Here is a 57,671-nt window from a genome sequence, read left to right on the forward strand (position 1 = left end):
CCGCCAGAGGGGCGACGAGATTCAGAATCATCTGATGGGCAGATCCGGCTTCGCCGTCTGCCGTCTCCCCCTCAGCCGATCGCGATGTTGGACGTGACGTCCTTCGGGCCCGCGTAGATCCGCTCGATGTCGTCGGCGAAGTCGTTCAGGATGACGGCGCGCTTGATCGACAGCTTCGGCGTCAGGTGGCCCGACGCCTCCGTCCACTCGGTCGGCAGCACGACGAACTCGCGGATCGACTCGGCGCGCGACACGCGCGTGTTCGCCTCGTCGATCGCCTTCTGCACCTCGGCGCGCACGGCCGGGACGCGCGCCGCCTGCTCGAGCGTGAGGTCGCGCGACTCGCCGTGCGTCGCGAGCCACGCCGGGAGCATCTCCGGGTCGAGCGTCACAAGCGCCGAGATGAACGGCTTCTGATCGCCCACCACGACGACCTGGCCGATGATCGGGTTCGCCCGGATCGGATCCTCGAGAACGGTCGGTGCGACGTTCTTGCCGCCGGCCGTCACGATGATCTCCTTCTTGCGCCCCGTGATGGCCAGGCATCCGTTCTCGTCGAGCGCGCCGATGTCGCCCGTCCGGAACCAGGATCCGTCGAATGCCTCCTCGGTGGCCTCCGGATTGCGCCAGTACTCGCGGAACACGTTGACGCCCTTGACCTGGATCTCGCCGTCGTCCGCGATGCGGATGCCGACGCCTGGCAGCGCGGGGCCGACGGTGCCGACCTGGATGCTCTCGGGGCGGTTGACCGTCGCGGGCGCCGTCGTCTCGGTGAGGCCATAGCCCTCGAGGATCTTGATGCCGAGGCCCCGGAAGAAGTAGCCGAGGCGCGGACCCAGGGGAGCGGATCCCGACACGGCGTAGGTCACACGGCCGCCCATGAGGTCGCGCAGCTTGCCGTAGACGAGCTTGTCGAAGAGGCGGAACTGGATCGCGAGCACGGGGCCGATCCGCTCGCCCTCCTGCTCGCGCCTGGCGTGCTCGATCGCGACCTTCGCCGCCTTGAGGAAGATGCGCCCCTTGCCCTCGGCCTCCGTCTTCTGCTCGGCCGAGTTGTAGACCTTCTCGAACACGCGCGGCACGGCGAGCAGCACGGTGGGCTGGAAGGAGCCGAGCGTCTTCACGAGGTTCTTCGTGTTCGGCTCGTGGCCCGTGCGGAGACCCGCGTGGATGTACAGCACCGACATGAAGCGCGCGAACACGTGCGCCGTCGTGATGAACAGGACGGTCGAGGCGCCAGGCTGATCGAACACCTCCGCGAGCGCCGCATACGCGTTCTGCGCCGTGTCGACGAAGTTGCTGTGCGTGAGCACGCAGCCCTTCGGGCGGCCCGTGGAGCCCGATGTGTAGATGATCGTCGCCACGTCGTCACCGCGCGCGAGGTGGCGCCGGCGGTCGATCTCCGCGTCGTCGACATCGGCGCCCTGCGCGGCGAGCTCGTCGAGGGCACCGGTGTCCATGCGCCAGTACAGCCCGACGAGGGGCAGATCGGCGCGGACCTCCGCGAAGCGCTCGTCGTGCTGCGCGGTCTCGACCATGAGCGCGACGGCACCGGAGTCCGAGAGGATCCACTGAATCTGGTCGGGGGAGCTCGTCTCGTAGACGGGGACCATGATCGCCCCGGCGTAGTGCAGCGCGAAGTCCACGAGGGTCCACTCGTACGTCGTGCGGGCGAGGAACCCGACCTTGTCGCCGGCGCGGATCCCGGCCGCGACGAAGCCCTTCGCGAGGCGGATCACCTCCGCCTCGAACTCACGGGCCGTCTTGTCGCGCCAGCCGTCGCCCTCGGGGATGCCGAAGATGGGCTTATCGGGCGTCTTCTGCGCGCGGTCTGCGAGCAGGTCGCTGATGTTGCGGTTCGGGTCGGTCGGCACGATGAGATCGGCGGAGAATTCGATCACGGCAGCTCCTTTGATACCGGTCGGCGGATCCACGCGGGGTCTGCCGCGCGGACGGCGATGTTCCGCCGAGTCTAGGCGCGTCCGGAACACCCCCGCCAGTGGGTTGTCCACGACCGACAAGCTGCCCGCGTGCGTCGCGCGGGCTGGGCGTGCATGTCGGACTAGACTCGTCGCCGTCCCCACACAGCCGTCCTCACACACGGGAGAGGCGACGCGTTGATCTACTGGATCCTCAAGTACCTGGTGATCGGGCCGGTGCTGAAGGCCGTGTTCCGGCCCTGGATCACGGGCGCCGAGCACGTGCCCAAGCAGGGCGCGGCGATTCTCGCGAGCAATCACCTCTCGGTCGTCGACTCGATCTTCCTGCCCCTCATGCTGGATCGGACGATGTCGTTCCTCGCAAAGGCCGAGTACTTCACCGGCACGGGCCTCAAGGGCTGGGCGACGAAGTGGTTCATGAAGGGCACGGGGCAGATCCCCATCGACCGGTCGGGTGGTTCCGCCTCCGAGGCGGCCCTCAACACGGCGCTGCAGGTCATCGGTCGAGGAGACCTCCTCGGGATCTACCCCGAGGGCACGCGCAGCCCGGACGGGCGCCTCTACAAGGGACGCACGGGGCTCGCGCGCATGGCGCTCGTGGCGAAGGTGCCCGTGATCCCCGTCGTGATGGTCGACACCGACACGATGCTGCCGATCGGCTCCTCCCTGCCGCGCATCATGCGGGTCGGCATGGTCGTGGGTGAGCCGCTCGACTTCTCACGCTACGAGGGGCTCGAGGACGACCGATTCGTGCTGCGCAGCGTGACCGACGAGATCATGGTGGCGCTGCAGCAGCTCGGGGGTCAGGAGTACGTCGACGAGTACGCGTCGAAGCACCGCCAGCAGGCCGAGGAACGGGGCGAGACGGCGCCGAGCGCCTTCTCGTGAGCGCGCGTTCCGCACACGCGCTCCGCGCGTGACGAGATGCGTCACCTGAGGGGTGCCGCGGCCCGTTAGGGTGAAGGGATGCAGCACTCTCTCGACGCGCTCGATGCATGGCGCGAACTCCCTATCAAGCAGCAGCCGCAGTGGCCCGATCGGGCCGCCGTCGAGCTGGTGTCGGCCGAGCTGGCGACCCTCCCGCCGCTCGTCTTCGCGGGCGAGGTCGACGAGATGCGCTATCGCCTCGGGCGTGCGGCCGCTGGTGAGGCGTTCCTGCTGCAGGGCGGCGACTGCGCCGAGACCTTCGCGGGCGCGACGGCGGATCAGATCCGCAACCGCATCAAGACCGTGCTCCAGATGGCCGTGGTCCTCACGTACGGCGCCTCGATGCCGATCGTGAAGATGGGCCGGATGGCGGGCCAGTTCGCGAAGCCGCGCTCGAAGGACACCGAGACGCGCGGCGATGTGACGCTGCCGGCGTTCCGCGGTGAGATCGTCAACGGCTTCGACTTCACGGAGGAGTCGCGCACGGCGGATCCGCAGCGCCTCCTGCGCGCTTACCACACGGCCGCGAGCACGCTGAACCTCATCCGCGCCTTCACTCAGGGCGGCTTCGCCGATCTGCGCGAGGTGCACTCGTGGAACCGGGGCTTCGCCGAGAACCCCGCCAACAAGCGCTACGAGCAGATGGCGACCGAGATCGACCGCGCGATCAAGTTCATGGAGGCGGCCGGCGCCGACTTCGAAGAGCTCAAGCGCGTCGACTTCTACACGGGCCATGAGGGCCTGCTCATGGACTACGAGCGGCCTCTGACGCGCGTCGATTCGCGCACGGGCGAGGTCTACGACACGTCCGCCCATTTCATCTGGATCGGCGAGCGCACGCGCGAGCTCGACGGCGCGCACGTCGACTTCTTCTCGAAGGTGCGCAACCCGATCGGCGTCAAGCTCGGCCCGACGACGTCGCCCGAGACCGCCCTCGAGCTCATCGACAAGCTCGACCCCGAGCGCGAGCCCGGTCGGCTCACCTTCATCACGCGCATGGGCGCGGGGAAGATCCGCGAGGCCCTCCCGCCGCTGCTCGAGGCCGTCAAGGCGTCGGGCGCGCAGCCGCTGTGGGTCACCGACCCGATGCACGGCAACGGGTTCGCGACGCCGACGGGCTACAAGACGCGTCGTTTCGACGACGTCGTCGACGAGGTGCGCGGCTTCTTCGAGGCGCACCGCGACGCGGGCACGCACCCCGGCGGCATCCATGTCGAGCTCACGGGCGACGATGTGACCGAGTGCCTCGGCGGATCCGAGCGGATCGACGAGGAGGCGCTCGCGACCCGCTACGAGTCGCTGTGCGACCCGCGCCTCAACCACATGCAGTCGCTCGAGCTGGCCTTCCTCGTCGCCGAGGAGCTCGAGAAGCGCTGAGTCGGCGCGCGCAACGGCCCCGCCGCCCGAGAGGGCGCGCGGGGCCGTTCTGCGTCAGACCGCGCCCGTGTTGTCGATGTAGATCGTCACCGTGGTCTGCGCCGGAACATGCTCGGTCCCCGGCGCGGGGTCGGTGCCGGTGACGGTCGTCCAGTCGTTCGGCCAGGCCGACCACAGGCCGTTGTAGGTCACGGTGAATCCTTCGGCCTCGAGCGTCGCGATGGCGTCGTCGCGCGTCATCCCTGTGACGTCGGGGATCGCGACGGGCTCGGGACCGAGCGACTCGACCAGCGTCACGGTGTCGCCGGGATGCCACGCCTCGCCGTTCGGGTTCTCGACGAGCCCGATCGCCAGCCCCGCGGCGATCGAATCGTGGTACCACCTCTCCGTCGCGTCCTCGACCTCGAGCCCCGCGCCGTCGAGTCGTTCGCGCGCGGCGTCGATCGACAGACCGGAGACGTCGGGAATCGGTCCCATGGATTCGATGAGGGTGACGGTGTCGCCGGGGTGGATCGCGGTGTCGCCGGGATCGGGGGAGACGGCGATCGCGGAGCCGGCGTCGATCGAGTCGCTGAAATCGCGCTCGGTCTCGTCGGCGACGATGAGGCGAGCGGTCTCGAGCCGTTCGCGAGCCTCGTCGATCGGTGTGTTCGCGATATCGGGGATCGGCCCGGCGGACACGGTCATCTCCAGCTCATAACCCTGATACGCGTCGCAGCCATCCAGGCATCCGTAGTCGGAATCGGAGCCGGGCGACGACACCCGCGCTCCGATCACGTCGCCGGGGGCACGGGCGTCGTATCTCTCGATCGCGTTGTTCGGCATCCTCAGGCCGGCGTCTGTCGCGTAGTCCTCCGCCTGGGTGAGGGTGAAGCCACGGAACGAATCGAGAGTGATCGCCTTCGGCCCGAGCGAGGTCGTGATCGTCACGCTGTCGCCCGGATACACCTGGGTGCCCGGCGCTGGCGAGACCGCGGTGATCCGCCCCTCCGGCACCTCGAGGCTGTGGTCCGTCTCCTCGATGGCGCCGAGCTCGAGCGCCGCGAGCTGCCTCTCGGCATCGTCGAACGTCGCGTCGTCGGCGAACGTCGGCACGAGCACCATGGATCCCGGGCCGGAGCCGAACCACCAGCCGACGCCACCCGTGACGATCGCGAGCACGAGGACGATCGCCGTCGCCCAGGCGCCGCGGATGCGCCTGCGCCGGGTCTTCACGCGGAGGCGCTCGGCGTTGCCGGCCGTCGCGGGCGCGGATCCCACGGGGCCGGTTCCGCCGAGGACGCTCGTGAGCTCGCCCGTGTCGAGCGACGGCGGGAGGATCCTCGTCTCCCCGTCACCGTCGTCGTCCGCGTCGTCATCGTCGGGCGCCGCCGGGGCGATGCGACTGCGCGGCGGCAGGGGAGCGATGCCCAGCTGTTCCTCGATCTCGCGCAGCCGGTCGAGCATCTCCTGCGCGTCGGAGGGGCGCTCGTCGGGGGTGCGCTCCGTCGACCAGAGCACCAGCTCGTCGAGCTGTTCGGGAACGGCGGGATTCAGGAAGCTCGGCCGCGGCACCTGCTCGGTCGCGTGCTGATACGCGATCTGCATCGGCTGCTCGCCCTGGTACGGCTGCTCGCCCGTGAGCATCTCGTAGAGCATGATTCCGAGGGCGTAGATGTCGGTGCGGGCGTCGGCGGTTCCCTGGGTGACGAGCTCGGGCGCGAGGTACGCGATCGTGCCGAGGAGCTGCTGCCCCGACGCAGTGTTCGCCGTCGTCGCTCGTGCAAGGCCGAAGTCGCCGATCTTGATGCGCCCATCCTCGGCGATCAGCACGTTCTCGGGCTTGACATCGCGGTGGATGAAGCCGGCTCGGTGCGCGGAGGCGAGGCCGGACAGCACGGCGTGCATGACCGTGATGGCATGGTCGAGGGGGAGCCGCTTCTGCTCGTTGAGCAGGTCTCGCAACGTGACGCCGGGCAGGTACTCCATCACGAGGTACGCGATGTCGTCGTCCTGCCCCTGGTCGAAGACGCTGACGACGTGGGGGTCGCTGAGGCGCGCGGCGGCGCGCGCCTCCTGGATGAATCGGCTCTGGAACCTGTCATCGTCGCTGAGGTGATGGTGCATCACCTTGAGGGCGACGCGCCGCTCGAGGCGCAGGTCGGTCGCGAGATAGACGGTCGCCATCCCGCCGCGGGCGACACGGCTGCGCACCCGGTACCTGCCGTCGACGAGCCGCCCCACGAGGGGATCAGCCACAGGACGAGGAGACACGCCTAGATTCTAGGGACACCGCCCCGTGCACGGCCGGAGGACTCACCCGTGCTGGGCGAGCCAGCCGTATGCGGCGACGCGCCAGCGGTCGTACCGATCGGGGAAGGCCGAGATCTGGACGGCCTGTGCGGCCTCGCCGAACCCCATGGCCTGCCATCCAGGGATGTCGAGCAGGCCGCGGGTGGATCCGTCTGCGGCGCCGAGGAAGAACGCGCGCGTCGAGACGCCGCGGTCGAGGAGGTCCTCCGCATCGCCCCAGCCCGCGCTCGGGCGCTGCTGGAACAGGCCGACGGAGTCGCGGTCGCCCCAGTCGAGGTTGCGCAGGCTCGACTCGACCATCGCCGTCGCGAGCGCGATCGCGATGCCGCTCTCGGGCACGCCGAGGTCGCGGCCGACGCCGATGATGAGCGTCGCGTTCTCGGCCTGCGGCGCATTGAGGATCGCCTGCAGGTCGTATTCCGGCGAGTCGTAGATCGACGGCACGCGATCGGGCTCGGGCTCCGGATCGGCGCGCTCGACGACGAGCTCCTGGCCGGGGTAGATGATCGCGCCGTCGTCGAGGTCGTTGAGGTCGAGGAGCTCGCCGACCGAGAGGCCGTGCTCAGCGGCGATCGCCCAGAGCGTGTCGCCCGCCTCGACCGTGTAGGTCCCGTCGCCTGCCGGAGCGGCGGGCTGTCCCGAGCCGGAGTCCTCCGATCCGGAATCGTCGGATCCGCCTCCGGTCCCACCGTCGCCGGCGCCGGGGATGGTGAGCTCCTGGCCGGGGAAGATGACGGCGGCCGCGCCGAGGTCGTTGGCCTCGGACAGCGCACGCACCGACACGCCGTAGTGCTGCGCGATCGCCCAGAGCGTGTCGCCGGCCTGCACCGTGTGGGTGGCCCCCGACGCGTGCGCGCCGCCTCCGTCGGGCGCGGCGGGTGCCGCCGACGGCGCGCGGAGCGTGAGCTCGTCGCCGGGGTGGATGATGCTCGACCAGCTCAGCCCGTTCCACGTGAGCAGATCGACGGTGCGCAGGCCATGACGGATCGCGATGCCGGTGATCGTCTCGCCGGCCCGCACCGTGTGCACGGCGACCCCCGCGGCGCCCGACGCGTAGCCGGGGCGGGGCGCGGACGTGGCCGCGAGCTTCGCGAATGCGGCGCTGGCCCTGTCCTGCTGTGCACGGGTGAGGGCCCGGGAGTCGGGCTCCGCCGCGACGGCGGGGACGGCGCCGAGCGCGAGCGCGACGGCGCCCGTCATGGCGACGGGCGCTGCGGCCAGGACACGGACGGTCGGGGTCATCGGAATCTCCCTCGGATTCGGCCGATCACACACATCGGCAGGAGTTCACGGTGTCACGAACGCATAACAGTGTCAACTGGTGATAACGGATGTGACTGATGTGACTTGTGTGGTGTGCAAGGAGGCCGTGCGAGAATCGGGGGGTGACTGATGACGCGGCGTCCGCAGCTGACGCGATCGAATGGCTGACGCTCCCCGATGTCGCCGAGCGGCTGGGGGAGGCGCCGGGGCGTGTGCGCCGGCTCATCGACGACCGCGCGCTCGTCGCAGTGCGGCGCGACGGCATCCGCGTCGTCCCCGCCGACTTCATCGACGGCGATCGCCCCCTGTCGTCGCTGCGCGGCACCGTGATCGTGCTGCAGGACGTCGGGCTCGACGACGAGGAGATCATCGCGTGGCTCTACGCGGAGGAGCCCTCGCTCGGCAACGCGCCGATCGCATCGCTGCTGGCCGGCCGCAAGGCCGAGGTGCGACGCGTCGCCGTCACCCTCGCCTGAGCGCCCTCAGGACGCGCGGGCGGTCGCGGCCTCGAGGAGGGCCCGCAGCTCAAGGGCCGTCGTGTCGTCGAGATCGGCCCGCGAGAGCGCGCCCTCGGCGGAGCGGGTCTGCGCGGCGATGATCTGCTCGACGCGCTCCAGAGCCCCGGATGCGCGCACGACCGACTGCAGGCCCGCGACCTCCGCGTCCGTGAGGTCGTCCGCGCCGAGGCGCCCGTCGAAGCGCTCGCGCGCCTCGGGATCCATGCCCTCTCGTGCATATGCGACGAGGAGCGTGCGCTTGCCCTCCCGGAGGTCATCGCCCGACGGCTTGCCTGTCACGGCGGGATCCCCGAACGCGCCGAGCACGTCGTCGCGCAGCTGGAACGCGAGCCCGAGCGGGGGGCCGAACTCTGCGAGGGCGTCGCGGACCTCGGTGTCGGCGCCGCCGAGCGCGGCGCCGATCAGCAGGGGCTGCTGCACGCTGTAGCGCGCCGACTTCAGGGCGGCGATGCGCAGGGCGCGGTCGGCGTGCGCGGCGTCCGGGAGGGTCGGCCAGGCTGCCTCCTCCGCGATGTCGAGGAACTGTCCGAGGATCACGTCGCGCCTCATCCGCGCGTACAGCTCCCGCGTCTCGGCCGCGTCCTCCGCGTCGACGAGCGCGCCTTCGAACAGGTCGTCGCTCCACCCGAGCAGCAGGTCGCCGAGAAGGATCGCGCCCGAGCGGCCGAAGGCCTCGCCCGAACCGGACCATCCGCGCTCGCCGTGCGCGGCCTCGAGCGCCCGCCACGTCGACGGCCGCCCCCGGCGCGTATCGGAGTTGTCGACGATGTCGTCGTGCACGAGGGCGGCGGCCTGGAACACCTCGAGCGCCGCGCCGAGGTCGATCACGTGGGCGGGCGGCACGCCCGGGGTGCGCGTCGCGGCGCGCCACCCCCAGTACGCGAAGCGGGCGCGCAGCCTCTTCCCGCCGACGAGCGCCTGCGTCGCGTGGTCCAGGAGCAGGGCGGCGACGGGATCGTCCTCGACCTCGCCCGCGAAGACCTCGTCGCGACGGACCTCTTCGCGCCGTTCTCGGGCGAAGTTCCCCAACCGCTCGGAGATGGCTGAGATGATGGCGTGAGCGGGCGACACACACCTAGCCTAGGTGGACGCTTCGGCGATAGAATGAAAGTCGACCTTTCTACCCGAGGGGGTTACCGATGCCACTCTCCGAGCAGGAGCAGCGACTTCTCGATGAGATGGAGCGCCAGCTCATGCACAACGACGCCGACGTCGTGCATCCTGGAGCCAATCGCACGCTCAGCTACCGCAACCTGCTGATCGGCGCGCTTCTCGTGCTGCTGGGCCTCGCCGGCGTGATCGCGGGCATCGCCCTGTGGAACGTCGCGGCGGTCGTCAGCGTCATCGTCGGAGTCATCGGCTTCGGCGCCATGCTCGGCGGCGTCATCCTCGCGGTCGCGCCGGGAAAGTCCGCATCCTCCGAGCCCGAGGCCGACGGCGAGCCGCGTGCGCCGCGCACTGCTCCGTCCGGCGGCTCCTTCATGGACAAGATGAACGACAGGTGGGATCGCCGACAGCAGGGCTGATCCGACCCCACCTCCTCCGAACGCCGCTCCCTTCCCGAGGGGGCGGCGTTCGCGTGTGATCCCCGGATGACGCGTCGCTCCTCGTGAGCGGCGCGTTTCGTCGTGCCTCCACTTCGCTCCCCGCCGGCCGCTCCGAGGGTGCGACACGCCGCCGCGCGGAGCCGATCTGCTCCTGGCGTTCCACTTTCCTCCACCGCTCGACTTCCGCGTGATCTCGCGGGTTCGGATCTGTGGTATCGGGCGATGATGCCCTATCGACCCTGGTATGTGGGGGAAAGTGGAGTAATGTGGTGCGCACCTCACGGAGGGGCGATCACGTCAGGGGGTGAATGGCCGATGCTGCTGGGTACGCACACACCGAAGCTCGACGACAAAGGCCGCGTCATCCTGCCCGCGAAGTTCCGTGAGGAGCTCGCGGGAGGCGTCGTCGTCACCCGTGGGCAGGAGAGGTGTCTCTACGTCTTCTCGACGTCGGAGTTCGAACAGGTGCACGAGCGGATCCGCCAGGCTCCCCTCAGCAACAAGCAGGCCCGCGACTTCATGCGCATGTTCCTCTCCGGCGCGAGCGCCGAGACGCCCGACGGTCAGAATCGCGTCACCATCCCGCAGCACCTCCGCCAGTACGCGGGGCTCAGCAAGGAGCTCATCGTCACGGGCGTCGGCGCACACGCCGAGATCTGGGACGCGAACGCCTGGAACAGCTACCTCGCCAGCAACGAGGACTCGTTCGCGGAGATGCAGGAGGAGGTGATCCCGGGACTCTTCTGATCCGGCGGCTGTGACTCCCAGCCGCGACCCTGTCGTCACTTCCCCGGTGACAGGTCGCGCGGATGGGGACCAGAGCCTCCGGGTCTCCCGGACACACCATGGGCCTCCACGACATCCACATCCCAGTGATGCTCGACCGATGCCTCGAGCTGCTCGGCCCCGGACTCGCCGGCGACGGCGCGATCTATGTCGACGGCACGCTCGGCATGGGCGGGCACGCCGAGGCCGTCCTCGGGCGCTTCCCGCACGCGCGGCTCGTCGGGCTCGACCGCGACCGCCAGGCCCTCGGCATCGCGGGGGAGCGGCTCGCGCCGTTCGGCGACCGGGTGACGCTCGTGCACACGGTCTACGACGGAATCCTCGACGCGCTCGGCGACGAGCGGGCGGGCGCCGTCCTCTACGACCTCGGCGTGTCATCGCTCCAGCTCGACGAGGCCGAGCGCGGCTTCGCCTACGCGCAGGACGCGCCGCTCGACATGCGCATGGACCAGTCGGCGGGGACGACGGCGGCCGACATCGTCGCGACCTACGGCGAGGGCGACCTGCGCCGCATCTTCGAGCGCTACGGCGAGGAGAAGCTCGCGGGCCGGTACGCACGGGCCATCATCGAGGCCCGGAAGTCGGCCCCCTTCACCCGGTCGGGCGAGCTCGTCGACGTGCTGCAGGCGGCGACTCCCGCCGCGCTCAGGAACGCGGGGCACCCCGCGAAGCGCGTGTTCCAGGCGCTCCGCATCGAGGTCAACGGCGAGCTGCGCGCCCTCGAGCGGGCGATCCCGGCCGCCCTCGCGGCGCTCGCAGTGGGCGGGCGGCTCGTAGTGCTCAGCTATCAGTCGCTCGAGGACAGGTTCGTCAAGCGACTCTTCCAGGAGGCGACGCGGTCGACGGCGCCGTCGGGACTGCCCGTCGAACTGCCCGAGCATGCGCCGCGGTTCCGGCTGCTCGTGCGCGGCGCCGAACAGGCCTCCGACGAGGAGGCGCAGCGCAATCCGCGCGCGAAGCCGGTCCGGCTGCGCGCCATCGAGAGGGTGAGGGAGGACTGATGAGCATCGCCGAAGCCGATCTCCTTCCGTTCGAGGATCCGGGCCGTCGCCCGGCTCGCGAGCGCGACCTGCGCGCTGTCGCCGCACCCGAGAGGCGTCGCCGACCGCGCGTCGCCTACGCCCTCGTCGCGGTGGCGGGCGCGGCGCTCATCGCCGCCGCGCAGCTCGGGCTGTCGATCCTGACGGCGCAGAGCAGCTACGAGCTCGCCGCCGTCGAGACCCAGCAGCGCCAGCTCACCCTCGATCACCAGGAGCTGTCGGACGATCTCGCGGGGCTCGCATCGCCGCAGTACCTCGCGGCCAACGCGTCCGCGCTCGGGATGGTGATCGACTCGTCGCCCAGCTACCTGCGGCTGAGCGACGGGCAGGTGACGGGTTCCGGCGAGCCGGCGGGGGCGGCCTCGACCGTCGACGTCGGGGCGGGCAACGCGGCCGCGAACGCGCTCATCGCCGACACGCCCCTCGTGACCGACGCCGATGCGACGATCGGGGGATCCTCGGGGGAGGAGCTCCCCGCGGACATCCCGGACGCACCCGTGATGTCCGGCGGCCTCCCAGCGCCGTCGACCCATTAGCCCCCGCCCCGCTCGCATCCGATCACGAGGAGCCCGATGAACACGAGCGTCAGCCGCAGCGCCCGGCGCCGCACGAGCGTCGCCGCCGTCGTCATCCTCATCGTCCTGCTGGCCTTCGCCGTCCGCCTCGTCGACATCCAGGTCGTGCGGGCGCAGGAGCACATCGACGATTCGCTGCAGGTCGGCAACTTCGTCGGGTCCGACACGCTGTACGGCGTGCGCGGGCAGATCGTCGACGACGAGGGCCAGGTTCTCGCGAGCAGCTCCGTGCGCTACGCCCTCGCGGTCGACCCGAGCCTCGCGAACGACGTCAGGCGCATCGACGAGGCGGGAGACCTCTACGTGGAGTCGTGGGGGCACCTCGCCGAGCGGATCGGCGGGATCGTCGACATGTCGGGCGCCGAGATCGAGCGGATCGCGGCCGATGCGCTCGAGAGCAACCCCGACGCGCAGTACGCGCCCGTGAAGACGGGCCTCACGACCGAACAGTATCGCGCGTTGCTCGAGCTCGACGCGCCGATGATCACCTTCGAGACCGAGAAGTCGCGCACCTACCCCAACGGCGCCGTCGCGGGCAATCTCGTGGGCTTCACCAGCATCGACGACACGCCGCTGGCCGGGTACGAGATGCTCGAGAACGCCTGCCTCGAGTCGACGGACGGCGTGGTCGAGTACCAGCGCTCGGGGGACGCGGGCGTACGGATCCCCGGCACGACGACCGAGACGCCCGCGCAGGACGGCGGCACCCTGCAGCTCACGATCGACACCGACCTCAGCTGGTACCTCCTCCAGATGCTGAAGGAGGAGGTCGAGACGCAGCAGGCGAAGGCTGGCTCCATCATGGTCGCCGACATCGAGACGGGCGAGGTGAAGGCCGCCGTCGACTACCCGACGCTCGACCCCAACGACCCGCAGGCGGCCGACGACGACTTCCGCGGCGCGCAGGTGTTCACGCGCTCGTTCGAGCCGGGATCCACGTTCAAGGCGATCACGACCGCGACAGTGCTCGACCAGGGCGCGGCGACGCCGCTCACGGAGGTCATCGCATCGGGGCACGAGCAGTTCCCGAACGGGGCCGTCGTCGGCGACAGCTTCCAGCACCCCGCATACCGGTACACCGTCAACGGCGCGATGGTCGACTCCTCGAACGTCGCGTTGTCGAAGATCGGCGAGCTCGTGTCGGACCAGACGCGCCACGACTACCTGGAGAAGTTCGGCGTCGGCACACCGACGCCGATCGGATTCACGGGCGAGCAATCGGGCGTGCTGCACCCCGCCGATCAGTGGGACAACCAGACGCACTACGCCACGACGTTCGGCCAGGCCTACACCGTGACGATGCCGCAGGTCGTCAGCGCCTACCAGACCCTCGCCAACGACGGCGTGCGCAAGCCGCTGCACATCGTCGACGGCTGCACGAGCGCCGACGGCGAGGTGACGCAGCCCGAGCTGCCGGACGATGAGCGGATCGTGAGCGCGGAGGCCGCGGAGCAGACCGTCCAGATCCTCGAGAACGTCGCGAACGAGGGATCCGTGTCGGACATGATCCAGGTGCCCGGCTACCGGATCGCCGCGAAGACGGGGACGGCGCAGAAGACGGACGGCAACGGCCGGTACAAGGCAGGCGTGTACTTCACGAGCCTCGTCGGCATCGCGCCCGCCGACGATCCCCAGTACGTCGTGATGGTCAGCCTCGACGAGCCGCGTAGAGTAACGTCGTCTGCGGCCACGGCCCCGGCATTCCAGAAGGCGATGACGCAGGTGCTCAAGACCTACCGCGTGATGCCGTCCGAGGAGCCGTTCGAGCCGCTTCCCAAGTTCACGGAATGACGCGCGTCTCGCGCGGAGGATCCATCACGTCATGATCGCACTCTCACTCGCCGAGATCGCCGCCGTCACGGGCGGCGAGCTGTTCGAGTTCGGCGAAGACACCCCCGAGACGCGCGTCTCCGGGGAGGTCGACACCGATTCCCGCATCATCCGCTCCGGCGGCATCTTCGTCGCGAAGCCCGGCGAGGTGACCGACGGGCACCGGTTCGTCGGAGCCGCCGTCGAGGGCGGCGCCGCCCTCGCGATCGTCGAGCGACGCGTCGACGACCCGGTCTCGCAGATCGTCGTCCCCGATGTCGTCCGGGCGCTCGCGGATCTCGCGCGCGAGGTCGTCGCGCGCGTGCGCGCTGTGGGCGATCTGCGGATCGTCGGGATCACGGGATCCAACGGCAAGACGACGACGAAGAACATGCTGCGCACGGTCCTCGAGGCCGAGGGGGAGACGATCGCGCCGGTCGCGTCGTTCAACAACGCCGTGGGCGCCCCCCTGACGATGCTGCGCGTCACGGAGACGACGCGCTTCCTCGTGTGCGAGTTCGGCGCCGACGCGCCCGGGCAGATCACGCGCCTCGCGGGCCTCGTGACGCCCGATGTCGGGGTGGTGCTCATGGTCGGCCTGTCCCACGCAGGCGGCTTCGGCGGAATCGAGCAGACGGCGATCGCGAAGCGCGAGCTCGTCGAGCAGGTGCGACCCGGCGGGATCGTCGTGCTGAACGCCGACGACGCGCGCGTGGCCGCGATGGCGCCGACGGCCGCGGAGCGCGGCGTCGACGTGCGCTGGTTCGGCGAGGGCGAAGCCGCCGATGTGCGCGCGCTCGAGCTGTCGGTCACGGCGTCCGGCACCGACACGATCGTCGACGTCGACGGCGAGCGGATCCCGCTGCACCTGCGGGTGCTCGGCGCCCATCACGTGAAGAACGCCCTCGCGGCGCTCACGGCGGCCGTCGCGCTCGGCGTCGACCCGAACGCGGCGATCGAGCGTCTCGCGGGCATCGAGCTCGCGGAGCGCTGGCGCATGCAGGTCATGGGGTCCGATCGCGTGACGATCATCAACGACGCCTACAACGCCAGCCCCGACGCGATGCAGGCGGCGCTGCGCACACTCGCGCAGATCACCGCGCCCGACGAGCGCATGGTCGCCGTCCTCGGCGCGATGAGCGAGCTCGGAGAGCGCGACGTCGAGGAGCACAGCAGGATCGGCCTCCTCGCCGTGCGCCTGCGGATCCCGCGGATCGTCGTCGTCGGCGCCGAGGCGCGCCCGCTGTACCTCTCGGCGATCGCCGAAGGATCCTGGAGCGACGAGGTCGTGTTCTTCGAGACCGCCGACGAGGCGTACGAGTACCTGGTGGACGAGCTGCGCGACGGCGATCGCGTACTCGTGAAGTCGTCCAACGCAGCCGGTCTGCGGTTCCTCGGCGATCGTCTGGGAGAATCGTTCTCGTGAGATCACTTCTGGCAGCGGCGGCGATCTCGCTCGCGTTCACACTCCTGCTCACCCCCGTCTTCTTCCGCATGTTCCGTGCATGGGGCTGGGGGCAGGTCATCCGCACGGACGGCAAGGGGTTCAACGCCCCGAAGCACGAGACGAAGCGCGGCACGCTCACGATGGGCGGCGTCATCTTCATCCTCGGCACGATCGTCGGGTACGTGGCCGGCACCTATGCGGGAGGCAACCCGCCGACTCTGTCGGGCTGGCTCGTCATCTGGGCGATGCTCGGCTTCGGCACCGTGGGCTTCATCGACGACTACATGAAGGTCAAGATGCAGCACTACGCCGGGCTGACGGGCTGGAAGAAGATCGTCGGCCAGATCCTCGTGATGGTGCCCTTCGGCGTCGTCGCCCTCAACTTCCCGAACAGCTTCGGCCTCACGCCGAGCAGCGGGTACATCTCGTTCATCCGCGACATCGACGTGCTGTCGTTCATGGCCCTCGCGCCCGTGCTCGGATGGTTCCTCTACCTCGCCTGGATCTCCCTGCTCGGCACGGGCTTCAGCAACTCCGTCAACCTCACCGACGGGCTCGACGGCCTCGCCGCCGGCGCGAGCATCTTCGTCGTCGGCGCGTACAGCCTCATCGCGTTCTGGCAGTTCAACCAGTCCTGCATCTCGAGCGGCACGTCGTCCGACAACCTCGCCGCCTGCTATTCGGTGCGCGACCCGCTCGATCTCGCGATCGTGTCCGCCGCGTTCGTCGGAGCGCTGGTGGGCTTCCTCTGGTGGAACGCTCCGAAGGCGAAGATCTTCATGGGCGATGTGGGATCCATGGCGATCGGCGGCGTCATCACGGCGATGGCGATCCTCACCCGCACGGAGCTGCTCGGCGTGCTCATCGCGGGCCTGTTCGTGATGTCGAGCGGATCCGTCATCCTGCAGCGGCTGTACTTCAAGCTCACGCGCGGCAAGCGGCTCTTCCTGATGAGCCCCATCCATCACCACTTCGAGCTGCGCGGCTGGCACGAATCGACGATCGTCGTGCGCTTCTGGATCATCGCCGGCCTGTTCGCCATCACCGGCGTCGGCCTGCTCTACATCGAATGGCTCTCCCGCGTATGACCGCACCGTCCGATCGCCTCGACACGCTCACGAGCTGGCGCGCCGACTGGACGAGGCTGCGCGTCGCGGTGCTCGGCCTCGGCGCGACCGGGTTCTCGGTCGCCGACACCCTGGCCGAGCTGGGGGCGGATGTGCTCGTCGTCGCCGAGAGCGCGCCTGAGGAGTACGCCCGCCTCGTGCCCGTGATCGGCGCGCGGCTCGATGAGTCGCCCCTCGACGTCGTCCCCGCCTCGCTCGCGGACTTCGCCCCCGAGGTCGTCGTCGCGTCGCCCGGCTTCCCGCCGGCGCATCCCATCATCGAGTGGGTCCGCGGCCAGGGGATCGCCCTCTGGGGCGACATCGAGCTCGCCTGGCGGCTTCGCGACAAGGTCGTGCGCGACGACGGCAGCCCGGCCGACTGGGTCTTCGTGACGGGGACCAACGGCAAGACCACGACGACGCGGCTCGCCGCGACGATGCTCGTCGAGGGCGGCCTGCGCGCAGCGCCCTGCGGCAACATCGGAGTGCCGATCCTCGACGCGATCCGCGATCCGGCCGGTTTCGACGTGCTGGTCGTCGAGCTGTCGAGCCACCAGCTCTGGTATCTCGGGCTGGACGACGGCCCCGGCGCCCCCGTGCCGCACTCGGCAGTGTGCCTGAACCTCGCCGACGACCACCTCGCGTGGCACGGCTCGGCTGAGGCGTACCGCGACGCGAAGGCCGTCGTCTACCGCCACGCGCGCGTCGCGTGCGTGTACAACAAGGCGGACGCGCAGACGATGCGGATGGTCGAGGAGGCCGACGTCACGGAGGGCGCCCGCGCGGTCGGCTTCGACCTCGGCGTGCCGGGCCCGAGCGAGCTCGGCGTCGTCGACGGGATCCTCGCCGACCGCGCGTTCGTGGAGAACCGCCGCACCTCCGCCGCAGAGCTCGCGACCGTCGAGGAGCTCCGCGGCCGCGGGCTCGCGATGCCTCATGTCGTCGCCAACATCCTCGCGGCGGCGGCGCTCGCGCGCGCGGCGGGCGTCGAGCCGGCCGCGGTGCGCCGCGCGCTGCAGAGCTTCGAACTGGATCCGCACCGCATGCAGCTCGTCGCCGAGTCGGGGGGCGTCGCGTGGATCGACGACTCGAAGGCGACGAATCCTCACGCCGCCATCGCCTCCCTGACGGCGTTCCCGCGCGCCGTGTGGATCCTCGGCGGCCTGTTCAAGGGCATCGACATCGCCCACATCGTGCGCGAGCGCGGCGGCGAGGTGACGGCCGCGATCGCGATCGGCGTCGACAGGGATCCGGTGCGCGCGGCGTTCGCACGACACGCGCCGCACGTGCCGCTGTATGAGGTCGACGACGCTCAGACTGAAGACGTCATGGCGCGCGCGGTCGAGCTGGCCGCGCGGGCCGTGGGCGCGGGCGGCGTCGTGCTTCTCGCGCCGGCGGCGGCCTCGTTCGACCAGTTCGCGAGCTACGGCGAGCGGGGAGACAGGTTCCAGGAAGCGGTGCGGGAGCGGATCGAGAGGGGGAGCACAGATGACTCAGGCGGCGCGTCCCCCGAAGCGGTCTGAGAAGGGTCCCCTCGCGGCGCGGATCGCGCTGGGCCGCAGCATGCGGCCCGTGCCCGTCGAGTTCCTGCTGATCGGATCCTCCGCGATCCTCCTCACCGCGTTCGGCGCAGTGATGGTGTTCTCGGCGACGACCGTCGAGTCGATCGCCGCGAACGGCAGTCCGTACAACGACGGCGTCAGCCACCTCGTCTTCGCGGCGGTCGGTCTCCCGCTCATGTTCGTGATGAGCCGCTTCTCGGTGCCCTGGCTGCGGCGGCTCGCCTGGCCGGCGCTCGTTCTCGGGATCGGGCTTCAGCTGCTCGTGTTCACACCGCTCGGGTTCGAGTTCGGCGGCAACCGCAACTGGCTCGACCTCGAGGTCGCCACGGTCCAGCCGTCTGAGTTCCTCAAGCTCGCCCTCGTGCTGTGGATCTCGTTCATCCTCCACCGCAAGCGCGACCGGCTGACGAGCTTCTGGCAGTTCGCGATCCCGGTCCTCCCCGGCGCGGGCTTCGCGGTCGCGACGGTGCTCGGCGGCCAGGACCTCGGCACGGCCACGATCATCGCGATGCTCGCGCTCGGGGCCATGTTCTTCGCGGGCGTGCGCCTGCGCTTCCTCGCCCCGATCGTGCTCGTGGGCGCGGCGGGGGTCGCGGCGCTCGCGATCATCAGTCCCAACCGGATGACCCGAATCCTGTCGGTCTTCGACCCGGACTGCGATCCGCTCGGCGAGTGCTACCAGCCCTATCACGGGCTCTGGGGGCTCGCGGGCGGCGGGATCCTCGGGCGCGGGCTCGGCAACTCGCGCGAGAAGTACAACTGGCTGCCCGCCGCGGCCGACGACTACATCTTCGCGATCGTCGGGGAGGAGCTGGGGCTCCTCGGCTGCCTCGTCGTGCTCGCCCTGTTCGCCGTGCTCGCGGTCGGCATCTTCCGCATCGTGCGCCGTACCGATGACCTGTTCGTGCGCGCCGCGGCCGGCGGCATCGGCGTGTGGATCATCGGGCAGGCGCTCGTCAACATCGGCGTCGTGCTCCGCGTCCTCCCTGCGCTCGGCGTACCGCTGCCTTTCCTCTCCGCCGGCGGCTCCTCCCTCCTCGCGGTGCTTCTCGCCTGCGGCGTGCTGCTCGCGCTGGCGCGCACCCTGCCCGACGGCAGCGCGCCTGTCGGAGCCGTTCCCGCAGGCCGCAGGTCGTAAGATCGTCCGGTGACGACGTACCTGCTCGCCGGCGGAGGAACCGCCGGACACGTGAACCCGATGCTCGCGGTCGCCGACGGCCTCCGGGCACGCCGTCCTGACGACGAGATCCTCATCCTCGGCACGGCCGAGGGCCTCGAATCCCGCCTCGTTCCCGAGCGCGGCTACGAGCTCCTCATCGTGCCGAAGGTGCCGTTCCCGCGCCGCCCGAACGGCGACGCCCTGCGGTTCCCCTCGCGCTTCTCGCGCGCCGTGAAGACCGTGCGCGGCTACCTGCGCGAGCGCGGCGTCGACGTCGTGCTCGGCGTCGGCGGGTACGCGGCCGCGCCCGCATACGTCGCGGCGCGCCGCGAGCGGATCCCCGCCGTCGTGCACGAGGCCAATGCGCGGCCCGGTCTCGCGAACGTGCTCGGCGCGCGCTCGGCCGCCGCCGTCGGCGTCGCCTTCGACGGAACGCCGATCAGGAGGGGCGAGGTCGTCGGCATGCCGCTGCGGCCCGAGATCGTCTCACTGGATCGCGCGGCGGCCAGGGGCGAGGCGGCGCGCGCCTTCGGCCTCGACCCGGCACGCCCCGTCCTGCTCGTCTTCGGCGGGTCCCTCGGCGCGCGGCGCCTCAACACGACGCTCGCCGAGTCGTGGCGCGACATCCGCTCGGCCGGATGGCAGATCCTTCACATCACGGGTGAGAAGAACGCCGTCGACGTGCCCGGCGAGGCCGGGTACGTCGTGCGTCCCTATGTCGACCGGATGGACCTCGCCTTCGCCCTCGCCGACGTCATCGTCGCGCGGTCCGGCGCCTCGACCGTGTCGGAGATCTCGGCCCTCGGGATCCCGGCGATCTACGTGCCCTATCCCGTCGGCAACGGCGAGCAGCGCCTCAACGCCGCCTCCGCCGTGCGTCGCGGCGCCGCGCGCCTCGTCGACGACGCCGCCTTCACGCCGGAGTGGGTGCGGACAGAGCTCGTGCCGTTCCTCTCCGACCCGGAGCAGATCGCCGCCTATGCGGAGGCCGCCGACGGCGCGGGAACGCGGTTCGGCACCGAGAACGTCATCGCCCACCTCGACCGCGCCCGCGCGGCGCGACAGGAGGCCCGCTCATGATCGCCCCCGACCTCGCGGTCCCCATTCCCGACGAGATCCGGTCGGTGCACTTCATCGGCATCGGCGGATCCGGCATCTCGGGCCTCGCGCGCATGTTCCTGCAGGCTGGCATCCCCGTCTCCGGCTCCGACCGCGCGGAGAGCCAGAACACCCGCGACCTCGCCGCGCTCGGGGCAGGGGTGCACATCGGGCACGACGCCGCGAATCTCGGCGACGTCGACGCCGTCGTGTACACGGGCGCGATCTGGCCCGAGAATCCCGAGTACCTCGCGGCGAAGGAGCGCGGCATCACGCTGCTGCATCGCTCGCAGGCGCTGAAGCACCTCATCGACGGGCGGCGCCTCGTCTCGGTCGCGGGCGCGCACGGCAAGACGACGTCGACGGGCATGATCGTCACGGCGCTTTCGGAGCTCGGCGCGGATCCGAGCTTCGTCAACGGCGGCGTCATCCAGCAGTTCGGTGCGTCGAGCCGCGCGGGGGAGGACGACCTCTTCGTCGTCGAGGCGGACGAGTCGGACGGCACCTTCCTCATCTACGACACCTCCGTCGCGCTCATCACGAACGTCGACGCCGACCACCTCGACCACTACGGCTCGCACGAGGCCTTCGACGACGCGTTCGTGCGCTTCGCGGACGCGGCGCGCGAGGCCGTCGTCATCTCAGCCGACGACGCGGGGGCGCGCCGCGTCGGCGCACGCCTCGCCCATCCGCACGTCGTCACCTTCGGCGAGTCGGAGGGCGCGGACCTGCGCGTCGTCGACATCGACACCCACGGCCCCGTGTCGTTCGCGCTCGAGAGCGCGGGCGAGCGGGCCGAGGTGCAACTGAGCGTTCCGGGCCGGCACAACGCGATCAACGCGGCCGGAGCCGTCGCGGTGCTCGTCGCCCTCGACCATCGACTGCCGGACGCGGCGCGCGCCGTCGAGGCGTTCGGCGGCACGGTGCGGCGGTTCGAGCTGCACGGCGCCGAGCACGGCGTGCGGGTGTACGACGACTACGCGCACCACCCGACGGAGGTCGCGGCCGCGCTGGCGGGCGCGCGCTCTGTCGTCGGCGAGGGACGCATCATCGCGCTGCACCAGCCGCACACCTACTCGCGCACGCAGCTGCTGGCGGGCGAGTTCGCGCGGGTGCTCGAGGAGCACGCGGACCACTCCGTCGTCCTCGATGTGTACGGCGCGCGCGAGGATCCGATCCCCGGCGTGACGGGACACCTCGTCGAGGAGGCCTTCGAGGATCCGGCGGCCGTGTCGTACGAGCCCGATTGGCAGCGCGCCGCCGAGCGCGCCGCCGAGGTCGCACGCGACGGCGACTTCATCATCACGCTCGGCTGCGGCGACGTCTACCGGATCATCCCGCAGGTGCTGGACGCCCTGCGCCGCGGGGAGTGACCGCACCGTGAAGCGCCCCGGACCGCTCCCACCCCCGGCGCGTCGCCCCCAGACGGACGACCCCGTCGAGGAGGCCGGCGACGCCGAGCCCGGGCGCGAACGCGGGCGGATCGCGTCGGTCCTGCCGTTCGCGCGCCGACGCTCCGAGACCGGTGCGGACGGCGCCGCGGACGAGCCGCACGAGGATCCCGTCGCGGCGGACGGAGTGGCGGGTCCCCTGGGCGTGTGGCGCGCCGCGCGGCGGCGCCGACGGGCCGAGCGGGCCGAGGTGCGCCGCTTCACGGTTCGGTCACGCCGCCGCAGGATCGCCTGGCTGAGCGGCCTGGGTGCGCTCGTCCTGCTCGTCGTCGGCACGGTCGGCGCCGCCTACAGCCCCCTGTTCGCTGTCGAGCGCATCACGGTGCGCGGTGCCTCGGCGCTCGACGCGAACGCGGTCGTCGAGGCCCTCGACGGGCAGCTCGGGCGGCCGTTCCCCCTCGTCGATCATGGCGAGATCCGCTCGGCGCTCATCGGGTTCCCCGCGATCGAGACGTACGCGATCGAGTCGCGCCCGCCTCACGATCTCGTCGTGCGCATCGTGGAGCGCACCCCCGTCGCGGTCATCGCCACCGACGCGGGGTTCACCACGGTCGACGCCGCCGGCGTCGCCCTGAGCACGACGGAGCAGCAGCCGGAGGGCCTGCCGATCGCCGAGGTCGAGGGCGGCCCCTCATCGGAGGCGTTCGCGGCCGCGGGGCAGGTGCTGCGATCGCTGCCCGCCGACATCGCCGAGCGCGTGACCGCAGTGCGGGCGTCGTCGCCCGATGACGTCTCATTCGACCTGCCGGACGGCGGCGGCGTGTCGGTCGTGTGGGGGAGCGCCGACGACACGGCGCAGAAGGTCGACACGCTGACGGCCGGGTTCGAGGCCGCCCCGCCTGACACCGTCTCGACGTACGACGTGTCGTCGGGCGGCGTCCTCGTCGTCGGCTGACCGCCGAGAAATCCAGACACACCGCGGCGCGTTGCCGCGGTGTGCGGCCCGCGCCCCGTACCGTCGAGGTCGAGCAGAATATATGCCGGTGAATACTTTAACCCTCTTGTTGACGTTGAAGGTTTGAGGTTCCCGGCGGCAGCCCAGGTTCCGTCGATGGAGGCAGCATGAGCCAGAACCAGAACTACCTCGCCGTCATCAAAGTTGTCGGCGTCGGTGGTGGCGGCGTCAACGCCGTCAACCGCATGATCGAACTCGGGCTGCGCGGCGTCGAGTTCATCGCGATCAACACAGACGCGCAGGCGCTCCTCATGAGCGACGCGGACATCAAGCTCGATGTGGGCCGCGACCTCACGCGCGGCCTCGGCGCCGGCGCCGACCCCGAGGTGGGTCGCCGCGCGGCCGAGGACCACCAGGAGGAGATCGAACAGGCCCTCGCCGGTGCGGACATGGTCTTCGTCACGGCGGGCGAGGGCGGCGGCACCGGCACGGGCGGCGCCCCGGTCGTCGCGCGCATCGCGAAGTCGATCGGCGCGCTCACGATCGGCGTCGTCACGAAGCCGTTCTCGTTCGAGGGCCGGCGCCGACAGCAGCAGGCGGAGCAGGGTGTGTCCATCCTGAAGGAGGAGGTCGACACGCTCATCGTCGTCCCGAACGACCGCCTGCTCGAGATCAGCGACCGAGGCATCTCGATGGTCGAGGCGTTCGCGACCGCCGATCAGGTGCTGCTGGCCGGCGTGCAGGGCATCACCGACCTCATCACCACGCCGGGCCTCATCAACCTCGACTTCGCCGACGTCAAGAGCGTGATGCAGGGCGCGGGATCCGCGCTCATGGGCATCGGATCCGCACGCGGCGCCGATCGGGCGATCAAGGCCGCCGAGCTCGCGGTCGAGTCGCCGCTGCTCGAGGCCTCGATCGAGGGCGCGCACGGCGTGCTGCTGTCGATCCAGGGTGGGTCGAACCTCGGCATCTTCGAGATCAACGACGCCGCGCGTCTCGTGCAGGAGGCGGCGCATCCGGAGGCGAACATCATCTTCGGAACCGTCATCGACGACACGCTCGGCGACGAGGTGCGCGTGACGGTCGTCGCGGCGGGCTTCGACGGCGGCGAGCCGCAGTCGCGCGTCGAGGTGCCGGCGTTCGGCGGCCGCGCGGAGGAGAACCCGCGCCCGTCGCTCCCCGGCGATGCGCGCACGCCTGTCGCTGTCGCGGTCGCGGAGCGGACCGAGAGCGACAGCGCGGCCGCGGAGCGCGAGCCCTCGCGCGCCGCCGAGCCCTCCGTGCCGTCGATCCCCGCGACGCCCGCGCTCAGCGAGTCGAGCGGATTCGACGACGACGACATCGATATCCCCGAATTCCTGAAGTGACGACGCTCGCCTCCCGCCTGGCCGCGGTCGACGGATCCATCGCCCGCGCGGCGCGGTCCGCCGGCCGCGACGCGGGGGCGATCACTCGCATCGTCGTGACGAAGTTCCACCCGGTCGCGCTGGTGCGCGCCCTGCACGGGCTGGGGGTGCGCGACATCGCCGAGAACCGACAGCAGGAGCTGACGGCGAAGCGAGGCGAGCTCACCGACCTCGACGACATGAGCTGGCACTTCGTCGGCCAGGTCCAGACGAAGAAGGCGCGCGCGGTGCGACGCGAGGCGACGGTCGTCCACTCCGTCGATCGGGAGAAGCTCGTGCGGGCGCTCGACGAGCCGGGCGCGGATCCGCTCGACGTGCTCGTGCAGATCAACCTCACAGACGATCCCGCTCGCGGGGGTGTCGCCCCCGCGGAGGCGGCACGGCTCGCGGAGGCGATCGCCGACGCCGAATCCCTGCGCCTGCGCGGCGTCATGGCGGTCGCCCCCCTCGACGAGCATCCCGCCGCGGCGTTCGAGCGGCTCGCGCACTGCGCCGAGCGCGTGCGCGGCGTGGACCCGGCCGCGACGTGGATCTCGGCGGGCATGTCACAGGACTTCGCGGAGGCCATCGCGCACGGCGCGACACACCTGCGGATCGGCACGGCAATCACCGGTCCGAGGCCCTCGCAGGATTAGCCTGCAGAGAAGACGAGCACCCAACCGGAGGACGCCATGGCGAACCCGCTCAAGAAGACGATGGTCTACCTCGGCCTCGCCGACGAAGAGGAATACGTCGAGGACGAGATCGTGCAGGCCCCCGCCCGCACCCCTCGCCGTGAGGAGAACCATGATGACGAAAAGCCGGCTCCCGTGACGCCCCTGCGTCGCCCGACGGTCGTGCGCCAGCCCGCGGCCGATGCGGTCAACGAGATCGTGACCGTCCATCCGAAGCAGTATCGCGACGCGCAGACGATCGCGGAGCAGTTCCGCGACGGCCTGCCCGTGATCATCAACGTCTCGCAGATGTCCGACGCCGACGCGCGTCGCCTCATCGACTTCGCGAGCGGCCTGTCCATGGGGCTCTACGGCCGCATCGAGCGGGTCACCAGCAAGGTGTTCCTGCTGAGCCCCGAGAACATCGCCGTCTCGGGTGACGGAGGCGTCGCCTCCGCCGAGGCCGGCGCGTTCGACAGCTGACCTCGCGGGATTCGCTCGTCGGGCCCGGTGCGCCGTTCGGCGTCACCGGGCCCTCTCGCGTAGGGTGATCTCTTGTGGCTGTCATCGGATTCGTCGCGTCGATCCTGCACTTGGTGCTCTCGCTGTACGTGCTGGTTCTCTTCGCGCGTCTCATCCTCGAGTACATTCCGATGTTCAATCGGGAATGGCGGCCGAAGGGCGGGATGCTCATCGTCTGCGAGATCATCTACACGGTCACAGATCCGCCGATCCGGTTCTTCCGGAAGCACATCCCGCCGCTGCGCATCGGTCCGGTCGCGATCGACCTCGGGTTCGCGATCACGATGCTGCTCTGCTTCATCGCCATGTCGATCCTCCGAGTCATCGTCGTGGCGAACTGAACTATCATGATGTCCACCATCGAAAGAGGGGCCACAACATGTCACTGACGCCGGAAGACGTCGTCACCAAGCAGTTCCAGCACGTCCGCTTCAAGGAGGGCTTCGACCCCGATGAGGTCGACGACTTCCTGGACGAGATCGTCGTCGAGTGGCGCAAGACGATCGAGGAGAACGAGCAGCTGAAGGCGCGCGTCGCCGAGCTCGAGTCGGGCGGCGCCGCAGCCCCCGCTCCTGCGGAGTCGGCCCCCGCCGAGGCAGCTGTCGAGGCCCCGGCAGAGGAGCCGGCCGCCGCGGAGGAGCCGGTCGCCGAGGTGGCAGCCACCGGTGCCGGCGTGACGTCGACCGCGTCGAGCGCGGCGGGCATCATCGCCCGCGCCGAGCGCCTGCACGACGAGCACGTCGCCGAGGGCGAGGCCAAGGCCAAGCAGCTCGTCGGCGACGCCGAGACGAAGGCCGCGGGCATCGTGTCCGCCGCCGAGGCGAAGCAGCGTGAGATCTCGCAGAAGCTCGACACCGAGCGCAAGAGCCTCGAGGGCCGCATCACCGAGCTGCGTCAGTTCGAGCGCGACTACCGTCAGCAGCTGCGCGGCTACTTCGAGCAGAAGCTCGCGGATCTCGACGCCCCGGAGTCGGGATCGGGCAGCACGCCCGTCTCGACCATCGGGCTCTGAGCTCGCGTCACGCGTGAAGGGATCCTCCCCTCTCTCAGCGCCGGCGGCCGGTGTCACGATCGCGATTCTCGCGGTTGTGGTGCTGGCCGCCGACCAGTTGAGCAAGCAGTTCGCCCTGGCCGGCCTCGACGAGGGCGTGGCCGTCCCCGTCATCGGAGAGGGCCTGCAGTGGCTGCTGGTCTTCAACCCGGGCGCCGCCTTCTCGATGGGCGAGGGCGTCACGTGGATCTTCACGATCGCCCTCGCGCTCGTCGCGTGCGCGATCGTGTATCTCGCCGTCGCGCGTGTGCGCTCGCGGCTCTGGGCGGTCGTGCTCGGCCTGCTGCTCGGTGGGGTGCTCGGCAATCTGACCGATCGCCTCGTGCGCGAGCCGGGTTTCGCCGTCGGGCACGTCGTGGACTTCATCCTCACACCCTGGATGTGGTTCTGGACGACGCCCGCCATCTACAACGTCGCCGACATCTTCATCGTGTGCGGCATGATCTCGGTCGCGCTCCTCGTGCTCGTCGGTCTGAACTTCGACGGCTCCCGCGGTGAGCGCGCGGCCTCGGGCGACGACGAGGCGGAATCCGCCGATGGCTGAGTCGCGCCGCCTTCTCGTGCCGGATGGCCTCGAGGGTGCGCGCGTCGACGCGGCGCTCGCGAAGATGCTCGGCTTCTCGCGCACCTTCGCCGCCGATGTCGCCGCCGCGGGCGGGGTCGAGCTCGACGGCCACCGCGTCGGCAAGTCCGACCGCGTGACGGGCGGATCCTTCATCGACGTCGAGTGGACGCCGAAGGAGGATCCGTCGGTCGTCCCCGTCGAGGTCCCCGATCTCGGCATCGTCTTCCAGGACGACCACCTCGTCGTCGTCGACAAGCCCACGGGCGTCGCGGCCCACCCGTCGCTCGGGTGGGAGGGGCCGACGGTGCTCGGCGCGCTCCTCGCGGCGGGGGTCCGTGTCGCGACGACGGGGGCCGCGGAGCGCCAGGGCATCGTGCACAGGCTCGACGTCGGCACGAGCGGCCTCATGGTCGTCGCGAAGTCGGAACACGCGTATACGGTGCTCAAGCGCGCGTTCAAGGAGCGCACGGTCGACAAGATCTACCACACGGTCGTGCAGGGGCATCCTGACCCGCTCGCCGGCACGATCGACGCACCCATCGGCCGCCACCAGAACCACTCGTGGAAGTTCGCCGTCACCCCGGACGGCAAGGACTCGGTGACGCACTACGAGACGCTCGAGGCGTTCCCGCGGGCGTCTCTTCTCGAGGTGCACCTCGAGACGGGCCGCACGCACCAGATCCGCGTGCACATGGCGGCGCATCGCCATCCGTGCGTCGGCGACCCGCTGTACGGATCGGACCCGACGCTCGCCGAACGCCTCGGCCTGACGCGTCAGTGGCTGCACGCGCACGAGCTCGCGTTCGACCACCCGGCGACGGGGGAGCGGGTGTCGTTCCGCTCGGAGTACCCGGCCGACCTCGGCCACGCCCTCGAGCTGCTGCGCGACGGTTTGATGTAGCGGGGCGGGCGCCGAGATTCTGATTTCGCGCCGAGGTTCTGACGCATCGGGCGGTTCCGTCAGTACGTGAGCGCCTTCTCAGCACCTCGGCGCGCTGCCCAGGCCCCTCGCGTGCGGGGGCGTGCTCGCGGCAGGATGGCCGTATGGCGATCGATATCCGGCCGGCGACCGACTTCGCGGGCGTGCGCGCCCTCGTGGGGCCGAAGCGCCCCGACGCGAGCGTGTGCTGGTGTCTCAGCCACCGCCTGCCGTCGAAGGAGAACCGCGCGCTGGTGGGGACGGATCGCGGCGAGTATGTGCGGGGGATGTGCGCGTCGGAGAGGCCGCCGGGGGTCCTCGCCTACGACGGCGACGAGCCGGTCGGGTGGGCGGGAGTCGCTCCGCGATCCGAGACGCAGTTCGCGCGCAGCCGGAAGATCCCGCACATCGACGACCTCGCGGTCTGGTCGGTGTGGTGTCTGCGTGTGCGTCCGGGGCGTCGCAGGACAGGGATCCTGGATCCGCTGCTCGCGGGCGCCGTCGCCTTCGCGCGCGAGCGCGGCGCTCCCGCGATCGAGGGGTACCCCGTCGACAACCGCGGCGAGAAGGTCGACCTGACGATGGCGTTCGTCGGCTTCCGCGCGCTGTTCGAGCGCGCCGGCTTCACCTGGGCCGCCGACACCGACTCCGTCTCGGGCGGCTTCCCGCGCGTCGTGATGCGCCTCGCCCTCACGTGAGGGACGAGACGAGCGGATCCCGAAGAAACCGTGAACCGGATTCCGCCGCGCGTGCAATACCGGGTATGAGCACAGACAGCGAGGACATCGCCGCGTCGGTCGACGAGCCCGATCGCTTCTCGGAGATCTTCGAGCGGCACGCCCGGGCCGTCGGCGGATATGTGCGGAGGCGCCTCGGCGAGAACGCCGTCGACGACGTGCTGAGCGAGACGTTCCTCACGGCGTTCCGGCGTCGCGCGTCGTTCGACCTGGCGAGAGATTCTGCGCGCCCGTGGCTGCTGGGGATCGCCACCCGCGTGATGAAGCGGCATCGGGCGCAGGAGGCCGCCCAGTGGCGCGCGTTCGAGCACGCCTCTGCGGCCGCAGATGTCGTGGACGAGGGTTCCGAGGCCGGGACCGATGCACGCCTCGATGCGTCCCGCGCGGTGCGCGAGCTCTCGCCGCGCATCGCATCGCTGTCGCGGAGGGACCGCGACACGCTGCTGCTCTACGCCTGGGGTGAATTGACCTACGAGCAGATCGCGGGCGCCCTCGGCGTGCCGGTCGGCACCGTGAGGTCCCGGCTCAACCGGGTGCGACGGAAACTCGCCCCACCCGGATCCGACGGTCCGACCCGACTCACATGGATGGCGAAGGAGGAGAGCGATGCCGCTTATGGAACGAGTGCGTGACATCGGCGCCGACGAGGCGACGATCGACGACGCCCGCGTCGCGGTCGCCCGCGAGGTGCTGAGGGACGAGATCCGCGTGGCGAAGGCGCGGAAGGGGAAGCGAAGGCGGCGCCTGGGAATCGGCATCGGAGCGGGGGCGCTGGTCGCGACGGGGCTCTCCGTGGCGGTCGTCGCGGTGAACATCGTCGGCCCGCCCCCGGAGGAGATCTCGCCGGCCGACTACGCCGCGGCGGCCGAGGTGCTCGAGGACGCGTCCACCGCGATCCTGAACACAGCCGACCCCGACCTCGAACCGGGACAGTACCTGCGCATCGAGGAGGTCGTGGAGCAGATCTTCACAGACGGTGGGGAGCAACCCGGCTCGATCGATCGTGCCGCCGTCACGACCAGTGACACGACCGTGTGGTATCTCCCCGAGGACCGCCGGGGCGATGACTGGATCAAAGACGACTCGGCGCTGCCAGAGGTCACCGGCGTGTATGGACCCGACGGAGCGGAGTTCAGAGACGCCTTCATGGCGGAGGATCGAGGTCACTCGTCCACGATCGTCGCGTTCCCCGGCGGGACCTCGGGCATCCCGGGAGAGCCCAGCTCGTTCGAGCCGTTCCGCGATGACTACGACGAGATGCCGCGTGAGCCGACAGCGCTCATCGACTGGATCCTCGACTACGTCGAGCGCACGAGTCCGCACATCGACCTCGATGAGATCCCTGAGGACGAGGTCGACGAGCTGAGCGAGAAGCTTGTGTCGAAGACGCTCACGGACGCGCTCTGGCTGGAGCTTCCGCCGGCCGACGTCCGTGCGTCTATGCTCGCCGCGCTCGCCGAGCTGCGGGTCTACACGCTGGCGGAGCGGGATGAGGGGACGGCGACGCTCACGCTGACGCTGGGCCCGAACGTGCCCGACTCGACCTTCACGATCAGCACCGAGACCGGCGCGATCCTGTCGGTGACGAACGAGCGGCCGCCTGGTGAGGAGATCGCGCCCGAGATCCCGGATCTGCGCATCACGTTCTCGCGCTCCATCGTCGACTCGGCGCCGGATCCGACCGAGTAGGTCACTTGCTGGACCACATCGGCATGCTCTGAGTATCTGAGATCGCACTCAGATGCTGACGGAACTCCCGATTCCGTCAGCATCTCGGGCGATCATCAGAATCTCGGCGCCCGTGCCGACCACGGGGCGGCCCCCGCACATCGTCGCGGTGCGAAGCACTCGAGAACGGCACGCACACGCCGAGCGGAGCGGGTGTCTTCCCGGCGCCGCCGGCATCGGGCCTGGCGGGAGGCCCCGCCGAAGGCGCGGCCGGGGGAATGCGGCGCCGGGAAGACACCCGCGCAGCGGGACGCGACAAGACGCAACGAGACGCGCCGGGACGCAACGGGCCTGCCAGCCCCCGTGTCGGACGTCGAATCTAGACTGGATCCCATGGCATCCGACTCCTTCGTGCATCTCCATGTCCACAGCGAGTACTCGATGCTGGACGGGGCCGCGAAGCTCGCCGACATGACCAAGGCGGCTGCCGAGATGGAGATGCCGGCGATCGCGGTCACCGACCACGGCAACAACTACGCGTCGTTCGAGTTCTACAAGGCGGCGAAGTCGGCGGGCGTCAAGCCGATCGTCGGCCTCGAGGCGTATGTCACGCCTGGCACGCATCGGTCGGACAAGACGCGCGTGGCGTGGGGAACTGCCGAGCAGAAGCGCGACGACGTGTCGGGATCCGGCGCGTACACGCACATGACGATGTGGGCGGAGAACACCACCGGCATGCACAACCTCTTCCGGCTGAGCTCGCTCGCGAGCCTCGAGGGGTACTACTTCAAGCCGCGCATGGACCGCGAACTGCTGCAGACCTATGGCAAGGGGCTGATCGCGACGACGGGCTGCCCGTCGGGCGAGGTCCAGACGCGCCTGCGCCTGGGGCAGTACAAGGAGGCGCGCGAGGCCGCAGCGGAGTTCCAGGACCTCTTCGGCAAGGACAACTACTTCTGCGAGCTGATGGACCACGGGCTCGACATCGAGCGCCGCGTGCAGGGAGACCTGCTGAAGCTCGCGAAGGATCTGCAGATCCCGCTGGTCGCGACGAACGACTCGCACTACACGCATCAGCACGATGCGGGCGCGCACGAGGCGCTCCTCTGCGTGCAGTCGGGGTCGACGCTCGACGATCCGAACCGCTTCAAGTTCGACGGCGACGGCTACTACATCAAGTCGTCGGCGGAGATGCGGCATCTGTTCCGCGATCACCCGGACGCGTGCGACAACACGCTGCTGATCGCTGAGCGCTGCGAGGTCGAGTTCGACACCGAGGCCAACTACATGCCGCGGTTCCCCGTGCCGGACGGCGAGACCGAGGAGAGCTGGTTCGTCAAGGAGGTCGAGAAGGGCCTCCACTACCGGTACCCGAACGGCATCCCCGACGACGTGCGCAAGCGCGCCGAGTACGAGATCGGCATCATCACGCAGATGCGGTTCCCGGGCTACTTCCTCGTGGTCGCCGACTTCATCAACTGGTCGAAGGAGAATGGGATCCGCGTGGGGCCGGGCCGCGGCTCGGGTGCGGGATCGATGGTCGCGTACGCGATGCGCATCACCGACCTCGACCCGATCGAGCACGGCCTCATCTTCGAGCGCTTCCTCAACCCCGAGCGCGTGTCGATGCCCGACTTCGACGTCGACTTCGACGATCGCCGTCGCTCCGAGGTGATCGACTACGTCACCGAGAAGTACGGCGATGAGCGCGTGGCCATGATCGTGACCTACGGCACGATCAAGTCGAAGCAGGCGCTGAAGGATGCCGGACGCGTCCTCGGATTCCCCTTCAGCATGGGTGAGCGCCTCACGAAGGCGATGCCTCCGGCCGTCATGGGCAAGGACATGCCGCTCGACGGGATGTTCGACTCGAATCACCCCCGCTACAAGGAGGCGAGCGAGTTCCGCTCGGTCATCGAGACCGATCCGGAGGCGCGCACCGTCTTCGACCGCGCCGTCGGCCTCGAGGGGCTGAAGCGCCAGTGGGGTGTGCACGCGGCCGGTGTCATCATGTCGAGCGATCCGCTGATCGACATCATCCCGCTCATGAAGCGCGAGCAGGATGGTCAGATCATCACGCAGTTCGACTATCCGACCTGCGAGACCCTCGGCCTCATCAAGATGGACTTCCTGGGGCTGCGCAACCTCACGATCATCTCCGACGCGCTCGACAACGTCCGCACGAACAAGGGCGTCGAGATCGATCTGGAGCACCTCGGCCTGGACGACAGGAAGGCATACGAGCTCCTCGCGAGCGGCGACACACTCGGGGTGTTCCAGCTCGATGGCGGCCCCATGCGCTCGCTGCTCCGGCTCATGAAGCCCGACAACTTCGAGGACATCTCGGCCGTCATCGCCCTGTACCGCCCGGGTCCCATGGGCGCGAACTCGCACACGAACTATGCGCTGCGCAAGAACGGCGAGCAGGCGATCACCCCGATCCACCCGGAGCTCGAGGAGCCGCTGAAGGACATCCTCGACACGACCTACGGCCTGATCATCTATCAGGAGCAGGTGATGGCGATCGCGCAGAAGGTCGCCGGCTATTCGCTCGGGCAGGCCGACATCCTCCGCCGAGCGATGGGCAAGAAGAAGAAGGCCGAGCTCGACAAGCAGTACGTCGGCTTCTCCGACGGCATGAAGGAGCGCGGGTTCGGCGAGGGCGCGGTCAAGGCGCTGTGGGACATCCTCCTGCCGTTCTCGGACTACGCCTTCAACAAAGCGCACTCCGCCGCGTACGGCGTGGTGTCGTACTGGACGGCCTATCTGAAGGCGCACTATCCGGCCGAGTACATGGCCGCGCTGCTGACGAGCGTGGGCGACTCGCGCGACAAGCTCGCGATGTACCTCAACGAGTGCCGACGCATGGGGATCCAGGTGCTCCCGCCGGATGTGTCGGAGTCGATCGAGTTCTTCGCCGCCGTCGGCGACGACATCCGCTTCGGCCTGGGCGCGATCCGCAACGTCGGCCACAACGTCGTCGACGGGATCATCGCCGCGCGCGAGGAGGGGCCGTACACGTCGTTCCACGAGTTCCTCGACCGGGTTCCGGCGCACGTGACGAACAAGCGCACGGTCGAGTCGCTCGTCAAGGCGGGCGCGTTCGACACGATGGGATCCACGCGGCGCGCGCTCGTGGAGATCCACGAGCAGGCGGTCGAGCAGGCCGTCGCCGACAAGCGCAACGCGGCGTCGGGCGCGATCGGCTTCGACTTCGACGATCTGTGGGACGAGCCGCAGTCGGTGAACAAGGTCCCCGAGCGCCCCGAGTGGACGAAGAAGGACAAGCTCGCCTTCGAGCGCGACATGCTCGGCCTGTACGTCTCCGACCACCCGCTGGCGGGCCTCGAGGTGCCGATCGCGAAGCACCGCTCGATCACGATCGCGGGCCTCCTCGCATCGGACGATCTCGACGACGGCGACCAGGTGACCATCGCGGGCCTCGTCACGACGGCGCAGCACCGCGTCGCGAAGTCGAGCGGCAACCCCTACGGCATCGTCACCGTCGAGGACTTCGAGGGATCCGTCGACGTCATGTTCATGGGCAAGACCTACACCGAGTTCCAGCCGATCCTCGTGCAGGATTCGATCCTCGTCGTGCGCGGGCGCGTGTCGCGCCGCGATGACGGGCTCAATCTGCACGCGCAGTCGGCGTTCACTCCCGACATCGGCCAGGCCGATGCGTCCGGGCCGATCACCCTCCTCCTGCCGGAGCAGCGGGCGACGGAGCGGGTCGTGGGCGACCTCGCCGAGGTGCTGCACCGCCACGGAGGCGACACGGAGGTGCGCCTGAAGATGCATCGCGGGCGCGCGGCGAAGGTGTTCGAGGTGCCGATCCCCGTGCGCGTCTCGGCCGAGCTGTTCGGGGAGCTCAAGGCGCTGCTCGGGCCGCAGTGCCTCGGATGAGCCCATCGGGGTGCACGCGTAGGATTGCAGGGCGCGGTCGCCGCCGCGCACGAGGGAGAGGACGTCCGCTGTGAGCGACCAGAATGCGCCGAATCCGTGGCCGCAGGGCCACGCCGCACCCGAGCCGACTCCCGCCGTCGGGCCGCAGACGCGGTTCGTCGAGCAGGCGACGCACGAGCAGCCCGCGGACGGCGACATCGCGAACGGCCAGCGCGGCCTGGGCCCGTTCACGCTGCGCGAATGGATGGTGATCGCGGCCGGTGTCGCGCTCACGGTGCTGTCGTTCTTCTCGCTCTTCTCGGGTGACGTGGGGCGCGGCTATGCGCCCGTGTGGTCGCTCGGCATCGCGTGGATCGGCGCCGTCGGGCTGCCGCTCGCGGCCGTCGTCCTCCTCGTCCTGCGCCGGTTCCTGCCGCGCTTCCGCAATGTGGGCGGTCTGAGCATCGACCAGGTCGCGTCGGTCGCCTTCGCCGTCGCCGCCTTCGTGTGGCTCGACATCGGCATCATCCTGTCGCAGATCTCGACCGCGATCAGCGGCCTCATCTCGCAGTTCGCGGGTGGGCTCCCGTTCGACTTCGGCGGGATGTTCGGGGTCAGCGCGATCGTGTGGGTCGCGTTCGCCGTCGCGCTCATCGGGGTGTTCTTCACCGTCTTCGCCCGCTTCGTCCCGCCGTTCGCCGACGACTTCGCGGATCGCGAGGAGGTGCCGGCGCACGCGACGGCACGCCCCGTGCGTCCGCTCGTGAAGGCGTCGCGCCCGCGGCCGGCGCCGGTCGATGCGCCCGCCGCGGCGCCCGGGGCCGCCGGCGTGCCGCCGTACGCGCAGCAGCAGCCGGTCCCCGGCGCCGGCGGCGCGCACACCGCGCCGCAGCAGGCCGGCGACCCGCACGTGTGGCCGCAGGCCCCCGCCGCGCACGGCGCGCCGGGGCCGCAGATCCACGATTCGTTCGGACACCAGGCCGCGGCATCGCCGCAGGCGCACGATCCGTTCGGCCAGCAGGGGCGCGACCCGTTCGCCGCGCCCGAGGCGCGCCCGGCAGAGCAGCCCGCGGACGCCACCAGCGTCATCCCGGTCGCGCAGGACCCGGCGGCCGCGGGTGCACCCGCCGTCGCGGGGGACGCCGCTGCGCCGGCCGGCGGATCGATCGGGGCCGCCGACGCGGCGCCGCCCGCGGTCGAGCCGTCGCAGAAGGTGCCGGCCGTCGTGCCCGACGCGCAGGACGCCGGCGTCGCCGCGCCCGAGGCGCGGGACACCGGTGACGCTGCGCAGCGCGCTGACGAGGTCGCGCCCGAGACGACCCCCGTCGCGAACGTCGCGCCGGCCGCCGCGAGCGCGGATCCCGCCGCTGCGGCCTCGCCCGACGCGGCCGCGCCGGTCGCGCAGGCCGCGCCGGTGGAGCAGGAGGCGCAGGCCTCGGCGCCGCAGGCCGCCGCCCCGCAGTCGCAGGCCGCGCCCGCCGCGCAGCCCTTCTGGGCGCTCGTGCCGGTCGAGCGGGATGTGCACGACTTCGACGGGCGCCCGATCTTCCGCATCGGGCCGACCGCGTGGGCGCTCGTGCTGGAGGATCGCGACGCGTACTTCGTCGTGCGACACGACGACGGCCGCATCGGCTACCTGCACGACACGAGCGGCGTCACGCGCGGCTGAGCGCCGCCCGACGCGATCGCCCGGATCCACCTCCCAGCGAAGGACCCCACATGCGCACGATCGACCTGCGCGGCCGGAGCCTGACTCCCGCCGAGCTCCTCGCCGCCGTCCCGCGCGCGAGCGAGGCCCTCGCCGCCGCCCGTGAGGCGGCCGCCGCGATCGTCGCGGCGGTGCGCGACGAGGGCGAGTCGGCCCTGCGCGCGCAGGCCGCGCGCTTCGACGGCGTCGAGGGGCATGCGATCCGGGTGCCGCGGTCGCACATCGATGAGGCACTCGCCGGGCTCGAGGCCGATGTGCGCGCCGCGCTCGACGAGTCGATCGCGCGCGTGCGCGAGGGATCCGCGGCGCAGGTCCCCGCGCCCCGCACCACCGACATCGCGCCGGGCGCCAGGGTGTCGCAGCGCTGGCAGCCCGTCACCCGCGCGGGCGTGTACGTGCCCGGCGGGAAGGCGGTGTACCCGTCGAGCGTCATCATGAACGTCGTGCCGGCGCAGGTCGCGGGCGTCGGCAGCATCGCCGTCGCTTCGCCTCCGCAGTCGGCACACGGCGGGAGGGTGCACCCGACGATCCTCGCGGTCGCCGGGCTGCTCGGTGTCGACGAGGTGTACGCGATCGGGGGAGCGGGCGCGATCGGCGCCCTCGCCCACGGCGTCGCGGGAGTCGACCTCGCGCCCGTCGACGTCGTCACGGGGCCCGGGAACAACTTCGTCGCCGCGGCCAAGCGCATCGTCTCGTCGTTCGTCGGCACGGACGCCGAGGCGGGCGCGACCGAGATCCTCGTCGCCGCCGACGACACGGCCGACGCGGCCCTCATCGCATACGACCTCGTCAGCCAGGCCGAGCACGACGAGCAGGCCGCCGCGGTGCTCGTCACGACCTCGGCCGATCTGGCCCGGGGCGTGCAGGATCGCCTCGACCGGATCGCGCCCGCGACCCGCCACGCCGAGCGGATCGCGGCGGCCCTCGCCGGCCCTCAGTCGGCGATCGTGCTCGTCGACGACGCGGACACGATGGAGCGCTTCAGCAACGCGTACGGGCCGGAGCACCTCGAGCTGCACCTCGCAGACGCGCGCGAGGCCGCCGATCGCTACACGAACGCGGGCGCCCTGTTCGTGGGATCCGCCACCCCCGTCAGCCTCGGCGACTACATGGCGGGCAGCAACCACGTGCTGCCGACCGACGGGCAGTCGCGTTACGCGTCGGGGCTCGGGGCCTACACGTTCCTGCGCCCGCAGCAGGTGATCGAATACGACCGCGACGCGCTCGGGGTCGTCGCCGACCGCATCGTCGCCCTGGCGGACGCCGAGGCGCTGCCGGCGCACGGCGAGGCCGTCCGCGCGCGCTTCGCGTGACGCGGGCGCGGATCGCGGCGCGGTAGGCTGACGAGGCTATGCACTGCCCGTTCTGTCGCCACCCCGATTCGCGCGTCATCGATTCGCGCACGACCGACGACGGGCTCGCCATCCGCCGGCGCCGCCAGTGCCCCGAATGCGGGGGCAGGTTCTCGACCGTCGAGACGGCGAGCCTCAATGTCGTGAAGCGGTCGGGCGCCGTCGAGCCCTTCTCGCGCGACAAGGTGATCATCGGCGCCCGCAAGGCATGCCAGGGGCGGCCCGTCACAGACGGCGACCTCGCGATCCTCGCCCAGAAGGTCGAGGAGGCGCTCCGGCAGACGGGCCAGAGCACGTTCGAGGCGAACGACATCGGCCTCGCGATCCTCGAGCCGCTGCGCGACCTCGACGAGATCGCGTACCTGCGGTTCGCGAGCGTGTATCGAGCATTCGAGTCCCTCGAGGACTTCGAGGACGCGATCGCCGAGCTGCGCGCCGACCACCACCCGACCGAGGAATGAGCCGATGCTGTACGACCTGATCTTCCGCCTCGGCTTCCGCCGCATGGATCCCGAGTTCGCGCATCACCTCGGCATGACCGCCGTGCGGATCCTGGGTTCGCGCCCCCTCGCGCCGATCGTCCGGCGGTGCACGCGGCCCGAGCCGTCCCTGGCCGTCGAGGCGCTGGGGCGCACGTTCCCCACGCCGTTCGGCGTCGCCGCCGGCTTCGACAAGAACGCGGTCGGCGTGCGCGGCCTCGACGCGCTCGGCTTCGGGCACGTCGAGATCGGCACCGTCACGGCGATCCCGCAGCCCGGGAACGACCGGCCGCGGCTGTTCCGGCTCGTCGCCGATCGCGCCCTCGCCAACCGCATGGGCTTCAACAACGCCGGCGCCGCGGCCGCGGCGCGACGCCTGGCGCGCCTGCGCCGCGGGGGAGCGGTCGTCGGGGCGAACATCGGCAAGAGCCGGGTGGTCGACGTCGAGAACGCGACGGCCGACTACGTCCGCAGCGCCCGTCTCCTCGCGCCGCTCGCCGACTACCTCGCGGTGAACGTGTCATCCCCGAACACCCCCGGACTGCGCGGTCTGCAGGCGGTCGAGACGCTGCGCCCGCTCCTCGAGGCGGTGCGCGACGCCGCGGGCGCGACGCCCCTGCTCGTGAAGATCGCCCCCGACCTCCCCGACGACGAGGTGCGCGGCCTCGCCCGCCTCGCCGCAGATCTGCGCCTCGATGGGCTCATCGCGACGAACACGACCATCTCGCGGGATGGTCTCGTCACGGACGCGCGCGCGGTCGAGGCGATCGGCGCGGGCGGCCTCTCGGGCCCGCCCGTGCGCGAGAGGTCGCTCGAGGTGCTGCGGCTCGTGCGTGACGAGGTCGCGGATCCGTCGTTCTGTGTGATCTCCGTCGGCGGCGTCGACACGGCGCGCGATGTGCGCGAGCGGCTCGACGCGGGCGCGACGCTCGTGCAGGGTTACACGGGGTTCATCTACCGCGGCCCGCTCTGGGCGCACCAGATCAACCGCGGTCTCGCCGCCGACTGAGGCCGCGCGGACCCGCCGTCGCGGTCAGACGCGGGGGTACTCGCCGCGCTTCGCCTGCGGCTTCGGCATGCGCATGAAGCGCATCTGGATCGAGCGCATCGCCGCGTACCAGCCGAGGCCCTTCTCTCGGCGGTCCTCGCCGAACTTCTCCGCGGCGAGCTTCTTCACGCGGTTCGACAGGAGGATCATGTCGCCGATGACGAACAGGATGAACGCCCACAGCGCGACGAACGACCAGAACTGCGTGAACGAGGTCGGGATGAAGGTCAGGACGATGACGACGACCATCATCGGCATGAGGAACTCGCCCAGGTGCCAGCCCGCGTCGGTCCAGTCGCGCACGAAGCGGCGCTGCGGCCCCTTGTCGCGCGCGGGCATGTAGCGCTCCTCGCCGTTGGCCATGCCGACGCGAGCGCGCTCCTGGCGCTCGCGCATCTCGGCGCGCGCCGCACGCTTCGCGTCCTTCGTCGTCGCGACGAGGGGGCGCACGCGCTTCGCCTCCTGCTCGGCGCGCGTCGGCGTCGGACGACCCTTGCCCTCGTTCCGCGGCGCGGCCGCGTCGTCGTCGGCAGGGGATGCGTTCTTGGCCATCGGATACCTCGGGTCTCAGAGCAGGGGATCCCCATAAGATTACCCGCATGACTTCCTCGGCACCTGACGGAACCGTTCCCGACGACGACCAGGCGCTCCTCGAGGCCGTGGCGGGGGGATTCCCCGCCGCCGTCGACGACCTCGGGCGGCTCGTGCGGATTCCCGGCATCGCGTGGCCGGCGTTCGATCAGACGGCCCTCGAGCGCAGCGCCGAGGCGATCGCGGCCCTCGCGCGTGAGACCGGCCTGTTCGACGCGGTCGACATCGAGCGCGCACCCGTCGCCGACGGCGACGGCGCCGAACTCGGCCAGCCCGCCGTGCTCGCGGTGCGCCGGGCCCGGAACGGGCGCCCGACGATCATGCTGTACGCCCACCACGACGTGCAGCCGCCCGGTGACGAGGCGCTGTGGGAGACGCCGCCGTTCGAGCCGACTGTGCGCGACGGACGCATCTATGCGCGCGGGGCGGCCGATGACAAGGCCGGTGTCATGACGCACATCGCGTCGCTGCGCGCCCTCGCCGAGACGATCGGATCCGACGATCTCGACCTCGGCATCGTGCTGTTCGTCGAGGGCGAGGAGGAGTACGGCTCGCGCTCGTTCGCCCCGTTCCTCGAGGCGCACGCCGAGGCCATGCGCGCCGATGTCATCGTGATCGCCGACTCCGGCAACCTCGACTCCGAGACCCCGGCGGTGACGGTGTCGCTGCGCGGCAACGCGAAGTTCCACCTCACGGTGCGCACGCTCGACCACGCCTCGCACTCCGGCATGTTCGGCGGCGCCGTGCCCGACGCGATGATGGCCGCGGTGCGGCTGCTGTCGACGCTGTGGGACGAGAGCGGATCCGTCGCCGTCGAGGGCCTCGCCGTCCGCGACGCGGACACGCCCCCTTACGACGAGGGCCAGCTGCGCGCCGAGACGGGCCTGCTCGACGGCGTGCGCCCCGCGGGGGACGGGTCGATCCTCGGACGCATCTGGAACAAGCCGACCGTCACGGTGACGGGGATCGACTTCACCTCGGTCGAGGCCGCGAGCAACACGCTCTCTCCGGAGGTCACGCTCGTCCTCAGCTGCCGGGTCGCGCCGGGGCAGTCGTCGGCAGATGCGTATGCGGCGCTCGAGCACCACCTGCGCGCGCACGCGCCCTTCGGTGCGCAGCTGGAGTTCAGCGAGATCGATCTCGGCGACAGCGTGCTCGTGGACACCGATGGGTGGGCGATCGGCGAGGCGCGGCGCGCGCTCGCCGACGGCTACGGCCGTGAGGCGGTCGACTACGGCATCGGCGGATCCATTCCATTCATCTCGGATCTGGTGGACCGCTTCCCCCAGGCGCAGATCCTCGTGACGGGCGTCGAGGATCCGCACTCGCGCGCGCACAGCCCGAATGAGTCGCTGCACATCGACACGTTCCGCCACGCGATCCGCTCCGAGGCGCTGCTGCTCGCGCGGCTCGGCCGGCGCGAGATGCCGTGACCTGCGCCCGGCGCGGAGAACGGCCGATAGAATCGAGCCATGCCGCCGCGAGCGGCGACACCCGGAGAGGAGAACTGTCATGACTGACACCACGATGGCGGCGCCCGCCACGGATCGTGCGCACGGCGTCGGCCTCACCGACGCCGCCGCGGCCAAGGTGAAGAGCCTGCTCGAGCAGGAGGGACGCGACGACCTGCGTCTGCGCGTCGCCGTGCAGCCCGGAGGCTGCTCGGGCCTCATCTACCAGCTGTACTTCGACGAGCGCTACCTGGAAGGCGACGAGACGGTCGACTTCGGAGGCGTCGAGGTGATCGTCGACAACATGTCCGTCCCCTACCTGGACGGCGCGTCGATCGATTTCAAGGACACGATCTCGGAGCAGGGGTTCACGATCGACAATCCCAACGCGGGCGGCAGCTGCGCCTGCGGCGACAGCTTCCACTGATCAGCCCTGCAAAACGCCCCGTGTGCCCCGGCACGCGGGGCGTTTCGCGCGCCCCGCCGGTTTCGACGACGTGTCGAACTCGCTGGGAAGGTGGCATGAACAGCGTGGGCGGTTGCCATAGGATGGTTCTCAGCCACATCCATGTTCGAAAGGTGAATTCGTGCCGTCGAGACGCCGAATCCGCTGGGCCGCGGTCCCCGTGATCGCCGCGGCCGCTGCAGCACTCGCGGGGTGCACTCCCACTGAGCTTCACGGTTACCTGCCGGGCTTCGACAGCTCGGGGCAGGCGACGACGAACCAGACCGAGGGCATCGCCTCGCTGTGGGTCGGCTCGTGGATCGTGCTCCTCGTCGTCGGCGTGATCACCTGGGGCCTCATGCTCTGGGCGATGATCGTATACCGCCGGCGCAAGGGCCAGACCGGCCTCCCCGTGCAGCTGCGGTACAACATGCCGATCGAGATCTTCTTCACCTCGGTGCCGATGATCCTCGTCATCGGGATGTTCGCCTTCACCGTGCGCGAGCAGACCGCCATCGAGCGGCCCTGGGCGGAAGACGAGGTCGAGGTCTCGATCACCGCGATCGCCAAGCAGTGGTCGTGGGACTTCCAGTACGACGAGGCCGCCCCCGGCGGCGAGACCGTCTACACGATGGGCGTGCAGGCGCAGCCCGACGAGGACGGGAACATCGACCAGGAGGCGCTTCCGACGCTCGTCCTCCCCGTCGACAAGAAGGTCACGATCGACCTCCAGTCGCGCGATGTCATCCACTCGTTCTGGATCATCGACTTCCTGTACAAGAAGGACATGTACATCGGCCACGACAACTCGTGGTCGTTCATCCCGACCCGCGAGGGCACGTACGCCGGCAAGTGCGCCGAGCTGTGCGGCGAGTACCACTCGATGATGCTCTTCAACGTCGAGGTCGTCAGCGAGTCCGAGTACGAGCAGTACGTCGCCGAGCTCGAGACCGCCGGCAACACGGGTGACGTCAACGACGCATACGACCGTCTGCAGAACAACCCCGGCACCGACGGGACGCGTTCCGAGACCGAGGAAGGACACTGAGCATGGCCACCCAGGTCGCTCCCGCTCCGCTTCCTCCGCGGCAGGCCGCTCTTCTGAGCAGCTCGCGCACGGGTGAGAAGGGCAACATCATCGTCAAGTGGATCACCTCCACTGACCACAAGACCATCGGGTACATGTACCTGATCGCGTCCGTCATCTTCTTCCTCCTCGGCGGCGTCATGGCGCTCGTCATCCGCGCGGAGCTCTTCGCGCCCGGCATGCAGATCGTGCCGACGAAGGAGCAGTACAACCAGCTGTTCACGATGCACGGCACCGTGATGCTGCTGATGTTCGCGACGCCGCTGTTCGCGGGCTTCGCGAACGCGATCCTCCCGCTGCAGATCGGCGCCCCCGACGTCGCCTTCCCGCGCCTGAACGCGTTCGCCCTCTGGCTGTTCATCTTCGGATCGCTCATCGCCGTCGCGGGCTTCCTCACGCCCCAGGGCGCCGCCTCGTTCGGCTGGTTCGCATACCAGCCACTCGCGAACGCGTCGTTCTCGCCGGGTGTCGGAGGTCACCTCTGGATGGTCGGCCTCGGCCTGTCCGGCTTCGGCACCATCTTCGGCGCCGTGAACTTCATCACGACGATCATCACGATGCGCGCGCCCGGCATGACGATGTGGCGCCTGCCGATCTTCTCGTGGAACACGCTCATCACGAGCCTGCTGATCATCATCGCGTTCCCCGTGCTGGCGGCCGCCATGCTCGCCGCGGCGAGCGACCGCATCTTCGGCTCGCACGTGTACGACCCGCAGAACGGCGGCGTGCTCCTGTGGCAGCACCTGTTCTGGTTCTTCGGCCACCCCGAGGTGTACATCATCGCGCTGCCGTTCTTCGGCATCGTGTCCGAGATCTTCCCGGCCTTCAGCCGCAAGCCGATCTTCGGATACAAGACCCTCGTGTACGCGACGATCGCGATCGCGGCCCTCTCGGTCTCGGTGTGGGCGCACCACATGTACGTCACGGGCGCCGTCCTGCTGCCGTTCTTCGCGCTCATGACGATGCTCATCGCGGTGCCGACGGGCGTGAAGATCTTCAACTGGATCGGCACGATGTGGCGCGGCTCGATCACGTTCGAGACGCCCATGCTGTTCTCGCTCGGCTTCCTCGTGTCGTTCGTGTTCGGCGGCCTGACGGGCGTGATCCTGTCGGCGCCCCCGCTCGACTTCCACCTGAGCGACTCGTACTTCGTCGTCGCCCACTTCCACTACGTGGTCTTCGGAACCGTCGTGTTCGCGATGTTCGCCGGCTTCTACTTCTGGTGGCCGAAGTGGACGGGGAAGATGCTCAACGAGCGCCTCGGCTACGTGCACTTCTGGCTGCTGTTCATCGGCTTCCACATGACCTTCCTCGTGCAGCACTGGCTGGGCGTCGACGGCATGGTCCGCCGCTACGCCGACTGGTCGGCGGATGACGGATGGGCCTGGGAGAACCAGCTGTCCACCATCGGCTCGATCGTGCTCGCGTCGTCGATGATCCCGTTCTTCCTCAATGTGTGGATCACGGCGCGCAAGGCGCCCAAGGTCACTGTCAACGACCCGTGGGGCTACGGCGGCTCGCTCGAATGGGCCACCAGCTGCCCGCCGCCGCGCCACAACTTCACGTCGATCCCGCGCATCCGCTCGGAGCGCCCGGCGTTCGACCTCAACCACCCCGAGGCGGCGGACGACTACGATCCGGCCCGCACCACGGAGCCCCCGCTCCAGGGAGGAACTACGTCATGAAGTCGCAGGTCGGACTCTGGTGGCTGCTCGCGGGCTTCTTCTTCGCGTGCTTCGCGACCTACGTCGTGTGGAGCCTCATCGAGAAGGGCGAGGTGGAGTGGATCGGCACCGTCGGGCTCCTCTTCTCGACCTTCATGGCCGCGATGATCGCCTTCTTCGTGCAGCGCATCCACAGGAGCCAGCACGGGGTCGAGCTCCCTGAGGATCGCCTCGACGTCGACATCGACGACGGCGAGTCCGAGCAGGGCGAGTTCAGCCCGTGGTCGTGGTGGCCCCTCGTGCTCGCCGCGGCGCCCGCGCTGGGCATGATCTCGCTCGCGACGGCTCACTTCCTCATCCCGGTCGCGGCGGGCCTGCTCATCGTCGGACTCGTGGGTTGGGTGTACGAGTACTACCGCGGCAACTTCGCCCGCTGAGTCTCGCTCGTTCGAACGACCCCCGACCGTCTCGGTCGGGGGTCGTTCTCGTTAGCATCGATGGGGTGCGCATATCCGCGGTGCTGTGGCGGTCGACCCATCCGGGGCCGACGCTCGTGGTCACGGCGATCGCGCTCGGGCTGGGGCTGTCGGCCGGTCTGGGCCCGGTGCGGCTCGCGGTCCTCGTGGCGGCGGTGTTCGCGGGCCAGGTCTCGATCGGCCTGTCGAATGACGCAATCGACGCTCCGCGGGATCGGCTCGCAGGACGACCCGACAAGCCCCTCGCGCCGCCGGGCGCACCTCTGCGCGCGGCGTGGACGGCCGCCGGCCTCTCCGCGGTCGTCGCCGTCGTGCTCTCGGCGGCGCTCGGCTGGCAGCTCGCGGCCGCGCACATCGCGTTCGTCGGGGCGGGGTGGGCGTACAACGCGGGCGTGAAGTCCACCGCCTGGTCGGCGCTGTGCTTCGCCGTCGGGTTCGGCATCCTTCCGTCGCTCGCGCCCCTCGCGCTCGCGGACCCGCGGCCGGCACCCACCTGGGCGTGGATCGCGGGGGCGTGCCTCGGCCTCGCGGTGCACTTCTCGAACGTGCTGCCCGATCTCGACGACGACGCCCGCACAGGAGTGCGGGGGCTCCCGCATCGGTTCGGGCGGCGCTGGTCGGCGGTCTCCGCGTTCGCGGCGCTCGTCGCGGGCGCGGCGGTGGTCGCCACCGGCCCGCCCGCGGGTGATCCGGGCGTCGCGGCGCTGCGGGGGCTGGGGTTCCTCACCGTGGCGGGCATCGCCGCGTGGGGCCTCGTCGCATCGACCCGCGGCGCTCCCAGCAGACGGGGCTTCCGCCTCGTCATGATCGCGTCGCTGGTTCTCGTGCTCCAGCTCGTCCTCACGGGAGAGATCTGAACGCCGCGTCGCGATCGAGTCCCATCGCATACGCTCGTGTCGCGATCGACGCCAGCGGGCCCGCGAGCGCCGCCCCGACCGCGTGGGCGAGGATCCGGTGGGATCGGGCCGGACGCGGGCGACCGAGCGCCGTGTTGAGCCCGGCGAGCCGGGCCGCGGTCCGCGCCGATGCCGTCCTCGCCCGCTCCCACCGGTCGAGTCCCGCCTCCTGGGCGTCGCCGGGGCGCTCGGCCAGGATCGGCGCGAGGGTCGCGGCGTCCAGCAGGCCGAGGTTCATCCCCTGACCGCCGATGGGGCTCACCTCATGGGCGGCGTCGCCGATCACGAAGACGCGCCCCACGCGCATGCGCGGAGCGAGGGCGCGGTGGATGCCGAACGCGGACGCCCGCTCGATCCCGTGGCGCGGCGGAGCGGCGCCTCCTGCCCGTTCCTCGACGGCGCGCCGCAGCCGCTCCGCATCGTCGGCCGCCCCGTTTCCGTCCGCGGCCGACGTTCCATCGGGCGCGAGCGCCCTGTCCCAGGCCACGATCCGGCGGCCGCCGTGGGGGAGCGGAAACGACTCGAGCACACCGCCGCGATCCAGCGCGACGACCGCCGCGTCCTCGGGCGCGGCGAAGTCGGTGACATCGGCCATCAGGTACCGGTCGCGATACCGATGGGGCCGCGCGGTGGCGGACGCCGGTAGGAGCCAGCGACCGCTCGCGCCGGCCGCGACGACGACGAATCGGGCGCTCGTCTCCGTCTCGGACCCGCCCGCCAGGGAACGGATCATGACGAGGCGGCCGCGATCCTCGACGGCGGTGGCGCGCACGCCCCGCATCGGCGCCGGTGCGCCCGCCGCGATCGCCGCCTCGGTGGAGGCCTGGGGAAGCGTCGCGATGAACGGGAACCGGAGCGGCAGGCGATCGAACCTCACCTCTCCGAGGACGCGATCACCCGAGCGGGCGATCCCGCGCCTGATCCGGACGGCCTCCGCGAGGATCCGCTCCGTCGCCCCCGACGCCTCGAGGGCGCCGAGGGTCGGCGGGTGCACGCCGATGGCGCGGCTGCCCGGCCCGGCGACCGGCCGGCGCTCGAGGAGGGCGACATCGAGGCCGCGGCGATGGAGCTCCGACGCCATGAGCAGACCGGCGGGGCCCGCACCGATGACGACGACATCGTGCTCGGGGGAGTGCATCAGGCCCCCGCCGGGGCGGGGCGGTGCACCGCGAGCAGGCGGAAGGCGGCGGGCCTCTCGACGGTCCAGCCCGGGCGCAGCGCGGCGGCGAGCTCGGGGCGGGTGTAGCTGCGGCGGATGCTGCGGAGTCCGTCGGTGCGGAGGAACGAGCCGGGCGCGAGAGGGGTGACGCCGATCGCATATGCCGTGTACGCGATCCGGCCGCGCGCGATGTCCGAGTGCAGGCACAGGCGCTCGGCGAGGGCCTCCGAGTCCGCGAGCACGCCGTCGAGTCCGTCGGCGTCGAGATGGTGCAGCAGATGGTTCGAGACGACGATGTCGAAGCGTGCACCCTCGGCGACGAGGTCGCGGCTGACGGCGCGCCGATAGGAGACCCCGTGCATCCGCTCCGTGCTCATGGCCACAGCCAGCGCGCGGGGGTCGGGATCGATCCCCGTCGCGTCGACGGCGAAGCCGTCGACGCGCGCGAGCCGCGTGATGCGGCGCAGGACGTCGCCGGATCCGCAGCCGATGTCGAGCACGCGCGCGGGGCGTCCCAGCGTGGCGAGCACGGGGCGCAGGCGCGCGCGATAGGCGCGGTCCCATCCGGAGACGACGCGGTTCACGATCGCGAAGCGCGCGAGCGTGCGGCGGAGCCGGACAGGGTCGCATGCCTCGTCATCCATCAGCTCCGCCAGGTGGGCGTCGCGTTCGGAGAGGCTCACGGCATGCCTCGGCGGAGCGTGAAGTGCGCCGTCTCGACGGTCAGGCCCGGTCCGAAGCAGAGACCTGCGACGCGAGCCGCGTCGGGGAGCGCATCGTCATCGAGGATGCGCCGGAGGATGAAGAGCACCGTGGCGCTCGACATGTTGCCGAACTCGCGGAGGACGGCCCGTGAGTCCGTCATGGCGGCGTCAGGAAGGCCGAGCCCCGACTGCACGCGATCGAGGACGCTCCTCCCACCGGGGTGCACGGCCCACGCGTCCACGGCCCCTGCCTCGCCGTCCCCATCGAGCGACACACCGACGACCTCGCGGATCTCGCGGCCGACGATGCGCGGCACCTCGGCCGTGAGGATCATGTCGAAGCCCCGGTCGCCGACGCTCCAGTCCATCGCGCTCTCGCCCTCGCTCGTGATCGCGGTCGAGAAGGTTCCCACCTCGAGCGCGGGAGCCGGCGTGCGCGCCGGCGCGGAGGAGACGACGGCCGCGGCGGCGCCGTCGGCGAAGACGGCCGACGCGACGATCTGCTCCGGGTCGTCCGACGAGCGGACGTGGAGTGAGCAGAGCTCCGCGCAGGCGACGAGCACCACGGATCCCGGCTGCGCGTCGCTGATCCGGGTCGCGGCGCGCAGCGCCGGGAACGCCGCGGCGCACCCCATGAATCCGAGGTGGTACCGCTCGGCGGACGCGGGGATGCCGAGATCCTTGACGAGCCGGAAGTCGGGGCCTGGAGCGAAGAGGCCCGTGCACGAGGCCGTGACCACGTGCGTGACCTCGGACGCCGCGAATCCTGACCGCACAAGCGCATCGGCCGCGGCCGCGGCGAAGAGCGGCGGCGCCTCGCGGCGGTAGACGGCATTGCGCTCGCCCGTCGTGGGGGAGCGCAGCTGACCCGAGTCGTCGACGAACGCGCCGATGCCGCCCCCGAGCTCCTCGATGACCGTGTGCCGATGGTCGATCGCCGATCGATCGAACACGCCGCGGATGATCCGCGTCGCTCGGCGGTCGATGCCCGTCTGCCGGGCGAAGAGGTCCCGGAGGCCCGGCTGAGCGAGCCGCATCGGCGGGACGGCCGTGCCGATGGACAGGAGGGAAGTGACCATACCCCTCAACCTAACCGCGCGGCTCGGTCGAGGGGCCGCGGGCCGCTATCGGGCGTGACCGGTGTGCCCCGGGACGGCCGGTGTGTCGACCCAGCGCCCGCTCGCCGCCGATTCCTCGGCCGCGGCGAGCACCTGCGCCGACGCGAGCGCGTCGTGAACGTTCGAGTTCTCGGCGGCGGCTCCCGTGGCGGCGAGGAGGAACTTCTTCGCCTCGATGACCTTCAGGTCGTCGTAGCCCATGGGCGTGCCCGAACCTGGCTGGAAGCGCGCGTACTCGGGGAACGCGTCATCGGCGACGAGCCGCGTGTAGCCGACGCCCTCGCCGGGGCGCCGAATGGCGAGCCGGAGCTCGCCCATGCGCTCGAAGTCCCAGCGCAGCGAGCCCCGCGTGCCGAAGACCTCGATCGCGTACTCGGCCTTCGGCCCGACGGCGATCCACGAGGCGTCGAGTGTGCCGAGGGCGCCCGCGGCGACGGCGGAGTCGTCGAAGCGGATGAGCATGTTCGCGTAGTCGTCGTTCTCGACCGGCAGGAGGCGCCCCTCATCGGGCGTGCCGGGGAGGCCGGGGCGTTCGGTGATGAACGTCCCCGTCGTCGCGGTCACGGATCCGATCGGGCCCGTCAGGAAGTGCACGAGGTCGACGAGGTGGCCCATGAGGTCGCCCAGCACGCCGCTGCCGGCCTGATCGCGCACGAAGCGCCAGGCGCGCGGGGTCTGCGGGTCGGCGTGGAAGCCGCCGAAGATGCGCCCGCGGATGTTCGTGATGGATCCGAGGGCGCCGTCCGCGATGAGCTGGCGCGCCCGCGCGATCGCGGGAGGGTGCCGATAGTTGAAGCCGATGCTCGTGGCGACCCCCGTGGCGATCGCCGCGTCGCGCACCGCGGCAGTGTCGGCCGCGGACCGGCCGACCGGCTTCTCGATCCAGAACGGCTTGCCGGCCCGAGCCGCGGCGACGCCCATCTCCGCGTGCAGGAAGTTGGGCGCGCAGATCGAGACCACGTCCACCTCGGGATCGGCCAGCACGGCTCGATAGTCGCTCGACACCCGCTCGTAGCCGAGCACGTCGCTGGCGGCAACGCGCCCGGCCTCCGCCGCATCGGCGGCGTGCACGAGCCGCGGGCGCAGGCCCAGCTCGGGGTAGACGAGCGGGATCATCCGATACGCGCGGCTGTGCAGGCGGCCCATCCAGCCGGCGCTGATGAGGCCGACGCCGATCGAGCGGGTGGGGGAGAGGGGCATGGGGCCTCCTGCGACGCTGCATGGATTGGACCGGTCCAATCTATGTGACGGCGATCCCCGTGTCAATCGCGGACGACGAGACGGGCCCGGATCCATCAAGGATCCGGGCCCGTCTCGGTGCGCGATGCGTCAGCGCTTGTCGTCGGGGTCGGCGACGTGCTCGTCGATCTCCCCGTGCTCGCCGTGCTCCGGCGAACCGTACTCGGCGAGCGCGTGCTTCTGGTGCTCGAGCGACGCCTGGTACTCGGCGTTCGTCACCGGCTGCAGGCGGTCCTCGAAGAACCAGCGCGAGATCGACCCGCGCAGCTTCTCGGAGGCGCGGATGCGGCCGTTCTCGTCGGGGCGGACGATGAGGGGCTCGTAGGTCTCGTCGGCGACGAGCTTCCAGCGCTCGTACTCGTCGACGGGCTTGTGGACCTCCTTGTACTCGCCTCCCGGCAGTCGGACGATGCGGCCCGACTCGTAGCCGTGCAGGACGATCTCACGGTCCTTCTTCTGCAGCGCGATGCAGATGCGCTTCGTGATGAAGTACACCGCGACGGTGCCGAGGATCAGCATCGCCTGCAGGCCGTGGATCACGCCCTCCATCGTGAGACGGAAGTGCGTCGCGATGAGGTCGGACGACGCGGCCGCCCACAGGACGGCGTAGAACCATACGCCGGCGGCGCCGATCGCCGTGCGCGTCGCCGCGGTGCGCGGGCGCTGGGCGATGTGGTGCTCGCGCTTGTCGCCCGTGACCCACGCTTCGATGAAGGGATAGATCGCGACGAGGAGGATGAACACCACGAGCACGATGAGCGGCAGCAGGATGCCGAAGGGGTACACCTTGCCGAGGATCTCGATGTCGAGGTGCGGCGGCGCGAGGCGCAGGGCGCCGTCGGCGAAGCCGATGTACCAGTCGGGCTGGGTTCCGGCCGACACGGGGGAGGGGTCGTACGGCCCGTAGCCCCAGATCGGGTTGATCTGCACGAGCGATGCGATCAGCACGAGCGCGCCGAAGACGATGAAGAAGAACCCGCCCATCTTCGACATGTACACGGGCATCATCGGGTAGCCCACGACGTTGTCGTTCGTGCGGCCGGGTCCGGCGAACTGCGTGTGCTTGTTCACGATCATCAGCAGCAGGTGGACCGCGATGAGCGCGATCACGATGAGCGGCAGGATCAGGATGTGCAGCGCGTACAGGCGGCCCACGATGTCGGTGCCGGGGAACTCGCCGCCGAAGAGCAGGTACGAGGTCCACGGGCCGATCACGGGAAGGGCCTTGACCATGCCGTCGATGATGCGCAGGCCGTTTCCGGAGAGCACGTCGTCGGGGAGCGAGTAGCCCGTGAAGCCCTCGGCCATCGCGAGGACGAACAGCAGGAAGCCGACGACCCAGTTCAGCTCGCGGGGCTTGCGGAAGGCACCCGTGAAGAACACGCGCAGCATGTGCACGCCGATGCCCGCGACGAATGTGAGCGCAGCCCAGTGGTGCAGCTGGCGCACGAGGAGGCCGCCGCGCAGGTCGAAGCTGATGTTCAGCGTCGACTCCATCGCGACCGACATCGGGATGCCGCGCATCGGGGCGTAGGCGCCCGTGTAGTGCGTCTCGACCATCGAGGCCTGGAAGAAGAACGTCAGGAACGTGCCCGAGATGAGCACGACGACGAACGACCACAGCGCGATCTCGCCGAGCATGAACGACCAGTGGTCGGGGAAGACCTTGCGGCCGAGCGCCTTGACGAGCCCGGACAGGCTCGTGCGCTCATCGAGGTAGTTCGCGGTCGCGCCGACGAATCGTCCGCCGAGCGGTGCCTTCTTATCTTCTGCTGCGGTGACGGTGCTCAATGGATCTCCCAGAAGCTCGGTCCGACGGGCTCCGTGAAGTCGCTCTTGGCGATCAGGTAGCCCTCGTCGTCGACGGTGATCGGCAGCTGCGGCAGCGGACGGGACGCGGGGCCGAAGACCACCTTGGCCTCGTCGGAGACGTCGAACTGCGACTGGTGACAGGGGCACAGGAGGTGGTGCGTGTGCTGCTCGTAGAGCGCCACGGGACATCCGACATGCGTGCAGACCTTCGAGTACGCGACGATGCCGTCGTACGACCAGTCCTTGCGCTCCTCACGCTCGGTGATCTGCTCGGGTCGCATGCGCACCATGAGCACCATCGCCTTGGCCTTCTCGTTGAGGAAGCCATCGTCGTGGGAGACGTCGAGCAGCGTCTCGGGGATCACGTGGAACGCGGATCCGAGGGTCACGTCGCTCGCCTTGATTCGGGTGCCGGAGGGGTCGCGCGTGAGGTGCACGCCCTCGTCCCATGTCGTCTGCTTCAGCAGGGCGACAGGATCCTTGCCGTCGTTGGGCGCGAGGCCGCGGAACAGCGTGATTCCGGGGAGGATCGAGGCGGCGAGCGCGGCGAAGAGGGAGTTGCGGATCATCTTGCGACGCCCGAAGCCCGACTCTTCGTTCGCCGTCTCGAACTCCTTCACGACGTGGGCGCGCGTCTCCTCGGAGCCGCGGGTCGCGTGGCGCTCCTCGACGTACTCCTTGTCGCTCATGATCGACTTCGACCAGTGGATCGCGCCGACGCCGATCGCGAGCAGCGCGAAGGCGATTCCGAGGCCGATGTACATGTTGTTGTTGCGGATCGAGGTGAACTCCATGTCCTCGATCGGGAACAGCATGTACGCGGCGACGGCCCAGATGCTGGCCGCCACCGACAGGTAGAACAGCGTGTAGACCGTGCGCTCCGCGGCCTTGTCGGCCTTCGGGTCCTTGTCGGTGATGCGCTCGCGGTGCGGGGGGAGCCCCGGGTTCTGCACCGCGTCATCGATCGAGACGGCGAGGCCCGAGGAAGGCGTGTTCGCCTTCTCGGTGACCTGCGAATCGTCGTGTGCCATCGTGCTCCTTGTCACGTCCTCTTCGTTCGACATGCTCAGTTCGACTTCGCCGTGATCCAGACGGCGACTCCGATGAGGCCGCCGATGCCGAAGATCCAGATGAAGAGGCCCTCGGACACCGGTCCGAGCGCGCCGAGCGTGAAGCCGCCGGGCGCCTGCGCCTCCTGCTGGTAGAGGAGCGCCGACACGATGTCGCGCTTGTCCTCTTCGCTGAGGTTCATGTTGTTGAACACGGGCATGTTCTGCGGGCCCGTGACCATCGCCGCGTAGATGTTCAGCGCGGACGTGTCGTGGATGTCCGGCGCGAACTTGCCCTGCGTGAGGGCGCCGCCGGCGGCCGCGACGTTGTGGCACATCGCGCAGTTGATGCGGAACAGCTCGGCGCCGCGCGAGACGTCGCCCTCGCCGTCCAGAACGCGCTCGGACGGGTAGTCGGGGCCGGGCGCGACGGTCTGCACGTACTGGGCCATCGACTCGATCTGCACGTCCGTGAACTGGGCGGGCTTCTGGTCGGCCTGCGGGCCCTGCATCTGCATCGGCATGCGGCCGGTCGACACCTGGAACTCGACGGCGAGCGCGCCGACGCCGTTCAGCGACGGGCCCGTCTCGGTGCCCTGGAGGTTGAGGCCGTGGCAGGTGGCGCAGTTCGCCTGGAACAGCTTCTCGCCGTCCTCGACGCTGGCGGTGACCGTGGTCGACGCCGAGTCGTCGGTCGCCGCGACGGCGGCCGATGCACCCGCGTAGAGGCCGCCGGTCATCAGCAGGCCGACGGCGATGAGCGCGGCCGCGGCGAAGGGGCTGCGGCGACCGCGCGAGCGGCGCTGGGTCTTCTCTCGTGCCATGAGTGTGGTGTTGCTCCGCTCTTTACTGCAGGAAGTAGATGACGAGGAACAGGGCGATCCAGACCACGTCGACGAAGTGCCAGTAGTACGACACGACGACCGCGGTCGTGGCCTCCTTGTGCGTGAACCGCTTGACGGCGAACGCGCGGCCCAGCGTGAGGAGGAAGGCGATGAGGCCACCCGTGACGTGCAGCGCGTGGAAGCCCGTCGTGAGGTAGAAGGCCGAGCCGTACGAGTCGCTGGAGAGCGTGACGCCCTCGGTGATGAGCTGTGCGTACTCCCAGACCTGACCGGAGACGAAGATCGCGCCGAGCGCGAAGGTCAGCCAGAACCAGGGGATCATGCCCCACGACTTCCAGCCCTGCCCCTTGATCGTGTGAGGCTGCATGCGCTCTGCCGCCCACACGCCGAACTGGCACGTGACGGAGGAGAGCACCAGGATCACGGTGTTGATGAAGGCGAACGGCACGTTCAGGAGCGAGGTCTGCTCCTCCCACAGCCCCGGCGAGGTGCTGCGGAGAGTGAAGTAGATGGCGAAGAGGCCCGCGAAGAACATGACCTCGGAGCCGAGCCACACGATCGTGCCGACGCTGACAGGATCAGGGCGCTTCACCGTTCTGGGCGCAGGGGCATACGTAGCTGGGGTCGTCACCCGTCCATTATTGCCGATGCCGGGGGGTGATCTTTGCATCTCGCGCGAAGGAAGGTGCGCCTAACCCGCTCCGAGATCCCCCTGAATGCCCCCAGGTGCGCATGGGAAAGTGCCGGTCACGCGCGGAGAACGCCGGTGACGACAGGTGTCGCGACGGGTTCGGGACGAATTTCTACGCCGTGTCGAGGACGCGCGGATCCCCTAACATCGCCCCTATGACGCACCCCACGTGGCCCGAGCTCCTGACCGCTGCCGTCTCCGGGACGGACCTGACTGTGTCGCAGGCCGAGTGGGCGATGCGCCAGGTGATGCAGGGCGAGGCGACGGGGGCGCAGCTCGGGGGCCTCCTGATGGCCCTCCGCGCGAAGGGCGAGTCGGTCGAGGAGGTGATCGGCTTCCGCGACGCGATCCTCGACGCCGCCGTCCCGCTGCCGGTCGACCCACGCGTGCTCGACATCGTCGGCACGGGCGGTGACGGCTACGGCACCGTCAACATCTCGTCGACCGCATCGATCATCGTCGCGGCGACGGGGATCCCTGTCGTCAAGCACGGCAATCGCGCCGTCAGCTCGAAGACGGGGGCGTCGGACGTGCTCGGCGAGCTCGGCATCGATCTGCGGCTCCCGGCGGAGGCCGTCGCGCGCGTGCTCGACGAGGCCGGGATCACCTTCGCCTGGGCGGCCGCGTTCCACCCGGGCTTCAAGCACGCGGCGCCCGTTCGCGCCGAGCTCGGCGTCCCCACCGTGTTCAACTTCCTCGGGCCGCTCGTGAATCCGGCTCGCGCCGAGGCGAACGCCGTGGGCGTGTCCTCGCTCGCGACGGTCCCGATCATCACGGGCGTCTTCCGCACCCGCGGTGCCACGGCGCTCGTGTTCCGCGGCGAGGACGGCCTCGACGAGCTCACCACGACGGGCTACAGCCGCATCTGGCAGATCACCAACGGCGACATGCACGAGTTCGACATCCATCCGCGCGACGTGGGCCTCGCGACGGCGACGATCGACGACCTCCTCGGGGGCACGCCGGTCGAGAACGCCGACACACTCCGGCGCACGCTCGCCGGCGAGCAGGGCCCCGTGCGCGACATCGTCCTCCTCAACGCCGCGGCAGGCATCGTCGCCTATCGGCTCTCGGAGGATCCGACGCAGGCCGATCGCAACATGATCCAGCGCCTGACGGAGGCACTCGGCGAGGCCGCCGCCGCCGTCGACGACGGCCGGGCGACCGCGAAGCTCGACGCATGGGTCGCCGCCTCGACGCTGGCCGGATCCGCCTGACGGCCAGGGTCGGCACGTAGGATCGACGAGAAGACCACAACAGGGGGAAATCTCATGGAATGGCTCGTACCCGTCCTGATCGTCGTCGCGGTCATCGTGATCGCCGGCATCTATCTCTGGGCGACATACAACTCGCTCGTGGCGCTTGGCACGCGCGTCGACGAGGCCTGGAGTGGGATCGACGTGCAGCTGAGGCGCCGCGCGGACCTCATCCCGAACCTCATCGAGACGGTCAAGGGCTATGCGGCGCACGAGAAGGCGGTCTTCGAGAACGTCACGCGCGCTCGCGCGGAGACGCTCGGAGCGGAGGGACCCGCGCAGGCCGGCGTCGCCGAGAACCACATGCAGCAGGCGCTCAAGAGCATCTTCGCCGTCGCGGAGGCGTACCCGGCGCTGCAGGCGAGCCATAACTACCTGCAGCTGCAGAACGAGCTCGTCGACACCGAAGACAAGATCCAGGCGTCGCGGCGCTTCTACAACGGCGGCGTGCGCGAGCTGAACATCAAGATCAAGCAGTTCCCGAACAACCTCTTCTCGCGCGGCCTCGGCTTCACCGAGCGCGAGTTCTTCGAGGTCGAGGATGCGGCCTCCGTGCGGCAGCCGCCGCGCGTGCAGTTCTGACGCGCCGCGCGCAGCAGCACGCCGCCGCCGGGAATAGACTCGCTGAGATGAGCGACAGGTCCCGGCGGCGGCGTGGTCTGTTCGGGCGTCCGGCCGAGCAGGCGCCGACGGCTCCAGCGGAGGATCCGCCGGTCGCCGATGCGGTGCCGCGCCCCCTGCGCGTCGCGGCGGCGTACGCGTGGCGCCTCCTGCTGCTGGCCGGGGTCGTCGCGCTCGGGGTGTGGCTGGTCATCCAGTTCAAGATCATCGTCGTCCCCGTTCTCATCGCGATCCTCCTGACGGCGCTCCTCTGGCCGGCGTTCGGCTGGATGCTCGCGCGTCGCGTGCCTCGGCCCCTCGCGCTCGTCGGATCCCTCGTCGGGACGATCGCGATCGTCACAGGCCTCATCTGGCTCGTGGTCTGGCAGGTGTCGGAGCAGGCGGCGGTCGTGCGCGAGCGCGCTGTCGAGCGGTGGGGGGACCTGCAGGACTGGATCCTCTCGATCGGGGTGTTCCCCGAGGAGATCGTCACCGAGGTCGTGGGCTTCGTGACCGACTTCGTCGGCGAGCAGAGCGATGTGCTCGTCAGCGGCGCGCTGTCGATCGGGTCGACGCTGGGTCACGTCGGCGCCGGCGTCCTGCTGGCGTTCTTCACACTGATCTGCCTGCTCTTCGACGGCGAGGGGATCTGGCGGTGGACCACACGGCTGTTCCCCCAGCAGGCGCGCGTGGCGATCGATCGCGCGGCGCGCAACGGCTGGGAGACGCTCGTCAACTACGCGCGTACGCAGATGTTCGTCGCGTCGATCGACGGCATCGGCATCGGGGTCGGCGCCGCGCTGCTCGGCGTCCCGCTCGCGATCCCGATCGGCGTGACCGTCTTCCTCGCCTCGTTCGTGCCCTTCCTCGGCGCGATCGTGTCGGGGGCTCTCGCCGTGCTGATCGCCCTCGCCTACAACGGGCCGCTCGTCGCGCTCGCGATGCTCGCGGTCGTGCTCGTGGTGCAGCAGCTCGAGAGCCACGTCCTGCAGCCGCTCGTGATGGGCGCCGCCGTCAAGGTGCACCCCCTGGCCGTCGTGCTCGTCGTGCTCGCGGGGTCGATGGCGGGCGGCATCGCCGGCGCGCTGTTTGCGGTCCCGCTGGCCGCCTTCGTGAACGTCGTGGCAGTGACGCTGTCGACGGGATCCTGGCGTACGGGCGACGTGCCTGAGAACGATCTGATCTGGAGAACCGAGCCCCGCACGATCGGGCGCGCAGACGAGGAGGACAAATGACGCACGTCGACCTGCCGACGCTGAGTGAGTTCGAGGAGGCGGCGCGGGGGCTCGCGCCGGTCATCGAGCGCACGCCCATCCAGCCGTCGCAGCACCTGAGCGACGTCCTCGGCGAGGAGGTGATCCTCAAGCTCGAGAACCTGCAGCGCACCGGATCCTTCAAAGTGCGCGGGGCGACCCATCGCCTGTCGAGGCTCACGCCGGAGGAGCGCGCGCGGGGGGTCGTCGCCGCGTCGGCCGGAAACCACGCGCAGGGTGTGGCCCTCGCCGCGCAGCAGCTCGGCATCCCGGCCACGATCTACATGCCGCTGGGCGTGCCGGTCCCCAAGCTCCTCGCGACCCGCGGCTATGGGGCCGAGGTCGTCCTCGAGGGCGACGCCGTCGACGTCGGCCTGCGCCTGGCCGCCGAGCATGCCGAGCGCGAGGGCGCCGTGCTGATCCACCCGTTCGACCACCGAGACATCATCGTCGGCCAGGGCACGCTCGGCCTCGAGCTGTGCGAGCAGGCAGGGGATGTCGAGACGATCGTGATGGGGATCGGCGGCGGCGGCCTGATCGCGGGCGT

The 57,671-nt window shown here is 70.4% G+C and carries 52 protein-coding genes and 1 pseudogene (1 of these 53 running past the window's edge); 40 read left to right on the forward strand and 13 right to left on the reverse strand.

What is annotated here, in order from left to right:
• Nucleotides 1–71: 71 nt before the first annotated feature.
• Nucleotides 72–1,901, reverse strand: coding sequence for an AMP-dependent synthetase/ligase (locus GB932_RS03200; RefSeq protein WP_156759268.1), 1,830 nt, complete (start codon nt 1,899–1,901; stop codon nt 72–74).
• Nucleotides 1,902–2,117: 216 nt separating this feature from the next.
• Here GB932_RS03200 and GB932_RS03205 point away from each other — a divergent pair, with 216 nt between their 5' ends.
• Nucleotides 2,118–2,828, forward strand: a complete 711-nt coding sequence (locus tag GB932_RS03205; RefSeq protein WP_156759269.1) for a lysophospholipid acyltransferase family protein — start codon at nt 2,118–2,120, stop codon at nt 2,826–2,828.
• A gap of 78 nt (nt 2,829–2,906) precedes the next feature.
• Entirely contained in the window at nt 2,907–4,244 is a 1,338-nt protein-coding gene (locus GB932_RS03210) for a class II 3-deoxy-7-phosphoheptulonate synthase (RefSeq protein WP_156759270.1), read from the forward strand.
• A 54-nt stretch (nt 4,245–4,298) separates the two neighbouring features.
• Here the strand turns inward: GB932_RS03210 and pknB are convergent, their stop codons facing one another.
• Complete coding sequence (gene pknB / locus GB932_RS03215) at nt 4,299–6,497, reverse strand: Stk1 family PASTA domain-containing Ser/Thr kinase (protein ID WP_156759271.1); 2,199 nt, start codon at nt 6,495–6,497, stop codon at nt 4,299–4,301.
• 42 nt (nt 6,498–6,539) lie between these two features.
• The gene (locus GB932_RS03220) at nt 6,540–7,778 is read right to left on the reverse strand and encodes a LysM peptidoglycan-binding domain-containing protein (RefSeq protein ID WP_156759272.1); all 1,239 of its coding nucleotides are present in this window, start codon (nt 7,776–7,778) and stop codon (nt 6,540–6,542) included.
• 143 nt (nt 7,779–7,921) lie between these two features.
• Between GB932_RS03220 and GB932_RS03225 the strand changes: the two genes are divergently transcribed.
• Complete coding sequence (locus GB932_RS03225) at nt 7,922–8,275, forward strand: Rv2175c family DNA-binding protein (protein ID WP_156759273.1); 354 nt, start codon at nt 7,922–7,924, stop codon at nt 8,273–8,275.
• Between the two features lie 6 nt (nt 8,276–8,281).
• Here the strand turns inward: GB932_RS03225 and GB932_RS03230 are convergent, their stop codons facing one another.
• Nucleotides 8,282–9,388: a polyprenyl synthetase family protein gene (locus GB932_RS03230; protein WP_156759274.1), complete on the reverse strand. Its 1,107-nt coding sequence runs from the start codon at nt 9,386–9,388 to the stop codon at nt 8,282–8,284.
• 68 nt (nt 9,389–9,456) lie between these two features.
• Here GB932_RS03230 and GB932_RS03235 point away from each other — a divergent pair, with 68 nt between their 5' ends.
• From GB932_RS03235 to GB932_RS03365, 27 genes are all read left to right on the forward strand, one after another.
• A complete protein-coding gene (locus GB932_RS03235) occupies nt 9,457–9,843 on the forward strand; it encodes a DUF3040 domain-containing protein (protein WP_156759275.1) in 387 nt (128 codons plus the stop codon).
• Nucleotides 9,844–10,179: 336 nt separating this feature from the next.
• Complete coding sequence (gene mraZ / locus GB932_RS03240; protein WP_156759276.1) at nt 10,180–10,611, forward strand: division/cell wall cluster transcriptional repressor MraZ; 432 nt, start codon at nt 10,180–10,182, stop codon at nt 10,609–10,611.
• Nucleotides 10,612–10,709: 98 nt separating this feature from the next.
• Nucleotides 10,710–11,651 (forward strand): 16S rRNA (cytosine(1402)-N(4))-methyltransferase RsmH, encoded by a 942-nt coding sequence (rsmH, locus tag GB932_RS03245; protein ID WP_156759277.1) that lies wholly within the window; start codon nt 10,710–10,712, stop codon nt 11,649–11,651.
• Nucleotides 11,651–12,226 (forward strand): cell division protein FtsL, encoded by a 576-nt coding sequence (gene ftsL, locus GB932_RS03250; RefSeq protein ID WP_156759278.1) that lies wholly within the window; start codon nt 11,651–11,653, stop codon nt 12,224–12,226. Before rsmH ends, ftsL begins: the two co-directional genes overlap by 1 nt.
• 36 nt (nt 12,227–12,262) lie before the next feature.
• Nucleotides 12,263–14,056, forward strand: coding sequence for a peptidoglycan D,D-transpeptidase FtsI family protein (locus GB932_RS03255; RefSeq protein ID WP_156759279.1), 1,794 nt, complete (start codon nt 12,263–12,265; stop codon nt 14,054–14,056).
• A 31-nt stretch (nt 14,057–14,087) separates the two neighbouring features.
• On the forward strand, nt 14,088–15,500 hold the full coding sequence (locus GB932_RS03260) for a UDP-N-acetylmuramoyl-tripeptide--D-alanyl-D-alanine ligase (protein WP_156759280.1): 1,413 nt from the start codon (nt 14,088–14,090) through the stop codon (nt 15,498–15,500).
• On the forward strand, nt 15,497–16,609 hold the full coding sequence (gene mraY, locus GB932_RS03265; RefSeq protein ID WP_156759281.1) for a phospho-N-acetylmuramoyl-pentapeptide-transferase: 1,113 nt from the start codon (nt 15,497–15,499) through the stop codon (nt 16,607–16,609). Before GB932_RS03260 ends, mraY begins: the two co-directional genes overlap by 4 nt.
• Complete coding sequence (gene murD, locus GB932_RS03270; protein WP_156759282.1) at nt 16,606–18,150, forward strand: UDP-N-acetylmuramoyl-L-alanine--D-glutamate ligase; 1,545 nt, start codon at nt 16,606–16,608, stop codon at nt 18,148–18,150. Before mraY ends, murD begins: the two co-directional genes overlap by 4 nt.
• On the forward strand, nt 18,116–19,327 hold the full coding sequence (gene ftsW, locus GB932_RS03275; protein ID WP_156759283.1) for a putative lipid II flippase FtsW: 1,212 nt from the start codon (nt 18,116–18,118) through the stop codon (nt 19,325–19,327). Before murD ends, ftsW begins: the two co-directional genes overlap by 35 nt.
• Before the next feature lie 9 nt (nt 19,328–19,336).
• Entirely contained in the window at nt 19,337–20,428 is a 1,092-nt protein-coding gene (locus GB932_RS03280; protein ID WP_156759284.1) for a UDP-N-acetylglucosamine--N-acetylmuramyl-(pentapeptide) pyrophosphoryl-undecaprenol N-acetylglucosamine transferase, read from the forward strand.
• Nucleotides 20,425–21,819, forward strand: a complete 1,395-nt coding sequence (gene murC, locus GB932_RS03285) for a UDP-N-acetylmuramate--L-alanine ligase (RefSeq protein ID WP_156759285.1) — start codon at nt 20,425–20,427, stop codon at nt 21,817–21,819. The genes GB932_RS03280 and murC overlap by 4 nt, the downstream gene beginning before the upstream one ends.
• A 7-nt stretch (nt 21,820–21,826) precedes the next feature.
• Nucleotides 21,827–22,792 carry a cell division protein FtsQ/DivIB gene (locus tag GB932_RS03290; RefSeq protein ID WP_156759286.1) on the forward strand — a complete coding sequence of 322 codons (966 nt, stop codon included), beginning with the start codon at nt 21,827–21,829 and terminating at the stop codon, nt 22,790–22,792.
• 167 nt (nt 22,793–22,959) lie between these two features.
• Entirely contained in the window at nt 22,960–24,162 is a 1,203-nt protein-coding gene (gene ftsZ, locus GB932_RS03295) for a cell division protein FtsZ (RefSeq protein WP_156759287.1), read from the forward strand.
• Nucleotides 24,159–24,836, forward strand: a complete 678-nt coding sequence (locus tag GB932_RS03300) for a YggS family pyridoxal phosphate-dependent enzyme (protein ID WP_156759288.1) — start codon at nt 24,159–24,161, stop codon at nt 24,834–24,836. The genes ftsZ and GB932_RS03300 overlap by 4 nt, the downstream gene beginning before the upstream one ends.
• Before the next feature lie 36 nt (nt 24,837–24,872).
• Complete coding sequence (locus GB932_RS03305) at nt 24,873–25,337, forward strand: cell division protein SepF (RefSeq protein WP_156759289.1); 465 nt, start codon at nt 24,873–24,875, stop codon at nt 25,335–25,337.
• 74 nt (nt 25,338–25,411) lie between these two features.
• Nucleotides 25,412–25,717: a YggT family protein gene (locus GB932_RS03310; protein ID WP_156759290.1), complete on the forward strand. Its 306-nt coding sequence runs from the start codon at nt 25,412–25,414 to the stop codon at nt 25,715–25,717.
• Between the two features lie 38 nt (nt 25,718–25,755).
• Complete coding sequence (locus GB932_RS03315) at nt 25,756–26,388, forward strand: DivIVA domain-containing protein (protein ID WP_156759291.1); 633 nt, start codon at nt 25,756–25,758, stop codon at nt 26,386–26,388.
• A 13-nt stretch (nt 26,389–26,401) separates the two neighbouring features.
• Nucleotides 26,402–26,971 carry a signal peptidase II gene (gene lspA / locus GB932_RS03320; RefSeq protein WP_156759292.1) on the forward strand — a complete coding sequence of 190 codons (570 nt, stop codon included), beginning with the start codon at nt 26,402–26,404 and terminating at the stop codon, nt 26,969–26,971.
• Entirely contained in the window at nt 26,964–27,893 is a 930-nt protein-coding gene (locus GB932_RS03325; RefSeq protein ID WP_156759293.1) for an RluA family pseudouridine synthase, read from the forward strand. The genes lspA and GB932_RS03325 overlap by 8 nt, the downstream gene beginning before the upstream one ends.
• A gap of 143 nt (nt 27,894–28,036) precedes the next feature.
• Nucleotides 28,037–28,609 carry a GNAT family N-acetyltransferase gene (locus tag GB932_RS03330; RefSeq protein WP_156759294.1) on the forward strand — a complete coding sequence of 191 codons (573 nt, stop codon included), beginning with the start codon at nt 28,037–28,039 and terminating at the stop codon, nt 28,607–28,609.
• 65 nt (nt 28,610–28,674) lie between these two features.
• On the forward strand, nt 28,675–29,280 hold the full coding sequence (locus tag GB932_RS03335) for an RNA polymerase sigma factor (protein WP_156759295.1): 606 nt from the start codon (nt 28,675–28,677) through the stop codon (nt 29,278–29,280).
• Nucleotides 29,264–30,337, forward strand: coding sequence for a hypothetical protein (locus GB932_RS03340; RefSeq protein ID WP_197517279.1), 1,074 nt, complete (start codon nt 29,264–29,266; stop codon nt 30,335–30,337). Before GB932_RS03335 ends, GB932_RS03340 begins: the two co-directional genes overlap by 17 nt.
• 372 nt (nt 30,338–30,709) lie before the next feature.
• Complete coding sequence (gene dnaE / locus GB932_RS03345; RefSeq protein WP_156759297.1) at nt 30,710–34,222, forward strand: DNA polymerase III subunit alpha; 3,513 nt, start codon at nt 30,710–30,712, stop codon at nt 34,220–34,222.
• Between the two features lie 70 nt (nt 34,223–34,292).
• A complete protein-coding gene (locus GB932_RS19350; RefSeq protein WP_231915980.1) occupies nt 34,293–35,870 on the forward strand; it encodes a hypothetical protein in 1,578 nt (525 codons plus the stop codon).
• Nucleotides 35,871–35,920: 50 nt separating this feature from the next.
• A complete protein-coding gene (gene hisD, locus GB932_RS03355) occupies nt 35,921–37,222 on the forward strand; it encodes a histidinol dehydrogenase (RefSeq protein WP_156759298.1) in 1,302 nt (433 codons plus the stop codon).
• Nucleotides 37,223–37,260: 38 nt separating this feature from the next.
• A complete protein-coding gene (nrdR, locus tag GB932_RS03360) occupies nt 37,261–37,722 on the forward strand; it encodes a transcriptional regulator NrdR (protein ID WP_156759299.1) in 462 nt (153 codons plus the stop codon).
• A 7-nt stretch (nt 37,723–37,729) separates the two neighbouring features.
• Complete coding sequence (locus tag GB932_RS03365) at nt 37,730–38,749, forward strand: quinone-dependent dihydroorotate dehydrogenase (protein ID WP_156759774.1); 1,020 nt, start codon at nt 37,730–37,732, stop codon at nt 38,747–38,749.
• 24 nt (nt 38,750–38,773) lie between these two features.
• Here GB932_RS03365 and GB932_RS03370 read toward each other — a convergent pair whose 3' ends face one another.
• On the reverse strand, nt 38,774–39,340 hold the full coding sequence (locus GB932_RS03370) for a DUF3043 domain-containing protein (RefSeq protein ID WP_156759300.1): 567 nt from the start codon (nt 39,338–39,340) through the stop codon (nt 38,774–38,776).
• A gap of 47 nt (nt 39,341–39,387) precedes the next feature.
• Here GB932_RS03370 and GB932_RS03375 point away from each other — a divergent pair, with 47 nt between their 5' ends.
• The 6 genes from GB932_RS03375 (at nt 39,388) to GB932_RS03400 (ending at nt 45,359) form a co-directional block, all read left to right on the forward strand.
• A complete protein-coding gene (locus GB932_RS03375; RefSeq protein ID WP_156759301.1) occupies nt 39,388–40,812 on the forward strand; it encodes a dipeptidase in 1,425 nt (474 codons plus the stop codon).
• Nucleotides 40,813–40,891: 79 nt separating this feature from the next.
• The gene (gene erpA / locus GB932_RS03380; RefSeq protein WP_156759302.1) at nt 40,892–41,257 is read left to right on the forward strand and encodes an iron-sulfur cluster insertion protein ErpA; all 366 of its coding nucleotides are present in this window, start codon (nt 40,892–40,894) and stop codon (nt 41,255–41,257) included.
• Nucleotides 41,258–41,417: 160 nt separating this feature from the next.
• Nucleotides 41,418–42,323 carry an aa3-type cytochrome oxidase subunit II gene (gene ctaC, locus GB932_RS03385; RefSeq protein WP_156759303.1) on the forward strand — a complete coding sequence of 302 codons (906 nt, stop codon included), beginning with the start codon at nt 41,418–41,420 and terminating at the stop codon, nt 42,321–42,323.
• 2 nt (nt 42,324–42,325) lie between these two features.
• On the forward strand, nt 42,326–44,047 hold the full coding sequence (gene ctaD / locus GB932_RS03390) for an aa3-type cytochrome oxidase subunit I (RefSeq protein ID WP_156759304.1): 1,722 nt from the start codon (nt 42,326–42,328) through the stop codon (nt 44,045–44,047).
• A complete protein-coding gene (locus tag GB932_RS03395) occupies nt 44,044–44,463 on the forward strand; it encodes a cytochrome c oxidase subunit 4 (protein WP_156759305.1) in 420 nt (139 codons plus the stop codon). The genes ctaD and GB932_RS03395 overlap by 4 nt, the downstream gene beginning before the upstream one ends.
• Before the next feature lie 65 nt (nt 44,464–44,528).
• Nucleotides 44,529–45,359, forward strand: coding sequence for a UbiA family prenyltransferase (locus GB932_RS03400; RefSeq protein WP_156759306.1), 831 nt, complete (start codon nt 44,529–44,531; stop codon nt 45,357–45,359).
• Here the strand turns inward: GB932_RS03400 and GB932_RS03405 are convergent.
• From GB932_RS03405 to ctaE, 8 genes and pseudogenes are all read right to left on the reverse strand, one after another.
• Complete coding sequence (locus GB932_RS03405; protein ID WP_156759307.1) at nt 45,343–46,536, reverse strand: FAD-dependent oxidoreductase; 1,194 nt, start codon at nt 46,534–46,536, stop codon at nt 45,343–45,345. The genes GB932_RS03400 and GB932_RS03405 overlap by 17 nt on opposite strands.
• Nucleotides 46,536–47,240, reverse strand: a complete 705-nt coding sequence (locus GB932_RS03410; protein WP_156759308.1) for a methyltransferase domain-containing protein — start codon at nt 47,238–47,240, stop codon at nt 46,536–46,538. Before GB932_RS03410 ends, GB932_RS03405 begins: the two co-directional genes overlap by 1 nt.
• Nucleotides 47,237–48,352: pseudogene (locus tag GB932_RS03415) on the reverse strand (type III polyketide synthase); the annotation flags it as partial. The pseudogene GB932_RS03415 and the gene GB932_RS03410, both read right to left, overlap by 4 nt.
• Before the next feature lie 33 nt (nt 48,353–48,385).
• Nucleotides 48,386–49,579: a Gfo/Idh/MocA family protein gene (locus GB932_RS03420; protein WP_156759310.1), complete on the reverse strand. Its 1,194-nt coding sequence runs from the start codon at nt 49,577–49,579 to the stop codon at nt 48,386–48,388.
• Nucleotides 49,580–49,708: 129 nt separating this feature from the next.
• The gene (gene qcrB / locus GB932_RS03425) at nt 49,709–51,409 is read right to left on the reverse strand and encodes a cytochrome bc1 complex cytochrome b subunit (RefSeq protein ID WP_156759311.1); all 1,701 of its coding nucleotides are present in this window, start codon (nt 51,407–51,409) and stop codon (nt 49,709–49,711) included.
• On the reverse strand, nt 51,406–52,461 hold the full coding sequence (gene qcrA, locus GB932_RS03430) for a cytochrome bc1 complex Rieske iron-sulfur subunit (protein WP_156759312.1): 1,056 nt from the start codon (nt 52,459–52,461) through the stop codon (nt 51,406–51,408). Before qcrA ends, qcrB begins: the two co-directional genes overlap by 4 nt.
• A gap of 35 nt (nt 52,462–52,496) precedes the next feature.
• Nucleotides 52,497–53,303, reverse strand: a complete 807-nt coding sequence (gene qcrC / locus GB932_RS03435; protein ID WP_156759313.1) for a cytochrome bc1 complex diheme cytochrome c subunit — start codon at nt 53,301–53,303, stop codon at nt 52,497–52,499.
• 22 nt (nt 53,304–53,325) lie between these two features.
• Entirely contained in the window at nt 53,326–53,994 is a 669-nt protein-coding gene (gene ctaE / locus GB932_RS03440) for an aa3-type cytochrome oxidase subunit III (RefSeq protein WP_156759314.1), read from the reverse strand.
• 176 nt (nt 53,995–54,170) lie between these two features.
• Between ctaE and trpD the strand changes: the two genes are divergently transcribed.
• The 4 genes in view from trpD to ilvA are tightly spaced (at most 54 nt apart) and all read left to right on the forward strand, a layout consistent with a single transcriptional unit that may run on beyond the window.
• Nucleotides 54,171–55,232, forward strand: a complete 1,062-nt coding sequence (trpD, locus tag GB932_RS03445) for an anthranilate phosphoribosyltransferase (RefSeq protein ID WP_156759315.1) — start codon at nt 54,171–54,173, stop codon at nt 55,230–55,232.
• A 54-nt stretch (nt 55,233–55,286) separates the two neighbouring features.
• Nucleotides 55,287–55,853: a LemA family protein gene (locus GB932_RS03450; RefSeq protein ID WP_156759316.1), complete on the forward strand. Its 567-nt coding sequence runs from the start codon at nt 55,287–55,289 to the stop codon at nt 55,851–55,853.
• Between the two features lie 47 nt (nt 55,854–55,900).
• On the forward strand, nt 55,901–57,106 hold the full coding sequence (locus GB932_RS03455) for an AI-2E family transporter (RefSeq protein WP_156759317.1): 1,206 nt from the start codon (nt 55,901–55,903) through the stop codon (nt 57,104–57,106).
• Nucleotides 57,103–57,671, forward strand: partial view of a threonine ammonia-lyase gene (gene ilvA, locus GB932_RS03460; RefSeq protein ID WP_156759318.1) — the 5' end (the start) only. The gene runs 667 nt beyond the window's last position; only the first 569 of its 1,236 coding nucleotides appear in the window; it begins with the start codon at nt 57,103–57,105; its stop codon lies beyond the right edge, outside the window. Before GB932_RS03455 ends, ilvA begins: the two co-directional genes overlap by 4 nt.

The sequence above is a fragment of the Microbacterium karelineae genome (assembly GCF_009745985.1).
Taxonomy (GTDB): Bacteria; Actinomycetota; Actinomycetes; order Actinomycetales; family Microbacteriaceae; genus Microbacterium; species Microbacterium karelineae.

Bases quoted from the DNA above. Each gene is read 5' to 3' on its own strand.
- GB932_RS03210 (WP_156759270.1), top strand. From the start codon at position 2,907: ATGCAGCACTCTCTCGACGCGCTCGATGCATGGCGCGAACTCCCTATC.
- GB932_RS03220 (WP_156759272.1), bottom strand. From the start codon at position 7,778: ATGACCCCGACCGTCCGTGTCCTGGCCGCAGCGCCCGTCGCCATGACG.
- GB932_RS03235 (WP_156759275.1), top strand. From the start codon at position 9,457: ATGCCACTCTCCGAGCAGGAGCAGCGACTTCTCGATGAGATGGAGCGC.
- mraZ (WP_156759276.1), top strand. From the start codon at position 10,180: ATGCTGCTGGGTACGCACACACCGAAGCTCGACGACAAAGGCCGCGTC.
- rsmH (WP_156759277.1), top strand. From the start codon at position 10,710: ATGGGCCTCCACGACATCCACATCCCAGTGATGCTCGACCGATGCCTC.
- ftsL (WP_156759278.1), top strand. From the start codon at position 11,651: ATGAGCATCGCCGAAGCCGATCTCCTTCCGTTCGAGGATCCGGGCCGT.
- GB932_RS03255 (WP_156759279.1), top strand. From the start codon at position 12,263: ATGAACACGAGCGTCAGCCGCAGCGCCCGGCGCCGCACGAGCGTCGCC.
- GB932_RS03260 (WP_156759280.1), top strand. From the start codon at position 14,088: ATGATCGCACTCTCACTCGCCGAGATCGCCGCCGTCACGGGCGGCGAG.
- murD (WP_156759282.1), top strand. From the start codon at position 16,606: ATGACCGCACCGTCCGATCGCCTCGACACGCTCACGAGCTGGCGCGCC.
- ftsW (WP_156759283.1), top strand. From the start codon at position 18,116: ATGACTCAGGCGGCGCGTCCCCCGAAGCGGTCTGAGAAGGGTCCCCTC.
- murC (WP_156759285.1), top strand. From the start codon at position 20,425: ATGATCGCCCCCGACCTCGCGGTCCCCATTCCCGACGAGATCCGGTCG.
- ftsZ (WP_156759287.1), top strand. From the start codon at position 22,960: ATGAGCCAGAACCAGAACTACCTCGCCGTCATCAAAGTTGTCGGCGTC.
- GB932_RS03305 (WP_156759289.1), top strand. From the start codon at position 24,873: ATGGCGAACCCGCTCAAGAAGACGATGGTCTACCTCGGCCTCGCCGAC.
- GB932_RS03315 (WP_156759291.1), top strand. From the start codon at position 25,756: ATGTCACTGACGCCGGAAGACGTCGTCACCAAGCAGTTCCAGCACGTC.
- GB932_RS03325 (WP_156759293.1), top strand. From the start codon at position 26,964: ATGGCTGAGTCGCGCCGCCTTCTCGTGCCGGATGGCCTCGAGGGTGCG.
- GB932_RS03330 (WP_156759294.1), top strand. From the start codon at position 28,037: ATGGCGATCGATATCCGGCCGGCGACCGACTTCGCGGGCGTGCGCGCC.
- GB932_RS03335 (WP_156759295.1), top strand. From the start codon at position 28,675: ATGAGCACAGACAGCGAGGACATCGCCGCGTCGGTCGACGAGCCCGAT.
- GB932_RS03340 (WP_197517279.1), top strand. From the start codon at position 29,264: ATGGAACGAGTGCGTGACATCGGCGCCGACGAGGCGACGATCGACGAC.
- dnaE (WP_156759297.1), top strand. From the start codon at position 30,710: ATGGCATCCGACTCCTTCGTGCATCTCCATGTCCACAGCGAGTACTCG.
- hisD (WP_156759298.1), top strand. From the start codon at position 35,921: ATGCGCACGATCGACCTGCGCGGCCGGAGCCTGACTCCCGCCGAGCTC.
- nrdR (WP_156759299.1), top strand. From the start codon at position 37,261: ATGCACTGCCCGTTCTGTCGCCACCCCGATTCGCGCGTCATCGATTCG.
- GB932_RS03370 (WP_156759300.1), bottom strand. From the start codon at position 39,340: ATGGCCAAGAACGCATCCCCTGCCGACGACGACGCGGCCGCGCCGCGG.
- GB932_RS03375 (WP_156759301.1), top strand. From the start codon at position 39,388: ATGACTTCCTCGGCACCTGACGGAACCGTTCCCGACGACGACCAGGCG.
- erpA (WP_156759302.1), top strand. From the start codon at position 40,892: ATGACTGACACCACGATGGCGGCGCCCGCCACGGATCGTGCGCACGGC.
- ctaD (WP_156759304.1), top strand. From the start codon at position 42,326: ATGGCCACCCAGGTCGCTCCCGCTCCGCTTCCTCCGCGGCAGGCCGCT.
- GB932_RS03395 (WP_156759305.1), top strand. From the start codon at position 44,044: ATGAAGTCGCAGGTCGGACTCTGGTGGCTGCTCGCGGGCTTCTTCTTC.
- GB932_RS03405 (WP_156759307.1), bottom strand. From the start codon at position 46,536: ATGCACTCCCCCGAGCACGATGTCGTCGTCATCGGTGCGGGCCCCGCC.
- GB932_RS03420 (WP_156759310.1), bottom strand. From the start codon at position 49,579: ATGCCCCTCTCCCCCACCCGCTCGATCGGCGTCGGCCTCATCAGCGCC.
- qcrA (WP_156759312.1), bottom strand. From the start codon at position 52,461: ATGGCACACGACGATTCGCAGGTCACCGAGAAGGCGAACACGCCTTCC.
- qcrC (WP_156759313.1), bottom strand. From the start codon at position 53,303: ATGGCACGAGAGAAGACCCAGCGCCGCTCGCGCGGTCGCCGCAGCCCC.
- ctaE (WP_156759314.1), bottom strand. From the start codon at position 53,994: ATGCAAAGATCACCCCCCGGCATCGGCAATAATGGACGGGTGACGACC.
- trpD (WP_156759315.1), top strand. From the start codon at position 54,171: ATGACGCACCCCACGTGGCCCGAGCTCCTGACCGCTGCCGTCTCCGGG.
- GB932_RS03450 (WP_156759316.1), top strand. From the start codon at position 55,287: ATGGAATGGCTCGTACCCGTCCTGATCGTCGTCGCGGTCATCGTGATC.
- GB932_RS03455 (WP_156759317.1), top strand. From the start codon at position 55,901: ATGAGCGACAGGTCCCGGCGGCGGCGTGGTCTGTTCGGGCGTCCGGCC.